This is a genomic window from Agathobaculum hominis (assembly GCF_014288055.1).
Classification (GTDB): Bacteria; Bacillota; Clostridia; order Oscillospirales; family Butyricicoccaceae; genus Agathobaculum; species Agathobaculum hominis.
Genome location: NZ_JACOPK010000011.1, coordinates 1 through 56,561, shown reverse-complemented (window position 1 = coordinate 56,561; position 56,561 = coordinate 1). Strand labels below are relative to the sequence as shown.

The following is a 56,561-nucleotide window of genomic DNA, read 5'->3' as shown; positions in this document are numbered from 1 at the left end:
CAGCCAAGCAGGCCGAGCAGGTTTTCCGCAAGCGAACCGTCGCGGTGCACTGCGCTGAACACCATCGTCAGAACCACACCGAGCAGCAGCAGCGCGGCGTTAAGCGCAAGGCTGACCGTGAACTTGCTGCTCACGATATCGCGCCGCGAGACCGGCAGCGTCAGGCTGAGCCTGTCCCAGCCGTAGGCGTGATCCGTGCTCATCAGTGTCGCCGGACCCATGACCGACAGCATCGTGACCAGGAACGGTATGAATGCGCTGCCTCCATAGGCAAACGCCGAGACTGCCATGACGGCGAATACCCACAGAAGCGCCTTCATCGAGCGGCGGATATTCATCCAGTCCGCAAAAAGCATCGCTTTCATCGTACTTCCTCCCCTTTTGTCAGAAACATCATGATCTGTTCCACGCTGACCGGCTCGACCGGCCAGTTTTCCGGGATGCCGTCCCGTTTGACCAGTGCCTCGCAGCCAAATGCGCCCTTTCGCACCGCTCGGACTGCGTCCGGGTCGAGCGCGTCCAGCTGCTCCTCCGTGCAGCGCAGCACGCCGTGACGGTCGATCAGCTCGTCCCGTCCCTCACTCAGCAGTATGCGGCCGTGATGGATAAACGTGATATTGTCCGCGATCTTGTCGAGGTCGCTCGTGATGTGGCTGGACAGCAGCACGGCGTGCGTTTCGTCCTGCATGAAATCGTACAGCAGGTCGAGCACCTCGTCCCTCACGACCGGGTCAAGCCCGCTCGTCGCCTCGTCCAGAATCAGCAGCTCCGCGCCGTGCGAGAGCGCCGCTGCGATGGACAGCTTCATTTTCATGCCGCGCGAATAATCCTTGATGGCCTTGCGGCGCTCGATGCCGAAGCGGTCGAGATAGGACGCGAACTGCGCCCCATCCCATGCGCGGTAGGCTCTGCCGAGCAGCGTGTCCACCTGCGCGGCGTTCATCGTGCTCAGAAAGCCGCCGTCCTCCAGCACCGCGCCGATGCGCTCACGCACCGCCGCATCATCTGCGCGTCCGCCGAGCACCTCAATTTCGCCGCTGTCCTGCCGCACAAGGTCGAGAACAGTCTTGATGAGCGTCGTCTTTCCGGCGCCGTTTTCGCCGACCAGACCCATCACGCAGCCGCGCGGCAGAGTCAGATTGACGCTGTCCAGCGCAAATCCTTCGTATTTTCTGGTCAGTCCTCTGATTTCGAGTGCGTTCTTCATTGATTTCCCCCCTCAAAAGCCGTCTGTGCGATCTCCATGAACTCCTCCGCGGTCACTCCGCCCTGCTTCGCCGCGCGCACCGCCTGTGCCAGATGCGCCTCTACGGCGCGGAGCTGTTCCTCGCGCAGCCGCGCGCCGCTCACCTGCGCGACAAAGCTGCCGCGTCCGGTCTGCGTGACGATCAGCCCCTCGCGTTCGAGTTCTTCATACGCGCGCTTTGTCGTGATGACGCTGATGCGCAGCTCCCTTGCGAGCAGCCGCATGGACGGCAGCGCCTGCCCTGCCGCAAGCTCGCCCGAGACGATCTTCGCCCGGAGCTGCCGCGTGATCTGCTCGTAGATCGGAGCGCTGTCCGTGTTGGAAAGAATGATGTTCACGCTCTCCCTCCTCCGTTTATTGTATATACTCATTATATACAATATCCACGCTTTGTCAAGTCCCCTGCCGTCGATTATTCAACTTTCACAAACAGCGTTTTGTACGAACCTTTCTCTTTATTTTTGTTGCATATGCTCATTTTCAGCCGTCAAATAAGCACCCGCTAACTCAACGAATATTTAGTCGAAATGACGAAATATTTAGCTTGCATTTGTGCAACTTTCGCGCTATACTGAACTTGTCAAAAGGAAGAGCAAGTAAACGCTCCCCCATAAAATACATCCTTGCAGCTGCGGCCAGCGCAGCATATCCTAACTTAGATCACCTCTCTTTTTCCTTTCTTTTTACTCTTTTTTCTTTGTGAAATCGAAACTCCCTTTTCGATTTCGCGCAGGAAAGCGAACCGCTCCCGGTTCGCTTTTTTGTTTTAAGGCGGTCGAAAAACTGCGTTTTTCCGACAAATGAAAAGGACGCTTTCCGTTTTCAGAAAGCGTCCTTTTCGTTTAACCTTGTTTACTTCTTGATGATCAGCGCCATGAACACGAGGTCGGTGTCTCCGGTGTTGTCGAGCGCGTGGCCGCTGTTGTCCGGGCAGAACGTCACATCGCCGGTCTTGACCGGGAAGGACTTCTCGCCGTCGTTATACGAGCCTTCGCCGCTCAGGATGTAATAGGTCTCGGTCTCGCCGTGGTGCTCGTGGAAGCCCAGCGTGCAGCCCGGCTCGATCGTTACCTTCGCGTACAGGCCGCACTTGCCGTCGAGCTCCGCTTCGCCGAGCAGGTGCTCGATGATCACATGACCCTTGCCGCCGGCCATCTTCTCTACCTTGTCGATTTTATGCTCGCTTGCAGTCGTCATCATAATAAATTTCCGCCTTTCCTGTCGCCGCTGTTTTGCAGCATTCTTATCATTTCCTATTATAGCGGTTGTTTTTCAAATTGCAAGCGCGGCAGAAAAGATTTTACAAACCGTAAACCGGGAAGCTGATGCGCACCTTAAACTGATCGCCGTCCACCTCGACCTCGAACATGCCGCCGCAGGCCTCGGTGTAGCTCTTTGCGATGGCGAGACCCAGACCGCTGCCCTCGGTCGAGCGCGCGGCGTCGCCCCGCACGAAGCGCTCCGTGATTTCGTCGGCGGCGAAGTCCATCTCATAGTTTGCGGTGTTCTTCACCTCAAAGACCGCTTTCCCGTCCCGCGCGTCGAGCGATACGAACACGCGCGTGCCCTTCATGGCATATTTGACGCAGTTTCCGATGAGGTTTTCCAGCACGCGGCTCATCTTGCGGCCGTCCGCCCAGATGGGCAGCTCCCTTTCGGGCAGCGTCACCTTGAGCACCAGACCGCTGTTCTGCGCCTCCTGCTCCGCGAGCGCCTGCCGCACGAGCGTCACCGCATCCAGACGTTCGCAGACCATCTGCTCCACGCCGGACTGCACCTTGGAAATATCGAACAGGTCGCTCGTGAGGTTTTTCAGCCGCAGGCTCTTCTGATGGATGATCTTCGCGTAGTCGTTCGCCTCCTCCGGCGTCAGCTCCAGCTGGCTAAGCAGATCGGAATAGCTGAGGATGCTCGTGAGCGGCGTTTTCAGGTCGTGACTGACGTTGGTGATCAGCTCACTCTTCATGCGCTCCGCGCGCACCTCATTCTGAAGCGCCGCCTGCATGCCGTCCCCGAGCGAACCCAGATCCTCTGCCATCTCGGCGAACACGCCCTCCGGCATGTCGGTCAGCTTGAAGCCGAGGTCGCCGCCGCGCATTCTTTGCAGCGCCGCAACGATACGGTCAAAGCCGTCGATGCGTCTGATAAGGAAATAGCCTGCCGCGAGGAACCATCCGACGCCGAGCACGAACGCAAAAAACGAGCCGCCCACTCCTGCGAACGCAGCCGCGAGGAAGGCAAGAACGACCGAATAAGCCGTAAAGAGCAGCACGACGTTCCGCGTCTTGTAATTGCCGAGAAGGGCCTTCGTGAAGGCGAGGCGCAGCCTGCCGAGGCCGTGCCACGTGCCCTTGCACAGCACGCCGATCTTGTTGAAGCACCAGCGAAAGGCGCGGATGCACCAGCTCCTGCGGGCAAGGCTGCCGGCCTTGAGCAGGCGCACGAGCGACAGCGTTAGCTCGAGCGCAAACGCGAACGCCGCGACAAAAAACAGGATAGACGGCAGCAGCAGGAACGAAAGGTCGCCCGAACCGCTCAGCAGCTCGCTCATCAGCGCGATATTCAGGCCTGCCGCAGTGCCCAAAACGCTCCAGAACAGCACAACATTCACCTCGACCGGCAGCCGGTCGATGGTAGCGAAGTGAATCTCCTCGTCCTCCGGGCGGCGTCCCGTGGCGAACAGCAGATACACGAACAGCGCCAGCGCGACAACGATCAGCACGATAACCCGATTGATTACGCCGGTAATCTGCGTTTTCTGCGTCTCCCATTCGGCCTTGATGGGCGCCGCCTGTGCATCCGTAAAGCGCACTAGCAGCAGGGTGTTAGACGGGTACGGATGGAACTTATTGAACTTCCAGCCTTCCTCTGCCGCATCCTCCTCGGTGTAATAGCCGAAACTGTCCGTCTCCTCATCGTAAACCTCAAGCGGATAGCCGTAGGAAATTTCCGCGTTGGATTCCACATCGCCACCCGGCCGTGCGATCATGTAAAACGCGGAATTTTTGGCCTCAGTTTCGGTCAGCGCATCATTGCCAATCGTCTTATCGCCCATACGGCCGAAATAGTTTCCTGCAAAATCCGTATGCTGCCTGCTGAACTCCGCAGCATCCATGCCATCCTCAAACGCATTCGTCATTTGAGCACACATTATGCTGAGCTGCTGACGCATGTAGTACGAGTCGGCAAAATCGCTCTCAAAGCGATAGACCATGTTGCTTCCGTTATCGGTCGCAAAATCCGTTATCGTGTTCTCCGTAAGAAACAGTGCGCCCGCGAAGCACCCCACAATGCCCGCAAACGCGATGAATTTTGCTGCCGTACTGCGTAAGATCCCCTTGATGTTCATTTTCACTCGCTCCTCTCTATCTTGTATCCAACGCCCCACACTACCTTCAAATACCGCGGCTCCTTCGGGTTGATCTCGATCTTTTCGCGGATGTGCCGCACATGTACCGCAATGGCATTATCGCTCACAATGTCGTCATTCCACACCTGTCGGTAGATCTCCTCGGTCGAAAAGACCCTGCCCGGATGGCGGCACAGCAGCTCCAGTATTTTGTACTCGAGCGGCGTGAGCCGCACCGCCTCGCCATCCACCATTACGCTTTTGCTCTCGGTATCGAGCACCAGACCGCGTATCACGATCTGCGCGGCGGTTTTCTGCATCGCGCCGAGCTGCGTATAGCGGCGCAGCTGACTTTTTACGCGCGCGACCAGCTCGGAAGGATTGAACGGCTTGGTCACATAATCGTCCGCGCCTGCTGTCAGACCGAGGATCTTGTCCGCGTCCTCGGATTTTGCCGAGAGCAGGATGACCGGGATGTTGCGGCTCTCGCGCAGCTTGAGCAGCGTCTTGATGCCGTCCAGCTCGGGCATCATGATGTCGAGTATGATCAGATGGATCGTGTGTGTCATCACGATGTCGAGCGCTTCCAGACCGTTGTACGCCTTCTCGATCTCATAGCCGTCCGCGCGAAGGAAGATCGCGATGCTGTCCACGATCTCGCGGTCGTCGTCCACCACCAGTACCTTCAGCTTTTCCATTTCTCTCTCCCCCTTTCCATGCTTCTATCTTACCACAGGTTTCTGTTGTTTTCCGCAGGGAATTTCTTTCGATTTTATTAAGATTGAAAAAATCCCCTTAAAAGAGGGGATTTTTCAGGCTGTATTTTCTTATAATCAGAGTGCTGTATTTTCTTATAAGCTGTACGCCAGTTCGTTGTAAATCATCTGCGCAGCATACTGACGCGGCAGCGGAGCATCAATATCTGCCTCTACGCCCTTCAGCAGACCATCCTGATCTGCAAGTTTCATCGTATTGGCCTTCCACTGTGCACCGGTCAGACCGCCCTGCGCTGCATCAACGCCCGAGTATACCAGCAGCATTTTCGCCGCTTCAACCGTAGTTACGGGGGCATTCGGCGCGAAAACCGTACTCGATTCGCCGGCGACGATGCCATAGGCGTAACAGTATTTAATGTAGCCGCTTGCCCAGTGGTTATTTACGTCGTTAAAATTTGTAGACATTTTTTCTGCATATGTCGCAGCGTCTGTGCCGCCATTCGTGCGCAGAACGTAGATCATCTTCGCCATCTCCGCGCGCGAGACCGTCTCATTCGGCTTAAACGAGCCGTTCTCATAGCCCTTGATGACGTTTTTCTCGACCAGCGTGTCGATCACCCTGCTGTCGACCTTGATGTCGCTCTGATCGGTGAACGTCGCACCGGCGCACACAGTCGCGGCGCACGCCGCTGCAAGGGTCAGCGCTGCAATCCTCTTTAATTTTTTCATTGGGGTATCCTCCTTTTATTACGGATACGTTTGCGTATCCTGTATATAACATAGTATATTACTTTCCCGATTTTTGTCAACATTTTCCTTGCATTTTCTCTGGAGAACGACAAAAAAGACTGACACCGAAGTATCAGTCTTTTATGGAGGTACCACCCAGAATCGAACTGGGGATCAGGGAGTTGCAGTCCCACGCCTTACCGCTTGGCTATGGTACCATATGGAGCGGCTGACGAGGCTCGAACTCGCTACCTCCACCTTGGCAAGGTGGCGCTCTACCAGATGAGCTACAGCCGCATTTTTTAGCAGGTTGCGTTCCTGCTTTATATCTTTCAGTGTTAACCGAAAGGTATAATTTTTTCAAAACAGTGTCTACGACACCGTTTTGAAAAAATGGTGCCTCCGGGCGGAATCGAACCACCGACACGGGGATTTTCAGTCCCCTGCTCTACCGACTGAGCTACAGAGGCATACTGGCGACCCGGATGGGACTTGAACCCACGGCCTCTAGCGTGACAGGCTAGCGCTCTAACCAACTGAGCTACCGGGCCAGGCCTCGTCGCTGTTTTGTTTGTGTCTCTCAGCGACGATGTTTATTATATCGGAACAGGCGCCAAATGTCAACACCTTTTTCGATATTTTTTTATTTTTATTTTTTCTCGGCCGCGTGCGTCAGCAGCTCCTGCAGCTGATCGCGCGAAAAACGATAGATTTTGTCGCAGAACTGGCAGGTTACTTCACTTTTCTCCTGTTCTGCGATCATCTTGGAAAGCTCGGTCTTTCCGAGGCTGATCAGCGCGCGCTCGACCTTTTCCCTGCTGCATGCGCATCGGTAGCCGATCTCCTCGGTCTGGAGGAAGTCCACTTCGAAGCCGTCGAGCACGGCGGAGATGATCTCCTCGAGGCTCATGCCCTTGTCGAGCATGGCCGTCATCGGCTCGAGTTTTGCGAGATTGGCTTCGAGGCGGTCGATGTCTGCGTCCTTGACGCCCGGCATCAGCTGCACGAGCCAGCCGCCGGCACACTTGACCGTGCAGTCGGTGTCGACGAGCACGCCGAGCGCACAGGCAGACGGGATCTGCTCGCTCTCCGCAAAGTAGCGCGTGAGGTCCTCTGCGATCTCGCCGTCCACGAGCGCGACCGTGCCGGTCACGGGGTCCTTGAGGCCGATGTCCTTGATGACCATCAGATAGCCGCGGCCTACGCCGCCGCCCACGTTGAGCTTGCCGTCCGGGCGGAGCGGCAGGTCAGCGGCCGGGTCCTGAAGATAACCGCGCACGCAGCCGTCCGACTCGCCCACGCACACGATGGTGCCGAGCGGGCCGTTGCCCTTGATCTGAACGGTGACAGAGCCGTCCTCGACCTTGAGCTGACTGCCCATGATGGAGGTGATGGTCAGCGTGCGGCCGAGCGCTGCGGTCGCAAGCGGCGTGGTGTTATGAATTTCGCGTGCGCGCTCGACAATTCCGGTCGTCGATGCGGCACTGATCTGGATGCCCGCGTTGCGGGCGATCGCGCGAAGAATTTTATCGCTCATATAATGTTAGTCTCTCTTTCGTGCGGTGAAATAGATGCGATCCTCTCCGCCCTTTACGGGCGCGAAGCTCTGATCGCCATAGGTTTTGATTTCGGTAAAGCCTGCCTCTTCCAGCATGCGGACAAGCTGCTGCGGCTCGTAGACGCGCTCCTCGTGCGTTTCCTGCGCGCGCGACCAGCTGTCCCCATCCTGTTCAAAAATATCGAACTGATAAGCGCACAGGCCGTCCTCGACTGCCGCCTGCCAGACGCAGAACACGCCGTCGTCCTCGCGGACATAGCTTTCCCCGTCGATACGGGAGAATTTCGCGGGCGTATTGATGTCAAAGACGAACAGGCCGTCCGGGTTGAGGAACAGGTGCACGCGGCGAAACGCCTCGGCGAGGTCGTCCGGGTCGGTGACATAGTTCACGCTGTCCAGACAGCACAGGCAGGCGTCCACGTTGCCGTAAAGGTCAAGCTCCTCCATGCGCTGATTGATGAGCAGCGGTCTCGGAGAGCAGTCCATCGTATTCTGCATGGCCTGCATGAGCATTTCGGGCGACGCGTCCGCGCCGATCATGTCGTAGCCGCGTTTCGCGAGCAGGCGCGTCAGGCTGCCCGTGCCGCAGGCCAGATCGAGCACCAGCTGAGGCCGGATGTCCTCCCGTGCAAAAAGCTGCTCGAAAAAATCCGCCCACTGCCCGTAGCCGACGTCGTCGGTAAAACGATCATAGTAGGCCGAAAGTGTCTGATAACTATTCATTGTCCTCCTTCAGCCGGTCGAGCATTCTGCGGTAGCCGTCCGAGCCGTAAACAAGGCATTTGTTGACGCGGCTGATCGTCGCAGTGGATGCACCGGTCTCCTGTACGATGTCGCTGTAAATGCGGCCCTCGTCGAGCATGCGGGCTACCTGAAAACGCTGCACCATGGCGCGAAGCTCGGAAATCGTGCAGAGATCCTCGAAAAAGTCGTAGCATTCCTCCACGGTCGAAAGCTTGAGAATGCCGCGAAACAGGATATCCATATCTTCATCCTTTAACTTCCGGTTCAAGTTTTTCCCTCCTTTTACGATTTATTTACGAAAAACGGGGTTGTTCCCCGTGGTGGTTTTCCTCCGCATATGCGTTCAAACCTCTTGTGTTGTTTTCATTATAGCACGATGCTTTCATATTGTAAAGCGTGAAAAGCACACTTTCCTGACATCTGTCCCTCTCTCGGCGCGGTGACTCTCCGCAGCGCAGGTTGCTCTTTTCGCGTGTTCCTGTTATGCTGTGATCAGAGAAAAAATCAACACGAAAAGGAGCATGAATATGGACAATTATGTTACCGGCGCGGCGATCCGCACGCTGCGCGAAAAGCAGCATCTGACGCAGCTTCAGCTCGCCGAGCAGATCAGCGTCAGCGACAAAACAGTTTCCAAATGGGAGACCGGAGTTTCCCATAGTTAAAGATACCACACCCAATATCACAAACTCACGCTTAAACAATATTCCTTAGTCAACCACATACAATAACAAATACAAAAAAGCTGGAAGCAGACTTAATTTTGCTCCCGGCTTTTCTTTATTGTTTTGATGAAGTCGTTCAATGATACTTGTTTTTGCTATCTGCTTACATAATGTGCATACTTGTCACTTGTGTTCTGATATATCTGTCCCTCTTATTGCCTAAACTCATATTAAGGGTGTGATATATCCAAGTGCAATAGCCTTGTTATAGGCTTCGATAGCATTTTTAGCCCCCAGCTTATCATAGATGCTTTGGATATGGTTGTAAAGTGTCCGTTCACTGATATACAGTTCTTGCGCTATTTCATGCTTTGTTTTCCCTGTTCCAATCGCCTTAATAATTTCCGCTTCACGATCTGTCAGGGGATCTAATAAAGGGGGCGTAGTGGACTTGTGACCTTTACTAATAGCTGTGAGTTTTTTTACCAACTCGTCAGCAGAAGCAGACTTATCAATATAACTTACGGCGCCTTTTTTAAGTGCCTCCTGTCTATAAACTGGCATATCATAAGAGGATAGCATAACCACCTTTATTTTTGGCTTTTTACTATATATCGTTTCTATCAGATCAATGCCAGAACTTTTTGACTGCTCTCTTAGGTTGACATCAAGTAATACAATGTCCCATTCGTCTACGGAAAGAATATTCCAAAACTCTGTTTCATTACTTACATAGCGACAGATAGAGATTTCATCCCAATCTTCCAGAAGTTTGCTTAAACTCTCTCCAAATATCCTGTGATCATCAAATAGTAATATCTTCATTTTTTCTCCCCAAAACTGCCGTTGCAGTTAAAATACCATCTTTCTCTAAATACTGAATGTTACCACCATTCCCATTTATCAACACCGTCAAGAACAGCATACCACCTTTGGAAGAAAGAATATTTTCAATGTCATTTGGTTTCGCTCCATCATTTTGACAGGTAATTACGAGTCTACTTTCTTCATTTAGCGCGATTTCCAAATGAATAAAAGTAGCGGCAGCGTGTTTATAAACATTGTTGACAAGTTCTTTGATTATCTGCATAGTCTGTTCCAAACTGTTATCTTTTTTCAAAGCAATCCTTGCTTCGCTGTCAATCGTGAAATCTACAAGTATATTCTTCTTTGGGTACAGCTTCTTAATCGCGTCAAGCATATATCCGATATGTTCCCATGAAGCATACCCCGAAAAGATATTAGAGGAATAGAAATTCATCATATTTCTTACCCGCAATTCCAAATCAGACAATATCCTTTTTGTTTCATCAACATCTGGTGAGCGAAGCGACAGGAGATTTTTGGCACCTCCAATGTCTTGAAGCACATCGTTATGAAGCAGTCTTGAGAAATCTTCCCTCTCATTTGCAATATAGTTCGTTAATTCATAATACTTTGTCAACTCCTTGTAACGGGCCTCCATGTCGCCAAGATGAATGACAGCAAAAGCCTCAAATAAAAGCATTATAAGCTGAAAAAATACATTGACTTGTAGGGTGGACAAATCAAAGCAATAAAGTACGACTGTAAACAAGGGAATCATAAGAGCGAGGACATATCTTGCTTTCCTCTGGGCAATCGGAAGAATATTAACCTGTTTCAAATTTATATATCTATAATCAAGGAAAATTCCCATGAACATTCCAACTAACATGGTTATAGCAGGGAGAATTTGGAAACCAAAAAACGACAGTATGATAGCTGCAATTCCAAACAGCAAGCGAACCATTTTACCCCGGCTTGCGTCAGTTCTTACCAGCATTATTCCGATAATCAATGCAAAAAACAGAAATGCACCCATGTATAAGGTGGAAAATCCATCATACATCAGCGCCGCAATAAAGGAAACAGAAAGCAGGTTCCAGCCACATTCAGATATTGTTGCCTTTCGCCGTGATGTCATTACATGAAGATAGAGCAGATTGAAATAACAAAGCAAGACGGCAATCGACAATAAGTTGATGGCTCCGTCATTCGCAATTCCTTTATGTGTTCTATCCAATATAACCCATAAAGTCACAATACCCGCATGAAGAAACAGATACGGATAGAAGCGTTTATCCTGCATAGCCCCCCTCCTTTCAGCTAAAATTCATTATGTTAGTAATATGATGATACGATCCGTTCTTTAGTCATCAGACATAAACCACACGCAGTCAAAACTATTATACTCACTGGAGAAAATAGTAGCAACACCCACACATTATTCGTTTTCATAAATATCCCACATTTTAAGACAACCAGCAAAATATGAAGCAGTGTTGCAAAGATAGGAATACTCTTAAACCAGTTCATATTTCTAATCCAGAGAATCAAAACATTTATAAATGCCGAATACAATATGCTAAGGATCAGAAAATAGGTGCTTAATAACAAGATAAGGTTTGGCAGGCGAATGGAAATCATCAAAAGTAGAGGAAACAAAAGGATCAGCGTTCCAATCCATAGTGATAGCAGATTCTCCTTAACAATACTTGAGATTTTAATACCATTAGCAAGTTTCCATTCTATTCTCTTTGTGATTTTTTCTTGCTGCAACATATCCTTGCTTATTTCTCCGGCAAAAAAGATAAATAAGCACAGGTATCCATCAAGCATAAAATACTTTATATCAACACCAAATACAATGTTCTCTGAAATATCCCCAAAGTTCATCAGAAAGATCATGCCGAAGATAGCTGCTACCGCACTCATAAATATATAATTCCAGTTCAATACCCTTTTAAGGTTTAAGGTTATCAAACCCATTCGCCATCCCTCCTGATAACTGTTTCGTTGCTCATGTGCCGAGCCTTAAAGAAACTTAATAGTGCAAACATCATGCAAAGTGCAACATCAACCACAATAATCAAATAGTCAATTCCTATATGATGTTGATTCACAAACTCTGTAATTCGTTCTGCCGACATCGCAATCAAATAAACCAGTGCAAAATTACCAAAGAACAGAACATTTTTGAACAGTTTTACTCGTTTTACATCCAGTACAATGATATTCAAAGCGACAATCTCACAAAAACTAAGTACAAGAATACTAAGATAAACGCATACGATCCGCCCAAAGCTCATTGTCCAGTCGGTAAAGTAATAGCAACTCATAAAAACAAAGAACGGGATAATACCAGAAAATCGGAAAATCTGTATCGAATACTGTTTTATAATCTCTTTTACCGCAATTCCAGAAGCTGCAAAAAATTCAACTCTCCGGCTTAACTTATCCTTTGCTGTCAAATCTACAATCATAGCACCGGATTGCAGGGAGGTAAGACCAAAAATAACCGCATAGAGCATTAGGACTAAATAATCTTCTCCCTTAGACTGCAAGGCGTCCATCTGCATTGCAAAGCTCATAAAAATCGCCAGAATGGCAACAATCGCAGTATCAATTAGGAGGCTTTTACTTCTGGTAAGATAGTAGCCTGCGCCTTTTCCCATGTTACTCATGCCGATTGCCCTCCTTAATAAAGATTTCTTCCAATGATTGTCCTTGCATTTCTTGAATACCCTTATCAAACAGCAATCTGCCATTTTTAATCATAGATACATCATCAGCGCACTTTTCAATCTCGCTAAGGTCATGTGAAGTGATAATAACCGTTTTTCCGTCAGCTTTTAGAGCCTCTATCAAACTACGGATTTCTACTCTGGATATGGGGTCTACACCCGATGTTGGTTCATCCATGAGCAGAATATCCCGTCCCATCATAATCACAATCAAAAGGGACAGTTTTCTTTTCATTCCTTTAGAATAAGTGCTAACACGCTTTCCTAAATGCTCGGTCAATCCTAATTGCGTACAATAACTGTCTGAACGATCATTTATTTCAAATCCAAAGTATTTCCCAAAAATTCTCAAATTTTCAAGACCAGTCTGTTCTTCATACAGATAGTCATTTTCAAGCTCCATTGCATATTTCCCTGCAATGTTGATTGTCCCTGCATTTGGCTGGTATACCCCTGTAATCAAGCGTAGCAGTGTTGTCTTTCCAGAACCGTTCGGGCCAATAATCGCATGGATTGTATTTGCTTTTACATTCAGGCTAAAATTCTCAAACAAAACTCTGCCACCAAAACCTTTTTTTAAGTTCTTTACTTCAATCGCATTTTGAATCTCAGACATATTTTTTGCTCCTTTCATTTGGTGCTCCACCATATAGGTATAGTGTATAAAACGAAGAAGCATTTTGCATGAGTAATTACTGCAATTTCGATACTGCCATCAGGCAAATGTCACAGAAACCTCACAACGAGAAAAAAATTTAGTATTCTGTCAGTTCCACAATTACATTACTTTGCAGATACAGCCAGTCCGTAAATTCTTTCGGGCTGGCTGTTCCTGTTTTTACAGCCTTTTTTCTCTGCAAGGCTTCTTTCTTAAAGTCGGAAAAGGCAACCTGTATTTTTTCCAGACGGTCAGCCGGAAAGCCTGCGGTATTCTTTACTCGGTTTATTTTGTTGCGCCAGTTCTGGCATTCATTTTTATAAAGCAGGTCATAGTTGTTTTCTCTTGCCCTCTCGTCAAATTCCCGTTTGTTCTGAAGCGCCTGTGCTTTTCGGCACTTATCGCTGCACAGCTCATACCGCTGGCTCTTTGCCAGAAAATATTTTCCACAAACCTTGCACCGCCGGAAGCAAAGCCCCCAGTCATTTAGCCTGTTCAGATAATAGGTAATCAACGGGTAGAGGGAGGCATAGGCAGACACACATTCTTCTGTGCGACGGTTGTCCGGGAACCAGAGGTCAAGCCGGGTATCTTCTGATGGTGCGCCTTTGAAATAAAGGCTGCCAGCTTGAAAATGTTTCGGTTTTCCTGTCTCCCTGTCAAAGGTCATGGCTTCGTTATGGAATACCCCGGTCAGGCTGCTCATTTTATCCATGAAGCGGTCACAGGCAGCGTTACGGTCACGGGGTTCTCTGGCAAGCAGATAGCTGTTCCAGATACGGAACGCCACATACATTTTCAGAGGGTCGTTGCTAAGATATTTTCCCCAGAGAAATTCGCTTGCCGCCTGCTCCAGCTCCGGCTGTTTCCATCGGTTGGAGTGGAGGGCTTGCCGCAGTGGAGAAAGCCCGTATAAGTTCCAATCTCTGTCCGTGTCACGCTCAAAGTTTATCAAAAAATTTCCCAGCGGGCGTGTCATATCACAAAGCACCTCTGCGTTTTGGCTCCCGTTCAGCCGGAAGCGGATCTGCTGTTCTTCCCCAATCAAAATCCGCTCTTTCATTTTCTTCCTGTCCAGCGTCAGGACAAATAAAATCCTCTCAAAACATGGCTCATGCCGTATAAACTGATTCTCCATCCCTATCTCCTGCCTTTTCTTATGGTAATTATATAATTTAGCTATATTCATTACACTCATGGTATCGCAGAAACATTGTTTTGTCAAGGATAGTCCGCTATGATGATTGCAGTTGGTAATTTCGTGCAACACAGTACCTTGACAAGTGAATGACCGTCCAAAAGGGATATGACCGGCAGGAGAAGTGACGCATCCGGCGCACCAATGCAGGGAAACACCGCAGGAATGGGGCAGGAAAACGGCTTTTGGGGAGAACGGCAGCAGGAAGCATTTTAACCTATTTGATTTATGGGAGGAACAGAATGAACGATAAAAAGAGATTGAACAGCTACGAGGATTTACCGCTGGTTCTGGATGTGGCGGACATTCAGCGGATTATGGGAATTTCAAGAGCGAGCGCCTATGAGCTGGTACACACACCCGGCTTTCCGGCGTTCCGCAGGGGCAGGCTTATCAAGGTCAGCAAGATTGCTTTCTTTGAATGGATGGCAAAAGGCTCCGAAACCGTACCGAGAAGTGACAAAAAAGCGTGAGGTATTATCCCCTGACTGCAATACTGCCGCACTTTCCAAAGGGGCATACAGAAGGAAAAACCTTAAAAATGATACCGAAACGCTACACCAAAACAGCCTATCTGCGTACATCAGATAGAAACGGAGAAAGGAGCCGGTTATGGCAAGAATGAGCAACAAGCGGCGGCTGGAATGGTCTTTCTTCTTAAATGACCGCAGCCGTATCACTTACAACGAACTGTGCCGGAAATGCCAGCACGAATGTAAACAGAGCTTCCGGGCGGTTGTGGTTGACTGCCCGAAGTATCTTTCCAAGCGTTCCAAGAAAAAGGACAAGACTGCCGGAAACGGCAAAATCCATTAGGAACTAAGGGCGCACTTCTATACATAGTCTAAAGACCATGTATCGTGCGTCCTGCGGAGCTTACCTCTGTCGCTGATAAAATCAGCAATCCGAGGGCTGCGTTCGCTTCGCTCCGACAAGGTGGCTACACCCCCTTGCGCCGCTAAAGCGGCTATCCCCTGTGTACCCGCCGAAAAGAGAAATCCGCTCTGCGGTTTTCCCTTTTCATCGGGTTTTATAGAAGCACTGACACACAGACTGTCTGCGGATGGTCTTTCTTTATCTTATAAGCAAAGGATGTGAGAACATGGAAAAATCTTTGGAACAGTTGAAGCAGGAATATGAAAAAACAACTGTCCTGCTGGAACGGGAAAAACGGAAAATGCAGCGTTTGAAAAACCGGCAGGCGTATCTGGAAAGCGGTTCCCGGAAACAGAGGACGCACCGGCTGATTACCCGTGGGGCAGCTATTGAGAGCATTGCACCACAGACAAAGGAGCTATCCGAAGCGGAATTTTATTCCCTCATGGAAAACATTTTGAATCTGCCGCAGGCGGAGCATTTCATCCGGTCTGCCACAGAGAACCACGCCCGTATTTCCGGGCAGGAGAAAGGCGGTGACTAAGGATAGCACTTTATCATTTTTCAATCGCACAGATAAAGCGCAGCGCCGGTCAGAGCGCCATTGCCAGCGCAGCCTACCGAGCCGGGGAGCGTCTTTACAGCAGCTACTATGGAGAAGTCAGCGATTACACCAAAAAGGGCGGCGTGATTGCTTCGGAAATCATGCTGCCGCCCCATGCGCCGGAAATATATCTTGACCGGGCGACCCTCTGGAATGCTGTGGAGAGCTGCGAGAAACATCCAAAAGCACAGCTTGCCTATTCCTTTGATATTGCCATGCAGAATGAATTGACACTGGAAGAAAACATGGAACTGGCGAGGAAGTTCGTGCAGGAGCAGTTTGTGGCAAAAGGCATGATTGCCGACCTTGCTTTTCACAGCCCGGAGAAAGAGGACGGCGGCATCCCTAACCCGCATTTCCATGTGATGACAACCATGCGCCCTTTGAACCCGGATGGCACATGGGGGCAAAAACAGCGGCGGGAATATCTTCTTGATGAAGATGGAAACCGAATCCGGGATAAAAATGGCGATTATATGTTTAATGCTGTCCACACAACAGACTGGCACGAGCCGGAAACGCTGGAACACTGGCGGGAGCAGTGGGCGGCTGCCGTTAATACAAAATTTGAGGAAAAAGGGCTGGATGTGCGTATCGACCACCGTTCCTATGTGCGGCAGGGGCTTGACCTGATACCTACTGTCCACGAGGGAGCTAATGTCCGGCAGATGGAAGCAAAGGGCATCCGCACCGAGAAAGGGGAACTGAACCGCTGGATTAAAGCCACCAACCGGCTCATGCAGGATGTGAGGAAGAAGATCAAAGCCCTGTTTGTCTGGATGGCAGAGGTAAAAGAAGAACTTTCCAAACCCCAGACACCGAGCCTTGCCGACCTGCTGATTGCTTATTACAACCAGCGCAACGCAGGGGCATGGAGCAATAAAGCCAGAACCGGAAACTTAAAGCAGTTTGCCGAAGCCGTCAATTATCTGACGGAAAACAAGCTGCTCACATTAGAGGATTTGCAGGAGCGTCTTTCCTCTGTCAGTGAAGAATTTGAAGCATTAAGCGGCTCCATGAAAAAGAAATCTGCCCGGATAAAGGAATTGCAGGAATTGATACGGGAGGGCGAGAATTACCAGCGGCTAAAACCTGTCCATACGGAATTGAACAATATCAAGTTTAAGAAACAGAGGGAGAAATTTGAAACATCACACGATGCGGAGTTACGGCTGTTTTATGCCGCCCGCCGTATTCTGAAAGAAAAACTGGACGGAAAACCCATTGCCCTGAAAGCATGGAAACAGGAATACGCACAGTTAAAAACAGAGTATGCCGAACTGTCTCCGCAGCACAAGCCACTCCGGGAGGAAGTGATACGGCTGCGGCAGGTGCAGAACGCCGTAGATACCGCACTGCGCCGGAGAGAGCAGCCACAGGAAGTACAGAGAAAGAAACACGAGATGGAGCTATGACATAACCGGCAGCTTTACCGTTACCGGCATTTTTATGGAGGGAGCATTTGAATGTATTTGAAGCGGTGAAACAGTCTGTTACCACCCGGCAGGCTGCTTCATTCTATGGAATCCGGGTGGGAAGAAACGGCATGGTCTGCTGTCCATTCCACAATGACCGCACGCCCAGCATGAAAGTGGACAGCCGCTTTTACTGCTTCGGCTGCGGGGCTTCCGGGGATGTGATCGACTTTGCCGCTTTGCTGCATGGATTGGGGAAACGGGAAGCTGCGGTCAGGCTTGCGGAGGACTTCGGCGTTTCCTATGAGAAATCCGGCAATGCGCCGCCAGATAGGAAGCGTCACAACAGGTCACAGCCCCGACAAAAATCAGCGGAGCAGAGATTTCGGGAAACGGAACGGTATTGTTTCCGGGTGCTGTGCGATTATCTGCGCCTGCTGGAGCATTGGAAAACAGCATACGCCCCACAGCCGCAGGATGCCATCTGGCATCCTCTTTTTGTGGAAGCGTTGCAGAGGATAAGCTACACAGAATACCTTTTGGATATTTTGTTATACGGAGAAATAGAAGAAAAAGCGGCATTGATCGCCGCACAGGGAAAGGAGGTGCTGCGGCTTGAACAGCGAATTTCAGAGCTTGCCGCCGGAAACGCAGGAAGCGGTCAAAAGGACGATGGACACAATGGAACCGGCGCAAACACCGGCAGAAATCCGGGAAACATTAGAGGGGACGCAGAAAGGCGGTGTGAAGAACAGCATCCGAAACTGCCTGACGGTGTTCCAGCGTGACCCTCTGTTTCGTGGGGCGCTGCGCCTGAACCTTTTGACGGAGCAGATTGACATTGTGAAGCCGCTGGGCTGGGAGCGCACCAGTACCACGCTGACCGACATGGACATGAACTACCTGCTTTTGTATCTGGAAGAAAACTACGGGCTTACCAGCGAGAAAAAGGTGCAGAGCGCCATCAAGATTGTTGCCAATGAAAACCGCTACCATCCGGTCAGGGATTACCTGAACAGCCTGCAATGGGATGGCACAGAGCGCATCCGTTACGCCCTGCATCACTTTCTGGGAGCCGATACGGACGAATACACTTATGAAGCCTTGAAACTGTTCCTGATGGGAGCCATCCGGCGGGTATTCAGACCGGGGAGCAAGTTTGAGGTCATGCTCTGTCTGGTTGGTGGTCAGGGAGCCGGGAAATCCACCTTTTTCCGGCTGCTGGCAGGCAGGGACGAATGGTTTTCAGACGATTTGAAAAAGCTGGACGATGAAAATGTGTACCGCAAGCTGCAAGGGCATTGGATTATCGAGATGTCGGAGATGATTGCCACAGCCAACGCCAAGAGTATTGAGGAAATCAAGTCATTCTTAAGCCGCCAGAAAGAAACCTACAAAGTGCCGTATGAGACACATCCGGCAGACCGGCTGCGGCAATGTGTATTTGGAGGGACGACCAACCGGCAGGACTTTTTGCCCCGTGACCGCACCGGCAACCGGCGCTTTCTCCCCGTGACGGTGTACCCGGAACGGGCGGAGGTTCACATACTGGACGATGAAGCGGCGGCGAGGGCGTATATCGAACAGATGTGGGCGGAAGCCATGACGGTTTATCGCAGTGGGAAGTATAAGCTGTCATTCAGCATGGAAATGAACCGATACCTGAACGCCCACCAGCAGGACTTTATGCAGGAAGACACACAGGCCGGCATGATCTACGCCTATTTGGAGGACTACACCGGCGACAGGGTATGTTCCAAGCAGCTTTATGAGGAAGCGCTGGGGAACTTAAATTCCCCGGCAGACTGGGAGACACGGGCAATCTGCGAGATTATGAATACCGGCATTGCGGGCGGCATCATACAGGGCTGGGTAGCCTACAAAAGCCCGAAGCGGTATAAGAAATACGGTTCTCAAAAAGGCTGGGAGCGTGTCAACCAAGCTCCGCCGGAGGGGGACGGTTTTCGAGAAATCACGGAAGAAGAAGCCCGGCAAATGGAACTGCCATTCTGAAAAGCCACCGGTTGACAGTTTGGTTGACGCTTCGGTTGACAGCCGGTTGACGGGGAAAAGCCTGATATTTGGGGCATTTCTCCCCTTTGTCAACCATGTCAACCAAGAAATTAAAGAAAAAGTAAAAAGTAATCATAGAGTGCCTATGGATTGTTTTCAAAGTCTTTTCTGCCGGTTGACACGGTTCGGTTGACATGGAGACAGTCTGCGGCTGTACACCTGCCTGACATTCCCTTGTCGGGCATATTTCATTTATGGAGGTAACTGCCTATGGCAAAAAACAAAAACGAGAGCAATAACAAAAACAGCGGCACCCTGCTTACCGAAAAAGACGGCACCCAGTATTTTGTCATGGGGAAAGTCCGTATCAAGGTATCGGAGCATTTCGCACAGGATGGGAAGCCGCTTGACAGCCTACTGGAAGATGTGATCCAGCACGCTGCCGCCGCTTCCTGAAAAAATACGGAATAACGACTGTCAATCAGCCCACGCTTATGATATACTTGTATCAGCGAGTATTGTATAAGCGTGGGTTGTTTCTTTTAGAAGGAGGATTTTTAACCGTGAAACAACCATACAATACAACGATTTATAACACTGCACTATATTTGAGATTGAGCCGTGACGATGAATTACAGGGGGAAAGCGGCAGTATCCAGACCCAGCGCATGATGCTTAGACAGTATGCCGCAGAGCATGGGCTGACCGTTGTAGACGAGTACATTGACGACGGATGGAGTGGGACAAATTTCGAGCGTCCAAGTTTCCAAAGGATGATTGATGACATCGAAGACGGGAAAATCAACTGCGTTGTCACAAAGGACTTATCCCGTCTGGGAAGAAACTATATCCTGACCGGTCAGTACACGGAAATCTATTTCCCCAGCAAGGGAGTACGCTACATTGCCATCAATGACAATGTGGACACCATCAACGGAGAAAGCGAGCTTGCACCGTTCTTAAACATCCTGAATGAAATGCACGCCCGACAGACCAGCAAAAAGGTCAAGGCTGCCATGCACACAAGATTTGCCAATGGCGCACACTATGGAGCCTATGCACCGCTGGGCTATGTAAAAGACCCGGACAAAAAAGGTCATCTTCTGATCGACCCGGAAACACGCTGGATTGTAGAGAAGATTTTTGACCTTGCTGTACACGGGCGTGGAGCCGCCAGCATTACACGGATTCTGGTGGAGGAAAAAGTACCTACCCCCGGCTGGCTGAACTATGAAAGATACGGGACTTTCGCCAATATCTACGCCGGTGCGCCCGCAGAAAAAGCCTATGCGTGGACGATTGCACAGGTCAAGAGCATTTTGAAAGAGGAAACCTACATCGGTCACAGCGTTCACAACAAGCAGAGCAACATTTCATTCAAGAACAAGAAAAAGGTGCGGAAGCCGCAGGAAGAATGGTATCGTGTGGAAAATACCCACGAAGCCATCATTTCCGAAGAAGTGTTCCAAAAAGTTCAAGAGCTGATTGCAAGCAGACGCAGGAAACGCAGAAACGGTACGACACAGATTTTCGCAGGATTGATAAAATGTGCAGACTGCGGATGGTCTTTAGCCTATGGGGAAAACAAGCAGAACAAAAACCCATACGGGTACTACCATTGCAGCAAGAACGGACAGGGATTACGCCAGTGTTCCATGCACTATATCCGCTATGATGTACTGTATGCCTATGTGCTTGTAAGACTGCAATACTGGTCTATGCTGGCACAGAAAGATGAGGACAAGCTGCTGAAACGGCTGCTCAATGTCAGCGACAGGGAAAGGAACTCTGCGAAGAAAAAGCAGGCTGCGGAGCTGAAAAAGGCAGAGAAGCGTAAAGCCGAGGTTGACGGGCTGTTTGCTAAAATGTATGAGGACTGGTCTGCCGGACGCATAACCGAGTATAACTTCAATATGCTGTCCGAGAAGTACCAGAACGAGCAAAAGGAACTTGAAACAAAAATAAGACAGCTTCACGAAACGATGGAAGCCGCCGTACAGACCGCAGCGGATGCTGAAAAGTGGATTGCCCTAATGAAACAGTATGTCAACCCTGTGGAGCTGACCGCCGAACTTCTGAACACTCTAATTGAAAAAATAACCGTCCACGAAGCTGTCAAGGGCGAGGACGGAAGTCGTGAGCAGGAAGTAGAAATCTACTACCGCTTCATCGGCAAAATCGACTGACCTTTCTTTTTTACCCAACAATATCTTTAATTAAGGGAAACGGGGCGCGGCTTTCCGGACATTTCGCTTCTCGAGCCGCTTGCAGCCGCGCTGCGCGTTTCCGTGCCCGAGCTGCTTTCCGGTGAGCAGGTCATCAACGTCAACCGCGCGGCCAATATGCGCCGCTCCAGGCTGTATGTGTGTCCGGTGTGCGGCAATGTGCTGCACGCGGCCGGCAGCGCGATGATCTCGTGCTGCGGTGTCACCCTGCCCCCGCTCGAAGCCGAGCAGCCCGACGAGGCGCACGACGTCCGCATTGAGGATATCGAGCACGAGCTTTATATCTCCTCCGCGCATCCGATGAACAAATCGCACTATCTTTCGTTCGTCGCCTGCTGTACGGACGACCGCTTCGAGCTTGTGCGCTTCTATCCCGAAGGAAACGCAGAGGCGCGCTTTTTCCGAGGCGGCCACGGTATTCTTTACTGGTACTGCAACCGCCACGGACTGTTTTTTAAGCGATTTTAACTTTTTCTGGCGAAACCGCTCTGTTTTTTTCGAAACCGGAACGGTTTTTGTATTATTCTTCAGCATTTTAAAATTTCTTTGATTTTTTCCAAAAAAACTTTCAAAAAACCGTTGACAAAACCGGCTTCCGTATGTATAATAATTCTTGTCGCTGACAGTGAGGCGACTCGACAAGAGGAAAATGCGAGTGTGCTGGAACTGGTAGACAGGCACGTTTGAGGGGCGTGTGTCGAACGACGTACGGGTTCAAGTCCCGTCACTCGCACCATTTCTTCAAGTGCGAAACAATTAAATACCACATGCGGATGTGGCGGAATGGCAGACGCGCTAGCTTCAGGTGCTAGTGTTCGCAAGGACGTGGGGGTTCAAGTCCCCCCATCCGCACCAGGTTAAAGAGCTTCAAACTTATGTTTGAAGCTCTTTTTCTGTACTTTTTACGGTGCTTAGTTTTGTGATGTAATTTGTGAAAAACCGGTGTCCGCCTGAACCGCAGGGCTCCAGACACAAAAGCGACAGGCGCAAACCTGTCGCTTCAGTCTGTCGATAAAGTCTATTTCTCACGAAAAAACAGCAGCAGCCCCAAAAGCGCGCTCTGTTTTCTTACGGCTTTACCGCGTCAGAGACTGCCTTTCCTGCATTTTTTGCTGCGTCTCCGACATCATCCATCGCGCCGCCGACGGCATTTCCTGCATCGTCCACGGCATTTTCAATATCGCCTCTGACCGTACCGCCGTCACCTGCCGTGCCGTCCGGGCCCTGCGAGTTCACGTTTCCCTCAGGCGGAACGTTCGTTTCCGTGTCGGCAGAGTTGGTGCCGGCATTGTTGTCGGTCTGATTCTGCTGCGTGTCCTTGTTCGGCGTGTCCGCTGTGTTGCTGCCGCAGGCGGAAAGGCCGAAGGCGCACAGCAGCGCGATGAGCAGTGTCAATAGCATTTTCATATCGTTTTCCTCCTCGGTTTTTATGATAGTGTGGGAGGAAAAACGAAATTTTATGCGTGAAGATCAATTTTTTTCATGTGCGTCAGCACGACCGCGCACACGAGTCCGGTCACAAGGCCAAGCGGAACGCTCATGAGCAGCAGATAGGGCAGATAAGCAAGTACGGCAGTCGTTTTCATCCACAGCACCGCAGCGGCGATCTGACCGATATTGTGCGCGGCGGCGCCCGCGACGCTCACGCCGAGCAGCGAACAGAACTTTCCTTCCGCGTGCAGCAGCGCCCACATGACAAACAGCGCGAGCAGACCGCCGAACAGCGAAAACAGGAACGCCGTCACACTGCCCATGAGCAGAGACGCGAGCGTCACGCGAACGACGACGACCGCGAGCGAATCGCGCAGACCGAGCCGCGTCAGCGCGAACAGCGTTACAACATTCGCGAGGCCGAGCTTGACGCCCGGGATGGGGATGATCGCGTCGAGCGGAAACATACGCTCAACGATGGAAAGAATAATGGCGAGAGCGGTCAGCATGCCGCAGACCGCAAGCTCCTTCGAACGTTTCATACAGCTCCCCCCTCTCAGGATACAATGGCGTCGATGCCGTCGGTCGAGGTGCCCGTCAGCTTGAGAATAACGCGGTGCGGCAGGCAGACCGCGACCTGTCCGGCACGGGTAAGCCGTCCGGTTCGCACGCAGACCTGATCCGGACAGTCCGCCGACTGCATCACGGCCGTTTTGCCCGAGAGCACGATCACGTTATGTCCGTCGAGGTCGATGGTACGGTCGGTCGTGTCGGTCAGCTCGACCCGCTCGACGAGTTTATCATCCTGCCAGACCTCGGCGTACAGCGTATCGCCCGAAGCCTTCGCCGCGAAAAATGCGAGCATTGCCCCGGCGAGCAGCAGCACCGCACCGATAATGACAAAATCGCCCCATTTCATTTTACTGCGCATAGGTATACCCCTTGTCCTCGCCGGTAAAGCTGAAGCTGCAAAGCTCCGAGACCTTTTCGGTCGTGAAAACCTGCCGGTCCGAGGTGATGAATACGGCGGCGATGCCGTTCTTTTCGCAGTACGCGCGGCCTTTGTCCGCGCCCATGACAAAGAGTGCAGTGGTCAGCGCGTCCGCACGGGTGGAATTCTCGTCGATGACCGTGACGCTGCGCAGGCCGGACGCGGCCGGATAACCGGTTTCCGGGTCGAAGATATGATGATAGCGCACGCCGTCCTGCTCAAAATAACGCTCGTAGTCGCCCGAGGTGACGACAGACAGATCGTGCACCGCGACCGCCGCGACCGTGTCGGTCGGCTCATCCGGGTCCGCGATGCCGATGTTCCAGTCCTTCCCCTCGTTCGTGCCGACGGCGTAAATATTGCCGCCCAGCACGAGCAGTCCGTCCGCATCCGCGTCCTTCAGAATGTCCGCGCACAGGTCGGCCGCATAGCCCTTCGCGATGCCGCCGAGGTCGATCCTCGAGCCGCCGTCCAGCTGCACGCTGTCGCCGCTGACATGAACGTGCTGCGTGCCGACGGTCTGAAGCGCAGCCTCAATGTCGCTCTGCGCCGGTACCTGCTGATGCTCAGTGCCGATGCCCCAGAGGTCGGTCAGCGGCGCGACCGTCGGGTCGTATGCGCCGTTTGTCACGGCGCTGAGGTCGAGTGCCGTGCTCAGCAGCTTCGCGCCCTCGTCCGACAACGTGACCGGCGCGCCGTCCGCCGCGTTCAGCTTCGCGATGTCGGTATCCCCGCGCGTGCGCGACAGCACGCCTTCGAGCGCGTTGATCTCGTTCTCACACTGCTGTGCGAGGCTTTCGCCGTCAGAGCCGAGCACCTTGACCGACATGAAGGTATCCATGGCAAAAAAATCGGTGGAATACGGCTCACTTTTGCCGCCGCAGCCGGAAAGCGTGAGCAGCAGAAGGGACGCCGCAAGAATTCGTTTCATAGCAATCTCCTGAAAAAATTTTATTTCAGTATACATTATAATACATACCGCGCGATCAGGCAAGATATTGTGCGTCTTTCGCGCGGAAAACCGTGAAATGCCTTGCGTCTGATGGCGTGCTGTGTTAAAATATTCATATCGCGGGCGCATATCCGAGCCGCAGGGCCGGAACAGTGCCCGAACTGTGTAATATCGCAACTTGGAGTGAAGTAAATGGATCACAAGCTTTTGGCGGACAGACTGTTTCCGCATATCAATACCACGCCCGAGGACATCGAGGCGCGCTACCCGAAGCGCGACCTGCCCGAAGGCGCGAAGGTCACCCGTATGGGCCCGAGCCCCACGGGCTTCATGCACCTCGGCAATCTGTACGGCGCGCTCGTAGACGAGCGTCTGGCGCATCAGTCGAAGGGCGTTTTCTATCTGCGCATCGAGGACACCGACCGCAAGCGTGAGGTCGAGGGCGGCGTGCAGATGATCATCGACGCCTTCCAGTCGTTCGGCCTGCCGTTCGACGAGGGCGCGACCACCGACGGCGAGACCGGCATCTATGGTCCCTACCGCCAGAGCCAGCGCGCTGAGATCTACCAGACCTTCGTCAAGTCGCTCGTCGAGCGCGGCATGGCGTATCCCTGCTTCTGCACCGAGGAGGAGCTTGCCGAGGCGCACAGACAGCAGGAGGAGAACAAGGAAAACTTCGGCTACTACGGTAAATACGCCGTATGGCGCGACCGTCCGATGGAGGACATCGAGGCAGAGCTCGCCAAGGGCACGCCGTATGTCGTCCGCTTCCGTTCCGAGGGCAGCATCGAGCACAAGATCCGTCACGAGGACCTCGTAAAGGGCAAGATGGAGGTCACTGAGAACGATCAGGACGTCGTTATCCTCAAGTCGGACGGCATCCCGACCTATCACTTTGCACACGTTGTGGACGATCATCTGATGGGCACGACCATCGTTGTGCGCGGCGAGGAATGGCTCGCGACTTTGCCGGTACACCTCCAGCTGTTCCGCGCGATGGGCTGGAAGGCGCCGAAGTACGCGCACACCGCACAGCTGATGAAGATCGACCCCGAGACCGGCGGCAAGCGCAAGCTGTCCAAGCGCAAGGACCCGGAGCTCGCTCTGACGTTCTACGCGCAGGAGGGCTACCCGGTCCCGGCCGTGCTCGAGTATCTGATGACGCTCTTGAACTCCAACTTCGAGGAGTGGCGCCGCGCAAATCCGGATCTGCCGATGAACGATTTCCCGTTCACCACCAAGAAGATGAGCGGCTCGGGCGCGCTGTTCGACATCGAAAAGCTGCGCGACGTTTCCAAGAACGTCATCTCGCGCATGACCGCCGAGCAGGTTTACGATTACGTTGCCGAGTGGTCTGCTGTCAACGACAAGGAGTTTAACGCACTGCTGACCCGCGACCCGGCCTTCTCCAAGGCATACCTCGCCATCGGCCGCGGCGGCAAAAAGCCGCGCAAGGACCTCGCTCTCTGGTCGGATGCCAAGGGCTACATGGACTTCATGTTCGACGAGCTGTTCCGGCCGGATTACACCATGCCGGAGCGCGTTTCCGCCGAGGACGCAAAGGCGATCCTCGCCGACTTCGCCGGCATGTTCGACGAGAACGATACGCCGGACGGCTTCTTCGACAAGATGAAGCAGATCGCATCTGCGCACGGCTACGCTGCCGACACCAAGGCCTACAAGGCTGACCCGTCCGCCTTCAAGGGCGCGGTAGGCGACGTTTCCATGGTCGTCCGCGTCGCGGTCGCAGGCCGCCAGAACGCGCCCGATCTCCAGACCGTAATGGGTATTCTGGGCAGAGAAAAGGTGCTCGACCGACTCGAAAAGTGCTCTGCGGCGCTTTAATGCAGGGGGATATATAAGCTATGATGGAAAATGTAAATAACTTTCTGACGGAAATCATTGACGAGGACATCGCAAACGGCCTGTCCGAGCGCATTCATACCCGTTTTCCGCCCGAGCCGAACGGCTATCTGCACATCGGCTCGGCAAAGGCGATCTTCATCAACTGGTCGATCGCGAAGAAATACAACGGCCTGTTCAACCTGCGCTACGACGACACCAACCCGGTCAAGGAAGATACCGAGTATGTAGACTCCATCTGGGAGGACATCAAGTGGCTGACCGGCGAGGAGCCGAGCGGCGGTGTCTACTACGGCTCGGATTACTTCGAGACCTGCTTCGAGTGCGCCGTGCAGCTCATCAAGGACGGCAAGGCGTATGTAGACGATCTGACGCAGGAGGAAATGCGCGCGTACCGCGGCTCTCTGACCGAGCCGGGCAAGCTGAGCCCGTACCGCGACCGCTCGGTCGAGGAAAACCTCCAGCTGTTTCAGGATATGCGCGACGGCAAGTTCGCCGACGGCTCCAAGACGCTCCGCGCCAAGATCGACATGGCAAGCCCGAACATGAACCTGCGCGACCCGGCCATCTACCGCATCGTCCGCGCACATCATCACCGTCAGGGCGACAAGTGGTGCATCTATCCGCTGTACGACTTCGCACACCCGATTCAGGACGCACTTGAGGGCATCACGCACTCCATGTGCTCGATCGAGTTCGAGAACCACCGTCCGCTGTACGAGTGGGTCGTTGACAACTGCCCGCTGCCGCATCATCCGAAGCAGCGCGAGTTCGCCCGTCTGAACGTAACGCACACCGTTATGTCCAAGCGTTACCTGCGCCAGCTGGTATTTGAAAAGCACGTCGAGGGCTGGGACGATCCGCGCATGCCTACCCTGTGTGCACTGCGCCGCCGCGGCTATACGCCGAGCGCTATCCTTGACTTTGTACAGCGCGCCGGCATCGCGAAGGCAAATTCGCTCGTCGACATCAAGCTGCTCGAGCACTGCATCCGCGAAGAGCTGAACGACACCGCGCTGCGCCGCATGGCTGTCACCGAGCCGGTCAAGCTGGTTATCACCAACTATCCGGAGGGACAGTGCGAGGAGTTCGAGGTTCCGAACAATCCGCGCAATGAGGAAGCCGGCACCCGCAAGGTACCGTTCACCCGCGAGCTGTATATCGAAAAGAGCGACTTCGCCGAGGTTCCGCCCCCGAAGTTCCAGCGTCTCAAGCCGGACGGCGAGGTCCGTCTGATGGGCGCGTATATCGTCAAGTGCAACGAGATCGTCAAGGATGACAACGGCGAGATCGTCGAGATCCGCTGCACCGCAGACCTCGAGACCCGCAACGGCATGCCGGTCGACGGCCGCAAGGTCAAGGGCACCATCCACTGGGTATCCGCCGAGCACGCCATCGACGCAGACCTGTATCTGTACGACAACCTGTTCACCCTCGAGAACGTAAACGACGTACCGGAGGGCACGGATTATCTGGATTACCTCAACCCGGATTCGCTCAAGAAGCTGACCGGCTGCAAGCTCGAGCCGTCGCTCGCTGACGCGAAGGAAGGCGACCGCTTCCAGTTCGTCCGCATGGGCTACTACTGCAAGGACCGCGAGACCGGCCGCTTCAACCGTATCGTAACCCTCAAGGACAGCTTTGCAAAGACATTAAAATAAGCAAATAAAGCACAGCCGCCGCTCTATGCCGAAAGGCACGGAGCGGTGGTTTTATGCTGTATGCAAAAGAACCCCGAGGCCGCAACCTCGGGGTTCTTATTGTCTGTGTCTTATTCGTCGTCCTGCAGGGCGTCAAAGCCTTCTGCGCCGGTACGAACCTTAATGACGTTCTCTACGTCGTAGACGAAGATCTTGCCGTCGCCGATGTGGCCGGTATACAGAACCTTCTTGACGACCTCAACGACCGTCTCGACCGGAACCTTGGAGACAACGACCTCCATCTTGAGCTTCGGGAGCAGGGTTACATCGACCTCAGCGCCGCGGTAATACTCGGCAGCGCCCTTCTGTACGCCGCAGCCGATAACGTTCGTTACCGTCATGCCGGATACGCCGATGCCTGCCAGCGCTTCCTTGAGTACCTCAAACTTGGACTGCTTGGTGATGATGACGACCTTGCTCAGCTTGTGACCATCGGCCGCTGCCGCACCTTCGGTGGTGACCTTGGTGACCGGAACAGCCTTCTCGACCGCTACCGGAGCGGTATCCTTGATCCTTGCCGCGGTCTCGCCTGCCTTGGTGCCAAGGACAGTCGGAACGACCGGCATAAAGTCAGCATATGCGGAGGACAGGCCGTGCTCCGGCTTGTCGAGGCCCATGATCTCCTCAGCCTCGGAAACACGAAGGCCGATGGTGTGCTTGATGATGTTGAATACGATGGTCATGGTGATCGCAACCCATGCAATGACTGCGACAACGCCGAGAATCTGGATGCCGAGGAAGTGGAAGCCGCCGCCGTAGAACAGGCCGAGAGGTCGGGCCTCGGTGCCGTTGTAGTAAGCGAAGAAGCCGGTAAGGATGGTGCCGAGTGCGCCGTTGATGCAGTGTACGCCGACAGCGCCGACCGGGTCATCGACCTTGAGCTTCTGGTCTACGAACTCGATGCCGAATACAACTGCGAAGCCTGCGCAGATGCCGATGATCGCGGAACCCATCGGGGTTACCATATCGCAGCCTGCGGTGATGGCGACCAGACCGGCGAGCGAGCCGTTCAGCGTCATGGAAACATCAGGCTTCTTGTAGCGAATCCAGGTGATGCACATAACGGTTACGGTAGCGACAGCCGCCGCCATGTTGGTGGTAACGAATACGCGGGATGCGACCTCAGCGCCGCCGCCGGACAGTGCAACGGTAGAGCCGCCGTTGAAGCCGAACCAGCAGAACCACAGGATAAAGCAGCCGAGAGCGCCGAGGGTCAGGGAGTGACCCGGGATCGCGCGAGCCTTGCCGTCCTTGGTGTACTTGCCGATACGGGGACCGAGGATAGCCGCGCCGACCAGAGCGGCAACGCCGCCGACCATATGTACCGCCGTGGAGCCTGCGAAATCATGGAAGCCAAGCTCTGCGAGCCAGCCGCCGCCCCAGATCCAGTGACCGGAAACCGGGTAGATGACCGCGGAAATAACCATCGAATAAATGCAGTATGCAGAGAACTTGGTGCGCTCTGCCATGGAGCCGGAAACGATGGTGGCGGCCGTCGCGCAGAACACGGTCTGGAAGATCAGCGTCGTCCAGTTGTAGCCCTCGCCGACTACGCCGTCAGCGAAGAAATCAAAGCCGCCGAAGAACGGGCTTGCCGCACCGAACATGATGCCGAAGCCGAGGACCCAGAAGATCGGCGTGCCGAGCGAGAAATCCATCAGGTTCTTCATGATGATGTTGCCGGCGTTCTTCGCACGGGTGAAGCCTGTTTCCACCATCGCGAAGCCGGCCTGCATGAAGAATACCAGCGCCGCTGCGACGAGCGTCCAGCCTACGTCTACCGATGTCGCAAGATCGAGAATGTCCATTGAGTAAAACCCCCTAAAAAATTATGGCGTGTATCTCCCCCGCTCCCGAAGGAACAAGGGGAAATACACGCCATTGTGTATAGAAAAATATTTTCTAACGAATGTAACTGCTGCTCTTATACGTAGAACAGGATGTCAGAGTAGGTCGGGAACGGCCAGAACTTCTTGCCGACGAGACCCTCGAGCTTATCAGCCGGTGCACGGACCGCGTCCATCGCAGCGATGACAGTATTGTGGTAATAGTGCGCGGTTTCGATGTTGTCGCCGGACGGCGCCGCAGCAATCGCCTCGTCAAGCGCCGTATTCTTTGCGTACAGCTCCTCGGTCAGCTCGGAAATCTTGCCCAGCAGGCCGGCTTCCATGCCGCCGGATACGCCGGCAGCCTTCTTGCCGTTGACGGTGGCTGCAAGCTCACCCTCGAACGCGATGCACGCCGGAGTGATCTCCTCGCGTACCATGTCGCTCATGGTCATCGCCTCGATGTGCAGGATCTTGTTGTACTCCTCGAGCTGGGTCTCCATACGGGAATGAATTTCCTCGGCGGTGTAAACGTTGTGCTTTGCGAACAGGTCGAGGTTCTTCTGGTCAACGTAGTGCGGGAAGGCATCGGCTGCGCTCTTGAAGTTGAGCAGGCCGCGCTTCTCTGCCTCGACGACCCAGGACTCGTCATAGCCGTTGCCGTTGAAGATGATGCGCTTGTGCGCCTTGATCTCGCGCTTGATGAGCGCCATGAGAGCCGCGGTGAAGTCCTCTGCGCCCTCGAGCTCATCTGCGAACTGACGCAGCTCATCTGCGACTGCGGTGTTCAGCATGATGTTCGCGCAGGCAATGTTGACCGAGGAGCCGAGCGAACGGAACTCGAACTTGTTGCCGGTGAAGGCGAACGGAGAGGTACGGTTGCGGTCGGTGGTGTCCTTCGGGATCGCCGGCAGAACAGCCGCGCCGAGGTTCATCTTGGTCTTGTCTACGTCGGTATAATCCGCGTCGGACTCGATAGCGTCCAGAATGCCCTGAAGCTCGTCGCCGATGAACATGGAGATGATCGCCGGAGGAGCCTCGTTCGCGCCCAGACGGTGATCGTTGCCTGCGGAGGCGACCGAGATGCGGAGCAGATCCTGATACTCGTCGACAGCCTTGACGACTGCGGTCAGGAACAGCAGGAACTGTGCGTTCTTGCCCGGGTTCTTGCCCGGCTCGAGCAGGTTCTCGCCTGCATCGGTGGAAATAGACCAGTTATTGTGCTTGCCGGAGCCATTGACGCCCTCGAACGGCTTCTCGTGCAGCAGGCAGGTAAAGCCGTGCTTCTGAGCGACCGTGCGCATGACCTCCATGGTCAGCTGGTTGTGGTCGGTAGCGATATTGGTGGTGGAGAAGATCGGAGCCATCTCGTGCTGGCACGGTGCAACCTCGTTGTGCTTGGTCTTGGAGAGGATGCCGAGCTTCCACAGCTCCTCGTCGAGATCCTGCATGAACGCTGCAACGCGCGGACGGAGTGCGCCGAAGTAGTGATCATCCATCTCCTGGCCCTTCGGCGGCATCGCGCCGAACAGGGTGCGGCCGGTGAAGATGAGGTCCTTGCGCTTTGCGAAGTCCTCGCGGTCGATCAGGAAGTACTCCTGCTCGGGGCCTACGGTGGTGGTAACGCGCTTTACATCCTTGCCGAACAGCTTGAGTATGCGGCAGGCCTGCGTGCTGATCGCGTCCATCGAACGCAGCAGCGGGGTCTTCTTATCGAGGATCTGACCGGTGTAGGAGCAGAACGCGGTCGGAATGTAAAGGGAACCATCCTTTACGAAAGCGTAGCTGGTCGGGTCCCATGCGGTGTAGCCGCGCGCCTCGAACGTAGCGCGCAGGCCGCCGGACGGGAAGGAAGATGCATCCGGCTCGCCCTTGATCAGCTCCTTGCCGGAGAACTCCATCATCACGTGACCGTCGTCGGTCGGAGAGATGAAGGAGTCATGCTTCTCGGCGGTGATGCCGGTCATCGGCTGGAACCAGTGCGTATAGTGGGTCGCGCCCTTGCTGATCGCCCAGTCCTTCATTGCCGTTGCAACAACAGCAGCAACATCGGCGTCGATCGCAGTGCCCTCGCGCATGGTCTTTTTCAGCTTCTTGTAGACGTCCTTGGGAAGACGCTCTTTCATCACGGCGTCGTTAAACACCATGCTGCCGAACAGCTCGGGAACATTCGTTATGCTCATGAATGGTTCGCTCCTTACATATGTTAATTTTAATAGCAAACAAACTGAATAAAACAAAACAGGCGCTGCGGACTTCGTGCCCACAGCGCCTTTGCTGTTTACACTTTGCATTATAGCCGTCCCGCCTTGCTTTGTCAAGAGAAATGGGGATGCTTTTTTCTTTTTTTGAAGATTTAGTGCGACATACTTAAATTATCCTATGACACCGCCGTGTTTTTATGCAAGTTGTGAAAAATGTGTTTTTTATACGCTTTCCGCTTGACGAAGCCGGGCACGCTGCTATAAAATATAAAGCGAACAAAGGTGTTCGCCATAGCTGAGGATTTCGGTATCCGGATCCTCAGCTATGGCGAGCACCTTTTTATTTTGTTAAGTTTTCGCCGGCAAATACAAGCATAAATAAACTTGACTGACGGCAGTCCCCTTTCCGAAACGATCCCCACCGGGCGAAACGCGCCCGATCGTTCCCGGAAAAGGGCAGACATACGCATAAACAAGGAGGAAGCACCATGTTACAAAAAGAAGGGCAAGTCCGCATCCCCGCCGGCTGCGCGATCTCCGGCATCTTCCATAAGGACGGCGCACGCGAGAACGGCACCCGAATCATCGACTCCATCCGCACCATGCACGATCGTTCCAACGGCCTGGGCGGCGGCTTCGCAGGCTACGGTATCTATCCGGAATACGCCGACTACTATGCGTTTCATGTATTTTTCGACACGCAGGCGGCAAAGGACGAGTGCGAGCGCGAGATCGAGAAGCATTTCGACATCGTAAACCTGTCCAAGATCCCGACCCGTCAGCATCCGCGCATCACGGACGAGCCGATGATCTGGCGCTATTTCGTCGCTCCCCTGCCGACCAAGCTCGCCGCGAGCCAGCTCGACGAGCGCGAGTTCGTCGCACGCTTCGTCATCCGCATCAACCACACGCTCGACGGCGCGTACATCTTCTCCTCCGGCAAGAACATGGGCGTATTCAAGGCCAACGGCTTCCCCGAGGACGTCGGCGAATACTATATGCTCGAAAACTATGAGGCGTACTCGTGGACCTGCCACGGCCGCTACCCGACCAACACCCCGGGCTGGTGGGGCGGCGCGCATCCGTTCGCGCTGCTCGATACCACGGTCGTCCACAACGGCGAGATCTCGTCCTACGACGCAAACCGCCGCTTCATCGAGATGTTCGGCTATTCCTGCGACCTTCTGACCGACACCGAGGTCATCACCTATATCATCGATTATCTCGGCCGCAAGCTCGGTCTTACCTATCCCGAGATCTCCAACGTCATCGCAGCTCCCTTCTGGTCCACCATCGAAAAGCAGGAGCCGCGTGAGCGCGAGCGTCTGACCTATCTGCGCAACGCCTTCGCGTCTCTCATGGTCACCGGCCCGTTCTCCATCCTCGTCGGCTACACCGGCGGCCTGATGGCGCTGAACGACCGGCTCAAGCTCCGCAGCATGGTCGTCGGCGAGAAGGACGAGACCGTATACATCGCTTCCGAGGAATGCGCGATCCGCGTCATTGCCCCCGAGCTGGATAAGATCTGGGCGCCCCGCGGCGGCGAGGCTGTCATTGTCAACCTGAACGACGGAGGGAACAAGTAATGGCTATTGATTTCTTATATCCGCAGTATGAGGTCGTCCGCAATTACGACCGCTGTATCTGCTGCCGCGCCTGCGAGCGTCAATGCGCGAACGAAGTACATTTTTACGACCCGGAATTTCAGAAGATGCAGGTCGATGAGTCCAAGTGCGTCGCCTGCCACCGCTGCGTATCGCTCTGCCCGACCCGCGCGCTCAAGATCGTAAAGACCGACCATACCTTTAAGGAGAACGCAAACTGGACCGGCAAGGCCATCTCCGAGGTCTACCGTCAGGCAGGCTCGGGCGGCGTGCTGCTCTCCTCGATGGGCAACCCGAAGCCGTACCCGATCTACTGGGACAAGATCCTCATCAACGCTTCGCAGGTCACCAACCCGTCCATCGATCCGCTGCGCGAGCCGATGGAGACCAAGACCTTCCTCGGCAAGAAGCCGGGCAAGATCGAGCGCGACAAGGACGGCAGGCTCGTCCCGAACATGACGCCGCAGCTCGAGCTGAACGTGCCGATCATGTTCTCCGCGATGAGCTACGGTTCGATCTCCTACAACGCCCACGCTTCCCTCGCCCGTGCAGCCTGCGCGCTCGGTACCTATTATAATACCGGCGAGGGCGGCCTGCACAAGGACTTCTATCAGTACGGCCCCCACACCATCGTTCAGGTCGCATCCGGCCGCTTCGGCGTGCACAAGGATTATCTCGAAGCCGGCGCCGCCATCGAGATCAAGATGGGCCAGGGCGCAAAGCCCGGCATCGGCGGCCATCTGCCCGGCCTCAAGGTCGGCCCGGACATCTCCAAGACCCGTATGATCCCGGAGGGCACGGACGCCATCTCCCCGGCTCCCCACCACGATATCTACTCCATCGAGGACCTGCGCCAGCTCGTATTCTCGCTCAAGGAAGCGACCGAATACAAAAAGCCGGTCATGGTCAAGATCGCAGCCGTACATAATGTAGCGGCGATCGCTTCGGGTGTTGCCCGCTCGGGCGCGGACGTCATCTGCATCGACGGCTACCGCGGCGGTACCGGCGCGGCTCCGACCCGTATCCGCGACAACGTCGGCATCCCGATCGAGCTTGCGCTCGCCGCTGTCGACCAGCGTCTGCGCGACGAGGGCATCCGCGATCAGGTCTCGGTCGTTGTCGGCGGTTCCATCCGCAACTCCGCAGATCTGCTGAAGGCCATCGCGCTCGGCGCAGACGCCTGCTACATCGCAACCAGCGCCCTGCTCGCCATGGGCTGCCACCTGTGCCGCACCTGCCAGACCGGCAAGTGCAACTGGGGCATCGCGACCCAGCGTCCCGATCTGGTCAAGCGCCTCAACCCGGATATCGGCTCTCAGCGCCTGATCAACCTCGTCACCGCGTGGGATCACGAGCTGAAGGAAATGATGGGCGGCATGGGCATCAACTCCATCGAGGCCCTGCGCGGCAACCGTCTGATGCTTCGCGGCATCGGTCTGAACGACCGCGAGCTGAACATTCTCGGCATCAAGCACGCCGGTGAATGACTTTGAATGAATACGCGCTTTGCGCGTGCCAGAATTCCTAACTTCTAACTCCTGACCGGGACAAGAAAGGGTCTTACATAGATGAAACGAGTATATGTCAACGAAAAATGGTGTCTTGGCTGCCATCTCTGCGAATACTACTGTGCGTTCGCAAACTCGGGCAAGTCCTCCATGGTCAAGGCGCTCAAGGATCACAAGATCGCGCCCCGCATCCGCATCGAGGAGCGCAACAACATCTCCTTCGCGGTATCCTGCCGCCACTGCACCGATCCGCTGTGCGTCAAGGGCTGTATCTCCGGCGCGCTGACCATCGTGGACGGCGCGGTGCAGATCGACTCCGGCAAGTGCGTCGGCTGCTACACCTGCATTCTGTCCTGCCCCTACGGCGCGCTTTCCACGTCCAGCGAGGGCGCGATCCAGAAATGCGAGCTGTGCGCGAAGAATGCGTTCGGCCAGCCGATGTGCGTACAGGGCTGTCCGAACAAGGCGATCGTTTACGAGGAGAGGTGAGCAGAATGAAATACGTAATCATCGGCAACGGCACCGCAGCGGTCGGCGCCATCGAGGGCATCCGCTCCGCGGACAAGGTCGGCCCCATCACGATCATCTCCACCGAACCGTATCACGTTTACGGTCGTCCGCTCATTTCCTATATGCTGCTCGGCAAGACGACCGAGGAAAAGATGCTCCAGTACCGCCCGGACGACTTCTACGAAAAGAACAACGTCACCACCATGCTCGGCAGGACGGTGCAGCACATTGACCCGAAAAAGCAGACCGTCTCGCTCGCGAGCGGCGAGTCCGTCCCCTATGACAGACTGTGCATCTGCACCGGCTCGCGCCCGTTCGTTCCCCCGATGGAGGGTCTGGACACGGTCGAGAACAAAACGAGCTTCATGACGCTCGACGACGCGAAGCATCTGAACGAAATGCTCGGCGAGACGAACGACAAGCGCGTGCTCATCGTCGGCGCGGGCCTCATCGGCCTGAAGTGCGCCGAGGGCATCTACCAGCGTGTTTCCGAGCTGACCGTCATCGACCTCGCGCCGCGCATCCTGCCGAACGTTCTGACCGAGGTCCCGGCGGCCATCATCCAGAAGCACATCGAGAGCAAGGGCGTAAAATTCCTGCTCGGCGACTCGGTGGCGCAGTTCGAGCCGAACAAGGCGCACCTCAAGAGCGGCGGCACGATCGATTTCGATATTCTCGTCGTAGCGGTCGGCGTCCGTCCGAACACTGAGCTTGCCGCCGAGGCAGGCTGCGAGGTCAACCGCGGCATCCTCATCGACGAGCACTCGGCCACCTGCGTGCCGAACATCTATGCCGCAGGCGACTGCACGGTCTCCCACGACATCGCGGCCGGCGTGGACCGCATCCTCGCCATCCTGCCGAACGCCTATATGCAGGGCGAGACCGCAGGCAAGAACATGGCAGACCATATCTGCTCGTTCACCAAGGCCATCCCGATGAACGCTTCGGGCTTCATGGGCCTGCATATGATCACCGCCGGCTCCTATGACGGCGAGGCCTATCTCGAGCAGGACGACGAGCACTACAAGCTGCTCGTGACGCGCGACAACCGGCTCGTCGGCTTCATTCTGATCGGCGACGTCGACCGCGCAGGCATTTACACCTCGCTCATCCGCGAGCAGACCCCGCTCGACACCATCGACTTTGAGCTCATCCGCGACAAGCCGCAGCTCATGGCATTTTCGCACGCAGAACGCGCAAAGAAGTTAGGAGGCGCACACTGATGACGACAATTCAGGCAGGTCTTACCTATTACAAGCAGGTAAACGAAAAGGTCCGCGAGGCAGCTGAAAAGGACGACAGCATCACGATCGAGAACGTGATCGGCCAGCGCTACATCGGCTGCGGCTCCTCGGGCAAAAATATCACGGTACACGGCACCCCGGGCAACGGCCTCGGCCAGTACCTCAACGGCTCGACGCTCGAGGTGTTCGGCAACGCGCAGGAGGCGGTCGGCGACACGATGAACGAGGGCGACATCATCATCCACGGCAACGTCGGCGACGCCTGCGGCTACGGCATGCGCGGCGGCCGCATCTTCATCGAGGGCGACTGCGGCTACCGCGGCGGCATCCACATGAAGGCCTATCAGGAGCACTTCCCCGTCGTCGTCATCGGCGGCAAGGCAGGCTCGTTCCTCGGCGAGTACCAGGCCGGCGGCCTCATCCTCGTTCTCGGCATCGGCCAGAACGGCGCATATCCGGTCAACAATTTTTGCGGAACGGGTATGCACGGCGGCAGAATTGTGCTAAGATGTGATAAAGCCCCGACCGGCCTTCCCCCTCAGGTTCTCGTAAACGAGGCGACCGAGGCAGACATGACGCACATCGCGCCTTATATCAAGGAATACGCCCGTCATTTCGGTGCAAACGCTGCCGACCTGCTGGAGCAGAAGTATTTCGTCCTGACACCGAACCCGGCGGCAGGCTACAAGCAGCTTTACACCTTCGAGGCGTAAGACAATACTCAGACCGGTACGGAAAAGCTCCCCTTTGCAGTCGGAGCTTTTTCGCCTGTCCGGATAAAAGAAAAGGAGGCTCTCCGTATGGATACCACCATGAGCGAAGTCGTACAGTTTATTCAGGAAAACGACGTAAAATTCATCCGTCTGGCGTTCTGCGACATTTTCGGAAACCAGAAGAACATTGCCATTCAGCCGACCGAGCTGACGCGCGCCTTTGAATACGGCATTCATTTCAACGCGTCCGCTCTGCGCGGCTTTCTCAACGTTGACGCATCCGACCTGCTGCTGTTCCCCGACCCGGCCACGCTTTCCGTGCTGCCGTGGCGCCCGGCACAGGGCCGCGTCGTTCGCTTTTACTGCGACATCCGCTACCCGGACGGCACGCCGTTCGAGGGCGACGGCCGCTATCTGCTGCGGCAGGCGAGCCGCCGCGCGCGCAAGGCCGGCTACTCGCTGACTATGTGCACCGCGAGCGAGTTCTATCTGTTCGAGCTCGACGAGAACGGCCACCCGACCACCATCCCCCACGACCACGGCGAATATTTCGACGTCGCGCCGCTCGACAAGGCGGAAAACGTGCGCCGTCAGATCTGCCTGACACTCGAGGAGATGAACATTCAGCCGGAGTCCTCGCATCATGAGCAGGGTCCCGGCCAGAACGAGGTCGATTTCCGCGCCGCGGAGGCGCTCGAGGCAGCGGATAATTTCGTGACCTTCAAGTGGGTCGTCAAGTCCATGGCCTCCTCGAGCGGCCTGTATGCGTCCTTCCTGCCCAAGCCGCTCCAGAACACCCCGGGCAGCGGCCTGCATCTCGCGGTCTCGATCACCAAGGACGGTCAGAACCTGTTCCATCCGTCCATCGAGGAGTCCGAGGAGGGCCGTCAGTTCGTTGCAGGCGTGCTGCGCCGCGCCGCCGAAATGACCATCTTCGGCAACCCGCTCACCAATTCCTTCCAGCGTCTCGGCGAGTTCGAAGCGCCCAAGTATATCACCTGGTCGCACCAGAACCGCGCGCCGCTCATCACCGTCCCGCTCGCGACCGGCGGCAAGCCCAACCGCTTCAAGCTGCGCTCGTTCGACGGCTGCATCAATCCGTACATCGTATTCGCCCTGCTCATCCACGCAGGTCTGGACGGCATCGAGAACAAGCTCGAGCTTGCGCCTGCGTGCGAGGAAAACCTGTTCACCTCGAGCGAGGCGGTCCGCGCCAGGTATGATGCGCTGCCCGAGTCGCTGTGCGAGGCCATCCGCACCGCGCAGAGCAGCGACTTTATCGCAAAATACCTGCCCGAAAAGATGCGCACAGCCTTTTTCGCCGCCAAGCAGGCCGAGCATGATCGCATCGCGCTGGCCGACGACCGCACCGCTGCCGAGCGTCAGCTTTACTTCGAACGCTACTGAGACAACCGAAAGGAGGGGAACGCGCTCTATGGAACGTATTCTCGTCGTTTCTTCGACCGATAAATCACATACAATGCTCGCGCAGTTTCTGGTCTCCTGCGGCGTGCAGTCTCAGCTGTACCGCGCGAAGGCCGGCAGCGAAGCGCGCCGCGCACTCGTGGACGGCGAATTTGACCTTGTACTGGTCAACACGCCGCTGCCCGACGAATTCGGCCATGAACTGGCGCAGCTCGCCGCGGGCGAGACCACCGCAGGAGTTATCCTGCTCGCAAAGGCGGAGATCGCGGACAGCGTCGCAGAAAAGGTGGAGGACGACGGCGTATTCGTCGTGCCCAAGCCGCTCTCGCGCGTGTTGTTCATGCAGGCGCTGCGCATGACGCGCGCCGCACGCAGCCGTCTGAACGGACTGCAAAACGAAAACCGCCGCCTCCAGAAGCGCATCGAGGACATCCGCCTCGTCGACCGAGCGAAATGCCTGCTCATCGAGTGCTGCGGAATGTCCGAGCCGGAGGCGCACAGCTACATAGAACAGCAGGCCATGAACCGCCGCTGCCCCAAGCGCGACATCGCGCAGGGCATCATCGACGGAGACACACCTTAAGCTGTCGAAAAACGCACTTTATCGACCGACTGAGAGCCGCATCAAGCGGCTCTTTTTCATGCAGAAAACAAGGGTACACCGTTCTCAGGTGTACCCTTGCTGTTTTTCTGTTTACTTGAGGTCGTCGAACAGGCCGGTGAAGTCGAAGGTTGCGAAGTAGTCCTTCGGGGTCTCCGCACGGCGGATCATCTCGACCGAGCCGTCCTCGCGGAGCAGCAGCTCTGCGGAGCGCAGCTTGCCGTTGTAGTTATAGCCCATCGAGAAGCCATGCGCGCCGGTGTCATGGATATAGATATAATCACCGATATCGATGCGCGGCAGGTTGCGGTCAACTGCAAACTTGTCGTTGTTCTCGCACAGACCGCCGGTTACATCGTAGGTGCGGTCATGCAGCGCATTCTCCTTGCCGAGGACCGTGATGTGGTGGTATGCGCCATACATCGCCGGACGCATGAGGTTTGCCGCGCAGGCATCCAGACCGGCATACTCCTTGTAGGTGTGCTTGTGGTGGATGCACTTTGCAACAAGCGCGCCATAGGGGCCAAGGATAAAGCGGCCCATCTCGGTGTAGATGGAAACGTCGTCCATGCCTGCCGGGACAAGCACCTCGTCAAAGGCGCGGTGTACGCCCTCGCCGATCGCCATGATGTCGTTCGGCTCCTGCCACGGCTTGTAGGGGATGCCTACGCCGCCCGACAGATTGATGAACGCGATATGCACGCCGGTCTCCTTCTGAACATCGACGGCCAGCTTGAACAGGATGCGGGCGAGTGCCGGATAATATTCGTTTGCAACCGTGTTGGAGGCCAGGAACGCATGGATGCCGAAGTGCTTGACGCCCTTCTGCTTCATGTACTTGAACGCCTCGATCAGCTGCTCGCGGGTCATGCCGTACTTGGCTTCCTGCGGCGTGTCCATGATCTCGTTTTCGAGAACGAAGTCGCCACCCGGATTGAAGCGGCAGGACATGGTCTCCTTCCACTCGCCTACCTTGTCGTAGTAGTCGAGGTGGGTGATGTCGTCGAAATTCACGATCGCATCGAGGTCGCTTGCGAGCTTGAAGTCCTCGTTCGGCGTGACATTCGAGGAGAACATGATGTCGTGGCCGGTAATGCCGCAGGCGCGGCTGAGCTGAAGCTCGGTATAGCTCGAGCAGTCGCAGCCGAAGCCCTCCTCGTGCAGGATCTGAACGAGACGCGGATTGGGGGTCGCCTTGACCGCGAAATATTCCTTATAGCCCGGGTTCCATGCAAACGCGGCCTTTACCTTGCGCGCGTTCTCACGGATCGCCTTTTCATCATAGATATGAAACGGAGTCGGATAGGTCTTGCTGATCTCCTGCGCCTGCTGGAGTGTCAAAAAAGGTTTCTTTTCCATGTGTTTCGCCTTGCCTTCTTGGGAAATTTAGTGGTGCAGATTAAGCAATACCGCATAATGGAACATGCTCTGATTGTGCGGTGCTGCCTAAGGTTTATACGTCGGATTTTGCGCCGAGGATGCGCTCGAAGCGGCGGCGCATATCGTTTTCCATGCGCTGCGTCTCGATCTCATCCACGTCGACGATGCGGCCGTCCTCCACGATAACGACAGTGCCCTCTGCTAACATTGCAGGAGCGCCTTCACGCGGAATCTTTACCGTATCTTCACCGATTTCTACATAAATATAGTCACCCTCAAAGTGATCGATGATGCCGGTCTTTTTCATACAGCATTCTCCTTGTAAGCGATGAGCGGGAGCGCGACCGTGCCGCTTTCCGCGGTCATGCGGATATCGCGTACACCCGCAAGTGTCAGATTGGTTAGCGTTTGTTCGGCCGGATGACCGTAGTCGTTGTCCGTGCCGCAGGATATGATGGCGGTCTGCGCTCCGAGCGCAGAGAGAAATGCAGGAGAGGACGAGGTATCCGAGCCATGATGGCCGACCTTCAGAATATCGCACCGAAGCCCGGGATGGTGCCGCAGGAGCGACTGCTCGGCCGGCTCCTCCGCATCTCCCATCAGCAGGACGGAAGCGCTGCCGGTTTGAAACAGAGTGATCAGAGAGCGGTCATTTATCTGGTCAGCCGGGATATCCTCCGCCGGACCGAGGAACGTGAGCGAAGCGCCGCCCTTCAGCGTGAGCGTCTCGCCGTCATACGGGACGAGGGGCGTGAGTCTGCGCCGGCGGAGCGCCGCATCCAGCCCGTCGCTCTGCGTTTCCGCACTCATGTAAAAGCTGCGCACGGGAAACGCGCGGAGCACCGCCTCCATGCCGCCGATATGGTCGGCGTGGGGATGCGTCGCGATGACGGCGTCGAGCCGGCGCACGCCGAGACTTTTCAGCTCGCGCACGAGCGCCGGTGCGCCCTCCGGTGTACCGGCATCCACGAGGACCGTGCTGCCGCCCGAAACGAGCAGCGTGCAGTCACCCTCGCCTACATCAAGAAAATACGCGGTGTCCTCCTCGGGGAGGGACGCGGCGCCGAGCCGTCCGGCAAGCAGCAGTCCCCCGTCGAGCAGGAGCGCCGCCGCTGCGAGCACCAGCAGGAGCCGCCGCACACGCGCTTTCATTTTTATTCCTCGCAGGAACGGTACGAGTCAAACTCGTCGGTAATCTCCTTCGAAGGAGCCGCAGTCAGCAGGCTGACAACGAAAATCGCGATCAGACCGCAGACAAAGCCCGGGACGATCTCATACAGGTCGAAGATGCCGCCGGAAAGCTGCGCCCAGACCAGATCGACGATGCCGCCGACCAGGATGCCCGCATAAGCGCCCTGCTTGTTGGTGCGCTTCCAGAACAGCGAGCACAGAACGAGCGGACCGAAGGCCGAGCCGAAGCCGCCCCATGCGTAGGAGACCAGACCGAGAACCGTGCTGTTCTGGTTGGTCGCGATGAGAACGGCGATGACCGCAACGCCCATAACGCAGCCGCGGGAAACCCACATCAGCTCCTTCTCGGTCGCCTGCGGACGGATCTTGTTGTGATAAAAGTCCTTGGTCAGTGCAGACGCGGTAACGAGCAGCTGGGAGTCCGCAGTGGACATGATGGCTGCGAGGATAGCAGACAGGAAGATGCCTGCGATAAAGAGCGGGAAGAACTTGGAGACCATGGTGATGTAGATGATCTCCTGCTGGCCGTTGCCGTCGAGCAGACCGTCGCCGAGAACCATGCGGCCGGAAACGCCGATCAGGACTGCTGCGGTCAGCGAGATAACGACCCATACCGTCGCGATGCGGCGGGATTTTTTGATCGCCGCCGGAGAGGAAATGCCCATAAAGCGCACGAGGATGTGCGGCTGACCGAAGTAGCCGAGACCCCATGCAACGAGCGAGACGATACCCATCGCGGTGTACGGCGTATTAGTCGCGCCGTCAACAAACATGCTCAGGAAGTTCGGGTTGAACGCCTCGACGCTCGAAATGAACTCCGCCGGGCCGCCCATACGGAAAACCGCGATCAGCGGAACCGCAACCACGCAGAAGAACATCATGAGACCCTGGAAGAAGTCGGTCCAGCACACGGCGAAGAAGCCGCCTGCGAACGTATACGAGATAACGACGACTGCGCCGACCGCGAGCGATACCAGATACGGGATGCCGAAAACGGACGAGAACAGCTTTGCGCAGGAAACGAAGCCGGACGCGGTATAGAACAGGAAGAATACCAGAATGAATACCGCCGAAATGACCGAGAGCCAGCCGGATTCGTCATGGAAGCGGTTCTTGAAATACTCCGGCAGCGTGATCGCGTCGCCTGCCACCTTGGTGTACTGGCGCAGCGGCTTGGCTACGAGCAGCCAGTTGAGATAGGTGCCGATCGCAAGGCCGATGCCGATCCAGCCGGCGGAAATACCGGACAGATATGCCGCGCCCGGCAGACCCATCAGCAGCCAGCCGGACATATCGGACGCCTGCGCACTCATCGAAGTGACCCAGGAGCCGAGCTTTCGTCCGCCAAGGAAGTATTCGGTCGTGGTCTTATTCTTGCCGACAAAATACATGCCGATACAGAGCATAAAAATCAAATAGACGCAGAATGCGGCTATGGTTACTATGCGGTTTGTCATCATTGTTTTACCCTCCATTTTATACTGTTAATTATACAGGAAATCCGATAATTTTGCAAGATGCCGCCGCAAAAATTGCAAAATCTCGCAAAAATGAACATATTACACAATTCCGGTATGTTTTCACCGCTTTACTTTGGTAAAAGCGCTCAGTGCTGAAGCCAGCTCGGCTTTTCCCTCATGCGCACGCCTGCGGCGATGCCGAGCGCGGCATACATCGTGAGCACCGAGGTGCCGCCGTATGAGAAAAACGGCAGCGTCAGACCCATGACCGGCAGCAGACCGACATTCATGAAGATGTTCATGAACGTCTGGAACAGGAACATGCCGGCAACGCCGACCGCGAGAAGCGAGGAGAACGGCGTGGACGCGCGGTAGGACACATAAAACAGGCGCGCGATGAGCAGGCTCAGCAGCAGGATGATCGCCATGCAGCCGAGAAAGCCGAGCTCCTCACCGGCGACCGAAAAGATATAGTCGGTCTGGTTCTCCGGGACGTACTGGAGCTGCGTCATGGTGCCGTGCGTCAGTCCCTGTCCGGTGAGCTGTCCCGAGCCGATGGCGATCTTGCCGTAGGTTGTCTGAAGCGCGGCCTGCGGGTCGATCGACGGGTCGAACAGCACGAGTATTCGCGTGATCTGATATTTCTTCAGCACAAAATTCCACAGCACCGGCACGCTCGCCACCGCGACGCCCGCGCCGAGCGCGATCCATTTGAGCGACAGACCGGCCGCGAACAGCATAATGACCGCGATCATGAAATACTGGATCGCCATGCCCGAGTCGCCCGAGGAGACGACGACCACCGCCATCATGATAAGCGTATGCAGCGCGATGACCGCAAGACCGCGCAGCTCGCTGATATACTCTCCGACCTCGGAGATATGCGCCGCCATCGTGAAGATGAAGATCAGCTTGCCGAGCTCGCCCGGCTGAAGGCTGGTCACGCCCAGATTGAGCCACGCGCGCTGGCCATTGACCTCCATGCCGAGAGGCGTGAACAGCAGCAGCTGAAGGCAGATGTTCACGATGACGAAGTTTTTCCACCTGTTCCGCAGCCCCTCCAGATCGATAAGGCTCATCAGCACGAAGGCGCCGAAGCCGATCAGGATGGCCGCGCCCTGCACATACAGATTTTTCGTCGAGCCGTCGTCCTTGATCGAGACAGGATTGAGCGTGGCGGAGTAGATGAGCGCCATGCCGTAGCCGGAGCAGATAAAGGCGATGACCGCCAGATACAGATCGGTGTTTTTCAGATAATGCGCCACCGATTTGAAAAGGTCCATGCAGACCCTCCTTTTCCGTGTTCTTGTCATTCCATGCGGAAATATAATATCAGATTATATCATACCACAATGACGCACATTTTTCGAGATTGAATTTCGTCAAATTTTTCGCGCACCTCACTGGAAAACTGTGCAGAACATTGTTATAATGGTTTTAACATTTAAGTGTGTGCGGCCGGGCGACAATCCGTTCGCCGCGCCCCAGTTATCAGGAGGAATGTTATGTTATCCGACATCGAAATCGCACAGGGCTGCCAGATGCGCCCGATCACCGAGGTAGCAGCGGCAGCCGGTCTGGACGCCGAGGATCTTGAGCTGTACGGCAAGTACAAGGCCAAGCTGTCCGCAGACGTATGGAAAAAGACCGCAGACAAGCCGGACGGCAAGCTCGTTCTCGTCACCGCCATTAACCCGACTCCTGCCGGCGAGGGCAAGACCACCACGACCGTCGGTCTGGGCGAGGCGCTCGCAAAAATGGGCAAAAAGGCCATGATCGCGCTGCGCGAGCCGTCTCTCGGCCCGGTATTCGGCATCAAGGGCGGCGCGGCAGGCGGCGGCTACGCGCAGGTCGTTCCGATGGAGGACATCAATCTGCACTTCACCGGCGACATGCACGCGATCACCGCGGCGAACAATCTGCTCTGCGCCATGCTCGACAACCACATGCAGCAGGGCAATGTGCTCGGCATCGATCCGCGCCGCATTGTTTTCACCCGTGTCATGGATATGAACGACCGCGCGCTGCGCAACATCACGATCGGTCTGGGCGGCAAGGTAAACGGTGTGCCGCGCGAGGATCACTTCATGATCACGGTTGCGTCCGAGGTCATGGCCATCCTGTGTCTGGCGAAGGATCTCGACGACCTCAAGAAGCGCTTCGGCGACATTCTCGTCGCATACACCTTTGCCGGCAAGCCGGTCTATGCGCGCGACCTGCACGCTGAGGGCGCGATGACCGCGCTGATGCGCGACGCCATCAAGCCGAACCTCGTTCAGACGCTCGAGGGCACCCCGGCGCTCATGCACGGCGGCCCGTTCGCGAACATCGCGCACGGCTGCAACAGCGTTCAGGCGACCCGTCTCGCCATGAAGCTCGCTGACATCGCCATCACCGAGGCCGGCTTCGGCGCAGACCTCGGCGCAGAGAAGTTCATGGACATCAAGTGCCGCAAGGCCGGCATCTCTCCGGACTGCATCGTGCTCGTCGCGACCGTCCGCGCGCTCAAGTACAACGGCGGCGTACCCAAGACCGAGCTGAACACCCCCGACATGAGCGCGCTCGAGCGCGGCATCTGCAACCTCGACGCCCATCTGGACAACATGAAGAAGTTCGGCGTGCCGGTCGTTGTCGCCATCAACGCCTTCCCGACCGATACCGCCGAGGAGATGGAGTTCATCCGAAAGCACTGCGCAGAGCGCGGCGTCCGCGTTGCCCTGTCCGAGGTATTCGCCAAGGGCGGCGAAGGCGGCGAGGAGCTTGCGCGTGAGGTGCTGACCGTGCTCGACGAGGGCAAGGCAGACTTCCACATGCTGTATGAGGACGAGCTTCCGCTCGAGGAGAAGATCCGCAGAATTGCCAAGGAAATCTACGGTGCGGACGGCGTGACCTTTGCTCCCGCGGCGCACAAGGAGCTTGCGAACATCACCGACATGGGCTATGGCAGTCTGCCGGTCTGCATCGCCAAGACGCAGTATTCGCTGTCCGACGACGCTTCGCTGCTCGGCCGTCCGAGCCAGTTCGTTGTAAGCGTCCGCTCGGCGCGTCTGGCCGCCGGCGCAGGCTTTGTTGTCGTGGAGACCGGCGCAGTCATGACCATGCCGGGTCTGCCGAAGGTTCCGGCGGCAGAAAAGATCGACGTGGACAATGCCGGTGTCATCACCGGGCTCTTCTAAGAGGGTCTAAGGGGGACACTGTCCCCCTTAGATACGCTCCCGGTTCCGGAGAAACCGGGAGCGATAACCCCCTCTCGTCCGCACGGCGGACGAGGCCGTGCCGCCGCGGCACGGGCAGAGGTGTAAAAGTCCGGCAAAGCTGGACTTTTACAGAGAATTTTATGCGGCGCACTGCGGTGCGCCTGTCCTGCCTGTTTTGCCGAAGGCAAAATGCGGCAGGAGACTGCGCCCTTCGGGCGCGAAAGGCACGCTTGGCGTGCCTTTCCTTTTCTCCCGTAGGGAGTCGGAAACTTTCGGACGACTCGTGTTCTGCGAAGTCAAAACACAGGTTGTCGGAAAAACGAAGTTTGTCGACAGGCTTGACAGGCTTCTTGCTATTTTCATGTCCGCATGATATGATAGTATTGAAATGATACAAAGAAAAGGTGTTTCCATGGAATATATCACCCATTCGCCCGAGGAGACAGAGGCGCTCGGCGCGAAGTTCGCTCTCAGCCTGCATCCCGGCGATGTCGTGGCGTTCTCCGGCGACCTCGGCGCAGGAAAAACCGCCTTCACGCGCGGCGTGCTGCGCGGTCTCGGCTATACCGGCCGCGTCACCAGTCCGACGTTCGCCATCGCGAACGAATACCACACAGACCGTGCAGATGTGGCGCATTTCGATCTCTACCGCATCCTCGACAGCGAGGCACTGTTCGAGATCGGCTTCGATGAATACCTTGACGGCTCGAAGATCGTGCTGATCGAATGGAGCGAAAATGCTGCCGATATCCTGCCGGACAGCTATAAAACCGTGCATATTCAGTACGGAACTTTCGAAAATGACCGAGTGGTCACGATTGATGAGGTGAAGAAGCAATGAAAATTCTCGCTCTGGAGTCCTCTGCGGTGAGCGCTTCGGTCGCTCTGACCGAGGACGACAAGCTCATCGCACAGTCCTTTCAGAACTGCGGTCTGACGCACTCGCGCACCCTGCTGCCGATGGCGGAGGCGCTGCTCGCAAACTGCGGCGTTTCGCTCTCCGAGGTCGATGCTTTCGCGGTCGCACACGGCCCGGGCTCGTTTACCGGCGTGCGCATCGGCGTTGCGACAGTCAAGGGGCTCGCGCTCGGCACGGACAGGCCGTGCGTCGGCGTATCGACGCTCGAGGCCATGGCCTGGGGCGCGCGCTCTCTCGGCGGCAGTCTCTGCTGCGTCATGGACGCCCGCGCCGGTCAGGTATACAATGCGCTCTTCGAGGTCGACGGCCTCACACCAAGGCGTCTGTGCGATGACCGCGCGCTCAAAATGACCGAGCTTTCCGAAGAAATCGGCGAAGCTCCGTATTTTCTGGTTGGAGACGGCGCGAACTTGTGTTATAATACCATTAAAGACAGCTGTACCGGTCTGCGTCTTGCGCCGCCCGAGCTGCGCTACGCCACCGGCTTCGGTGTCGCGGCCGCCGCGCTGCCGCTCATTCGTGAGGGCAGAACCTGCACCCCGCAGGAGCTCGACGCCTTCTATCTGCGCCGTCCGCAGGCCGAACGCGAACGCATGAAGCGTCTCGCGGAGAACAAATAACAAATTCAGACTTCAATAAAAGGAGACTACGATTATGGCAACCGTACATGAAATGGACCACCCGCTGATCAAGCACAAGCTGAGCCTGATGCGTGACAAGACCACCGGCGTCAAGGAATTCCGCGAGGCCGCTTCCGAGATCGCTATGCTGATGTGCTACGAGGCGACCCGTGATCTGCCGCTCAAGGAGATCACCATCGAGACCCCGGTTTCCGAGGCTCGCGTACAGGTCATTTCCGGCAAGAAGATCGCTCTCGTTCCGATCCTGCGCGCAGGTCTCGGCATGGTAGAGGGCATTCTGGAGATGATCCCGGCGGCCAAGGTCGGCCACATCGGTCTGTACCGCAACCCGGAGACCCTCCAGCCGATCGAGTATTACTGCAAGCTGCCGAGCGACATCAACGAGCGCGACGTTCTGCTGCTCGATCCGATGCTTGCAACCGGCGGTTCCGCGATCGCTGCGATCGACGGCCTCAAGCGCCGCGGCGTCAAGCACATCAAGCTGATGAACCTCATCGGTGCGCCGGAAGGTGTTGCTGCGGTTCAGAAGGCTCATCCGGACGTTGAGATCTTCGTCGGCGCGATCGACGAAAAGCTGAACGATCACGGCTACATCGTTCCGGGTCTGGGCGATGCCGGCGACCGTATCTTCGGCACCAAGTAAGCAAAAAGTTCACATCACCGATACCCCCGCAAAGGAGGCTGGCGTATGACAAAGAAACGCTTACTTCGTTTTTCCCCGTACCTGACTTTTCTGTTCTGCTACGGCCTTGTCACGATAGTCGGTCTGATACCCGGGTTGCTGTACGGCAACGAAATGGGCTACTGGCTGCTCGGCTTCTGGTTTATCCTGCCGTGGTCTGCCCTGCTGTGTACGTTTTTCGCAGCGTTTCTCAGACTGCCGCTTTACCCGCTCCTGCCGGTCATAGCCGGTTCGTGGGCGCTCTGGATACCGTGGGTCACGTTCGGCCCGCAGGTCTTTCCGCAGAGCCTTGGTTACGGGCTTATCCCCGCAATCATCGGACTTATCGCGGGCATAGCAGCGCCCCAAGCTGTCAGATGGTATCGGCAGAAACACAACTGATCTATGGCATTCGGTGCGGCTTCGGCCGCACCGTTTTGTCTCTGCATACGGAGTAGATATGGAGAAGATTGAATTACTCGAGGTGCAGTCGCAGCGTCTGTACTTCCGCCGCCTGCGCGCGACCGATCTCGAGCTTGCCTCCTGCGTTCTTCAGAACGCGGAGACCATGGCGGCATGGGACCGGCCGTATGACCGCAGTGATACGCTGGATTTTATCGCGGATATGCTGCGCCGCTACCGCACGGACGGCATCGGCTATGTCGCAGCCTTCGAAAAGCAGACGGACGAGCTGGTGACGCTCTGCGGCCTGCTCGCGGAGCAGCTTGACGGCCGTCCGGCCGTCAGTCTCGGCTGCATCGTGCGCAGCGAAAAGCGCTTTCACGGTTTCGGCAGAGAATGCCTGTCCGCCATGCTCAGCTGCGCGTTCGCGCGGCTCGAGCTCGACCGCGTTGTTTCCTTCATCCGGCTCGACAATGTCGGTGCGCTCCAGACCGCTGCCGCGTTCGGCATGAAGCCGGTCGGCCGCTGCGAGCGCGTCCATGCCGGTCAAGCCGTCCCTCACGCCGTTCTCGAGATGCGCAATCCGCTCGCTGCACCGGACGGCATAAACTGAATACTGCACAAAAAAGCTGTCCTTCCGGAGATGTTATCTCGGAAAGACAGCTTTTTTCGTCAATTCAGTGCTTATGTGAAACGTCAGCTTCGCAGCAGCTTATCTGTACTGCTCCGCCCAAACCGGCGCGCCCGCCTCGAGCGACTTCGGCACATCCAGCACGCGCTGGTTTGCGCTGCCGCGGAAGCGAAGGTCGATGTTCTTCTCCTCCATGAGGAAGCGGCCGTCCACGAGCAGATCAAGCTCGCCGAGCAGCTTTTTGACATAGGGGTCGGAAAGCTGCATCAGCTCCTCAAAGGTGTAACCCGAGTAGGCCATGAGGTGCTTTCCCCTGCTCTTCAGTTCGACCGCCAGACGGTACAGCGGCTCCGCCTTGCAGAACGGCTCGCCGCCCGAAAAGGTCACGCCCTTTACGAACGGGTTTTTGCACATATCCTTCAGCAGCGTATCGAGCGCGATGTCCTGTCCGCCGTCAAAGTCGTGCGTCTGCGGATTGTGGCAGCCGGGACAGCCGTGCGGACAGCCCTGCACGAACAGCGTATAGCGGAAGCCGGGGCCGTCTACAATAGACTCTCCGACCGTTCCCGCGATGCGAATGGTGCCTTCCATTTACGCAGTATGCTCCTTCTCCATCGGGCAGCAGGTGGTGACCGAGTGCTTGACACGGTCGTGCTCCTCCGCGCGCTTGCCATTGTTGAAGCGGTCGAGCGTGCCGACGAGATAGCCCGTGATGCGGCGGATGCGCTCGAAGCCGACACCCTCACCGATAAGCTGCTCCTGCATAACCTGATTGTTCTCCATGACAGACATCCTTTCTATTCCGGGGACAGCGGACTTGCACCTCCGCTGCCGATCATTTTCTCACGATTTTCAGAGTATTTGGCTGACGGTCAGCTTCCTCGTTCGGGTCGCCATGGTAGCCGATCGTCGTGCTGTTGTAATTCTTGTAAAGGCCGAGCTTCTGCAGCCTGGACAGCGGCACGCCCTCGCCCTCACGGCGTCCGCAGCGCGGACATACCTCGCCGATGATGCCGGTATAGCCGCAGACCGGGTCGCGGTCGATCGGATGGTTGATCGCGCCGTAGCCGATGCCGGCTTCCTTCATCGCGCGGACGACCGCCTCGAACGCCTCCAGATTCTGCGTCGGGTCGCCGTCCAGCTCGATGTAGCTGATGTGGCCGCCGTTGGTCAGTTCATGATAAGGCGCCTCGCGCGCGATCTTCTCGAATGCGGAGATCGGATAGTAAACCGGCACATGGAACGAGTTGGTGTAGTAATCGCGGTCGGTAACGCCCGGGATGACACCGTATTTCTCGCGGTCGATCCGGACGAAGCGGCCGGACAGGCCCTCTGCCGGAGTCGCGATCAGCGAGAAATTCAGATGGTACTTCTCACTCGCCTCATCCATGCGCTTGCGCATATGGCCGACGATCTCAAGGCCGAGGTTCTGCGCCTCCTCGCTCTCGCCGTGATGACTGCCGATGAGCGCCTTGAGGCATTCCGCAAGGCCGATGAAGCCGAGCGTCAGCGTGCCGTGTTTCAGCACCTCGCCTACCTCATCGTCCGGGCCGAGCTTCTCGGAGTCGATCCACACGCCCTCGCCCATGAGGAACGGGTAGTTGCGCACGCGCTTAGCGCACTGAATGCGGAAGCGGTCGAGCAGCTGGTCGATGACAAGGTCGATCTTGCGGTCAAGATCCTCGAAGAACCAGTCCAGATCGCCGTGGCTGCGGATCGCGATGCGCGGCAGGTTGACCGACGTGAACGACAGGTTGCCGCGGCCGTAGGTGATCTCGCGGGACGGGTCAACGATGTTGGACATGACGCGCGTGCGGCAGCCCATGTAGCCGACCTCGGTCTCCGGATGACCGGGCTTGTAATATTTCAGATTGAACGGCGCGTCGAGGAACGAGAAGTTCGGGAACATGCGCTTGGCGGAAACGCGGCAGGCGAGCTTGAACAGATCGTAGTTCGGGTCGCCGTCGTTGTAGTTGACGCCTTCCTTGACCTTGAAGATGTGGATCGGGAAGATCGGCGTCTCTCCGTTGCCGAGGCCGGCCTCGGTCGCGAGCAGCAGCTGCTCCATGACCAGACGGCCCTCAGGCGAGGTATCCGTACCGTAGTTGAGCGAGGAGAACGGGATCTGCGCGCCCGCACGGGAGTGCATGGTATTGAGGTTGTGCACCAGAGCCTCCATCGCCTGATAGGTGCCCTTGCGCGTCTCCTTGTCGGCGTACTTGCGCGCGAATTTCATGCACTTCGCGACCGTCTTTTCGTCCATTCTCTCGGAAAGCGCCTTTGCCATCGCCTCGTCATAGCCGTTGTCGCCGGCGAGGCAGGCCCATTTGCCGGTCTCCTGCTCAACGCGCTCGGTCAGTTCTCTTGCATCCACTTCATTGTTGTCGTCCTCGCCGAACACCTCGAGCGCCTTGGCGAGGTTGCTGCGGAACAGCTTGCGGAAGGTCTTGCGCACACCCGGCGCCATGGAGTAATCGAAGTTCGGAACCGACTGGCCGCCGTGCTGATCGTTCTGGTTGGACTGGATCGCGATGCACGCCAGAGCCGCATAGGAGCGGATGTCGTTCGGCTCACGCAGGAAGCCGTGACCGGTCGAAAAGCCGTCGCGGAACAGCTTCAGCAGATCGATCTGGCAGCAGGTGGTGGTCAGCGTGAGAAAATCCAGATCGTGAATGTGGATGTCGCCGTCGCGGTGCGCCGCTGCATGCGCCGAGTCAAGGATGAACATCTCGTAGAACTGCTTTGCGCCCTCCGAGCCGTACTTGAGCATGGTGCCCATCGCGGTATCGCCGTCGATGTTGGCGTTCTCGCGCTTGATGTCGTTCTCGATAGAGGGCTTGAAGGTCAGATCCTCGTAGACCTTCATCAGGCGGGTATTCATCTCACGCACGCGCGTACGCTCGTTGCGGTACAGGATGTATTTCTTCGCGGTGCGGGCGTGGCCGCTCTCGATGAGCACGGTCTCGACCGTGTCCTGAATCTGTTCTACCGTCGGGATTTTCTCGCTGACAGTCTTTTCAAGCTCCTTTTCGACCTGCTCCGCCAGCTCGTGCGCCATCTCGTAATCCTGGCCGCCGACCGACTGCGCCGCGCCGAAGATCGCGTTCGCGATTTTATCCAGGTCAAACGGAGCTGTTCGGCCGTCTCGCTTGATAATCTGCTCTATCATAACCAAAAATCCCTCTCTCATACAAAAACCGCCTTGCGGCGATTACTAAATTTCGTGGTGTTGCCCCGTTTTGTACACCATATATTGTGCTCATTCGGTGCTTGCAAATACTATTGTAAACCGTGAGTCCGCGTCTGTCAAGGGGCGAAAAAATCTTTGGTACTTTTGTAAGAAAAGGATTTTTTTTATTGTACTATCTTCTGAACTTTTATTTTTTTCTTCGGCGCAGGCTGGGGATAACCTGTGATTATAAAACCGCATCATGTGGACAAAGCTGTGGACGGAAAAGGGGAAGGGCATTCTCCGGATGTCCTCCCCCCTTCTGTGTTTGCCTGTGACTGTCAGTCCGCCAGACCGATCGCGTCGGAGACCGGCATGGACAGTATCAGTCCGTGACTGCGCGTCCGGGTTCCCACCGCGCGCATCAGCTCGGTCATGACCTGCTGCTTTTCCGCACTTTTGACAACAAGGAAAACAATTTCCTTTTCCGCCTGTATCTCGATGCCGAAAAAGCGCTTGACTTCGTTTTCCGCGATGCCGCGCGCCGAGATCACCGTACCGCCGCGTGCGCCGGCCTTGCGCGCCGCATCCATCGCGACGTTCGTGTAGCCTCGCTCCATCACGACGGCGACCACATCGAAGCCTGTCTGTTCGCTTTTGTTCATCCGGATCTCCTCCTGTTCGTCCGCCTGCGTCAGCAGGCTGTGCCAGCGGCGTCCAATGCCGCTGACCGGAATGGTGAACGCGATACCGCGTCCCGGGTAGCGCATCTGAAGCTCTTTTCCGAGCCGGTTCAGGATACGCTGCGCCTGTCCGCTCGCCGCGAGACAGAACACGACTGCCTTGGCCGTCTCGCCGATGCCGAGCAGGTCGAGCATTTCCGTGCGCGCCGTACCGTGCGCCATGCACACATAGTCGAGCAGCGTGTGCTCCTCGCGGAACAGGCTGAGTATCTTTTCGCCCTTGCCGACGTCAACGACCGCTACGGCGAACGCAAGGCCGCTCTGCGCGGTCATCTGCGGTGTATGCTCCATCATATCAAGTATCCCCCTCCAGCACGATAATGCTGTCCTCATCGTCCGCAGCGAGCGTTTCCTGCGGCATATCTTTCTGTTTGAAGCGGTAGAGCAGACCGAGCGTCTGTATCGTCAGCAGCGGCGTCATGGCGACCATCGCCACGATGCCGAAGGCATCGGTCAGCACGTTCCCTCCGAGCGCTTCGCAGGCGCCCATCGAGAAGGGCAGCAGGAAGGTCGTTGTCATCGGGCCGGACGCGACGCCGCCCGAGTCGAACGCAATGCCGGTGAATATCTTCGGCACAAAAAACGTCAGCGTGAGCGCGATCAGGTAGCCCGGAATCAGGATATAGTAAATAGAGATGCCCGTGAGCACGCGCATCATCGCCAGTCCCACCGAGCACGCCACACCGATCGACAGGCTGAGCATCATCGCGCGCTGCGAGATACCGCCGTTTGTGATCGTTTCGACCTGTCGGTTGAGCACATGCACTGCCGGCTCGGCAGTGACGAGGAAGTAGCCGATGAGCATGCCGAGCGGAATTAAAATCCAGCTTTTTCCGCTCAATGCAAGCTGCTGTCCGAGATAATGACCGGCCGGCATGAATCCGACATTGACGCCGGTCAGAAACAGCGCCAGACCAACAAAGGTATAGAGAAAACCGATGCCGATTTTCTGGAGCTGAATCTTGTGAAAGCGCTTAAAGATCAGCTGAAATATCGCACAGAATGCAATGACCGGCAGCAGGGCGGAAACGACCTCACGTATGTAGTCCGGCAGCGCATGGACAAATTCCGCTGCGACCTGGCGGGTGTCCTCGAGCTCCGGAACTGCGATCTGCGTATAACCAGCGTCGCCGCCCGAATAAAAAATGCCGAGCAGCAGGACCGCAAGCACGGGGCCGATGCTGCACAGTGCGACTAGGCCGAAGCTGTCATCCTGAGCGTCGCTGTCGCCTCGTATCGAAGCGAGACCAACGCCGAGCGCCATGATGAACGGAACCGTGATCGGGCCGGTCGTAACACCGCCCGAATCGAATGCAACCGATACAAATTCGTTCGGCACAAAGGCGGAAAAGATGAAAACTGCAATATAGAATAGAATGAGCAGAAGAGAAAGCCGTATTTTGAAGATTGTGCGCAGCAGTGCGAGCACGAAGAACAGACCGACGCCGACTGCGACCGTCCAGATCAGCATGCTGTTCGAGATGGACGGAACCTGTCCGGCGAGCACCTGAAGATCCGGTTCGGCGATCGTGATCAGAATGCCGATCAGCAGTGTAATCGCGATGACCACAGCAAGATTTTTTGTCTTCGGCAGCTGTGCGCCGATACCCTCGCCCATCGGTGTCATGGATACATCCGTGCCAAGCGAAAAGAACGCCATGCCGACAATCAGCAGCACGGCGCCTGCAAGGAACAGGACAAGCGTGCCGACCGGCATCGGCGTGATCGTCATGCTGAGTACAAGGACGATCAGCGTGATCGGAAGCACGGAAGATAGAGCTTCCTGAATTTTTTCTCGCAGAATTTTGTTCATTCTCAACCTCCACATTTCAGAGATATACCATTATATCTATTATATACGGAGATCAATACAACGTAAATCGTTAGGGCGTTTTCTTAACAAAAACAAAACACCGATTCGTTTGAATCGGTGTTTTGTGTGCGCGTTGAGTTATCTTCCCGGGCCGTCGCCAGCCAAGTATTGTCACCGTAAATGAGCTTAACTACTGTGTTCGGAATGGGAACAGGTGTACCCTCATCACCATTAACACGCA

At 55.7% G+C, this 56,561-nt stretch carries 56 protein-coding genes, 6 tRNA genes, 1 rRNA gene and 1 pseudogene (1 of these 64 running past the window's edge); 27 read left to right on the top strand and 37 right to left on the bottom strand.

The window, feature by feature from the left end; all coding sequences use genetic code 11:
* The 14 genes from H8S02_RS11315 to H8S02_RS11250 form a co-directional block, all read right to left on the bottom strand.
* Window positions 1–365 carry the 5' portion of an ABC-2 transporter permease gene (locus H8S02_RS11315; RefSeq protein WP_186970599.1) on the bottom strand. 292 nt of this gene lie to the left of the window's left edge, so 365 of the gene's 657 nt are visible here — the first part of the coding sequence; the start codon lies at window positions 363–365; its stop codon lies beyond the left edge, outside the window.
* Entirely contained in the window at window positions 362–1,207 is an 846-nt protein-coding gene (locus tag H8S02_RS11310) for an ABC transporter ATP-binding protein (protein WP_186970598.1), read from the bottom strand. Before H8S02_RS11310 ends, H8S02_RS11315 begins: the two co-directional genes overlap by 4 nt.
* A complete protein-coding gene (locus H8S02_RS11305) occupies window positions 1,204–1,584 on the bottom strand; it encodes a GntR family transcriptional regulator (protein WP_186970597.1) in 381 nt (126 codons plus the stop codon). The genes H8S02_RS11310 and H8S02_RS11305 overlap by 4 nt, the downstream gene beginning before the upstream one ends.
* A 514-nt stretch (window positions 1,585–2,098) precedes the next feature.
* On the bottom strand, window positions 2,099–2,446 hold the full coding sequence (locus H8S02_RS11300) for a cupin domain-containing protein (RefSeq protein ID WP_243166511.1): 348 nt from the start codon (window positions 2,444–2,446) through the stop codon (window positions 2,099–2,101).
* A gap of 100 nt (window positions 2,447–2,546) precedes the next feature.
* Complete coding sequence (locus H8S02_RS11295) at window positions 2,547–4,595, bottom strand: sensor histidine kinase (protein ID WP_186970596.1); 2,049 nt, start codon at window positions 4,593–4,595, stop codon at window positions 2,547–2,549.
* A 2-nt stretch (window positions 4,596–4,597) separates the two neighbouring features.
* The gene (locus H8S02_RS11290; protein ID WP_407926409.1) at window positions 4,598–5,284 is read right to left on the bottom strand and encodes a response regulator transcription factor; all 687 of its coding nucleotides are present in this window, start codon (window positions 5,282–5,284) and stop codon (window positions 4,598–4,600) included.
* 162 nt (window positions 5,285–5,446) lie between these two features.
* Entirely contained in the window at window positions 5,447–6,040 is a 594-nt protein-coding gene (locus H8S02_RS11285; protein WP_186970594.1) for an S-layer homology domain-containing protein, read from the bottom strand.
* Between the two features lie 144 nt (window positions 6,041–6,184).
* A tRNA-Cys gene (locus H8S02_RS11280) sits at window positions 6,185–6,258 on the bottom strand.
* Window positions 6,259–6,261: 3 nt separating this feature from the next.
* A tRNA-Gly gene (locus H8S02_RS11275) sits at window positions 6,262–6,337 on the bottom strand.
* Window positions 6,338–6,434: 97 nt separating this feature from the next.
* A tRNA-Phe gene (locus H8S02_RS11270) sits at window positions 6,435–6,510 on the bottom strand.
* 4 nt (window positions 6,511–6,514) lie between these two features.
* Window positions 6,515–6,591 (bottom strand) — tRNA-Asp (locus tag H8S02_RS11265).
* A gap of 98 nt (window positions 6,592–6,689) precedes the next feature.
* Window positions 6,690–7,577, bottom strand: a complete 888-nt coding sequence (hslO, locus tag H8S02_RS11260; protein ID WP_186970593.1) for an Hsp33 family molecular chaperone HslO — start codon at window positions 7,575–7,577, stop codon at window positions 6,690–6,692.
* Window positions 7,578–7,583: 6 nt separating this feature from the next.
* A complete protein-coding gene (locus H8S02_RS11255) occupies window positions 7,584–8,321 on the bottom strand; it encodes a class I SAM-dependent DNA methyltransferase (protein ID WP_186970592.1) in 738 nt (245 codons plus the stop codon).
* Window positions 8,314–8,610: a YerC/YecD family TrpR-related protein gene (locus H8S02_RS11250; RefSeq protein WP_118686551.1), complete on the bottom strand. Its 297-nt coding sequence runs from the start codon at window positions 8,608–8,610 to the stop codon at window positions 8,314–8,316. The genes H8S02_RS11255 and H8S02_RS11250 overlap by 8 nt, the downstream gene beginning before the upstream one ends.
* Window positions 8,611–8,869: 259 nt before the next feature.
* On the opposite strand from H8S02_RS11250, the gene H8S02_RS11245 reads away from it, so the two are divergent.
* Window positions 8,870–9,007, top strand: a complete 138-nt coding sequence (locus H8S02_RS11245; RefSeq protein WP_186970591.1) for a helix-turn-helix transcriptional regulator — start codon at window positions 8,870–8,872, stop codon at window positions 9,005–9,007.
* Window positions 9,008–9,232: 225 nt separating this feature from the next.
* Here the strand turns inward: H8S02_RS11245 and H8S02_RS12720 are convergent, their stop codons facing one another.
* The 6 genes from H8S02_RS12720 to H8S02_RS11215 all read right to left on the bottom strand — a co-directional run bounded on the left by H8S02_RS12720 (window position 9,233) and on the right by H8S02_RS11215 (window position 14,273).
* Window positions 9,233–9,832, bottom strand: a complete 600-nt coding sequence (locus H8S02_RS12720; RefSeq protein ID WP_009243057.1) for a response regulator transcription factor — start codon at window positions 9,830–9,832, stop codon at window positions 9,233–9,235.
* Window positions 9,813–11,117, bottom strand: a complete 1,305-nt coding sequence (locus tag H8S02_RS11235) for a sensor histidine kinase (protein ID WP_186970590.1) — start codon at window positions 11,115–11,117, stop codon at window positions 9,813–9,815. The genes H8S02_RS12720 and H8S02_RS11235 overlap by 20 nt, the downstream gene beginning before the upstream one ends.
* A gap of 32 nt (window positions 11,118–11,149) precedes the next feature.
* Entirely contained in the window at window positions 11,150–11,797 is a 648-nt protein-coding gene (locus H8S02_RS11230; protein ID WP_118306842.1) for a hypothetical protein, read from the bottom strand.
* Window positions 11,788–12,492: a hypothetical protein gene (locus tag H8S02_RS11225; protein ID WP_024726894.1), complete on the bottom strand. Its 705-nt coding sequence runs from the start codon at window positions 12,490–12,492 to the stop codon at window positions 11,788–11,790. The genes H8S02_RS11230 and H8S02_RS11225 overlap by 10 nt, the downstream gene beginning before the upstream one ends.
* Window positions 12,485–13,186 carry an ABC transporter ATP-binding protein gene (locus H8S02_RS11220; protein ID WP_009321444.1) on the bottom strand — a complete coding sequence of 234 codons (702 nt, stop codon included), beginning with the start codon at window positions 13,184–13,186 and terminating at the stop codon, window positions 12,485–12,487. Before H8S02_RS11220 ends, H8S02_RS11225 begins: the two co-directional genes overlap by 8 nt.
* Before the next feature lie 121 nt (window positions 13,187–13,307).
* Entirely contained in the window at window positions 13,308–14,273 is a 966-nt protein-coding gene (locus H8S02_RS11215; RefSeq protein WP_456236878.1) for a DUF6076 domain-containing protein, read from the bottom strand.
* 377 nt (window positions 14,274–14,650) lie between these two features.
* Between H8S02_RS11215 and H8S02_RS11210 the strand changes: the two genes are divergently transcribed.
* The 11 genes from H8S02_RS11210 (at window position 14,651) to H8S02_RS11160 (ending at window position 22,396) form a co-directional block, all read left to right on the top strand.
* Window positions 14,651–14,881, top strand: a complete 231-nt coding sequence (locus H8S02_RS11210) for a helix-turn-helix domain-containing protein (protein ID WP_004614947.1) — start codon at window positions 14,651–14,653, stop codon at window positions 14,879–14,881.
* Between the two features lie 139 nt (window positions 14,882–15,020).
* Window positions 15,021–15,224: a hypothetical protein gene (locus H8S02_RS11205; protein WP_118141915.1), complete on the top strand. Its 204-nt coding sequence runs from the start codon at window positions 15,021–15,023 to the stop codon at window positions 15,222–15,224.
* Window positions 15,225–15,510: 286 nt separating this feature from the next.
* On the top strand, window positions 15,511–15,828 hold the full coding sequence (locus H8S02_RS11200; RefSeq protein WP_173729253.1) for a DUF3847 domain-containing protein: 318 nt from the start codon (window positions 15,511–15,513) through the stop codon (window positions 15,826–15,828).
* Between the two features lie 2 nt (window positions 15,829–15,830).
* Window positions 15,831–17,303 (top strand): MobQ family relaxase, encoded by a 1,473-nt coding sequence (gene mobQ / locus H8S02_RS11195; RefSeq protein ID WP_079746603.1) that lies wholly within the window; start codon window positions 15,831–15,833, stop codon window positions 17,301–17,303.
* 47 nt (window positions 17,304–17,350) lie between these two features.
* Window positions 17,351–18,091, top strand: a complete 741-nt coding sequence (locus H8S02_RS11190) for a CHC2 zinc finger domain-containing protein (protein ID WP_025491719.1) — start codon at window positions 17,351–17,353, stop codon at window positions 18,089–18,091.
* Window positions 17,976–19,316: a virulence-associated E family protein gene (locus H8S02_RS11185; protein WP_118306844.1), complete on the top strand. Its 1,341-nt coding sequence runs from the start codon at window positions 17,976–17,978 to the stop codon at window positions 19,314–19,316. Before H8S02_RS11190 ends, H8S02_RS11185 begins: the two co-directional genes overlap by 116 nt.
* A 270-nt stretch (window positions 19,317–19,586) precedes the next feature.
* Complete coding sequence (locus tag H8S02_RS11180; protein ID WP_004614956.1) at window positions 19,587–19,772, top strand: hypothetical protein; 186 nt, start codon at window positions 19,587–19,589, stop codon at window positions 19,770–19,772.
* 38 nt (window positions 19,773–19,810) lie between these two features.
* Complete coding sequence (locus H8S02_RS11175; RefSeq protein WP_243166510.1) at window positions 19,811–21,502, top strand: recombinase family protein; 1,692 nt, start codon at window positions 19,811–19,813, stop codon at window positions 21,500–21,502.
* Between the two features lie 102 nt (window positions 21,503–21,604).
* Complete coding sequence (locus tag H8S02_RS11170; RefSeq protein ID WP_186970588.1) at window positions 21,605–22,009, top strand: hypothetical protein; 405 nt, start codon at window positions 21,605–21,607, stop codon at window positions 22,007–22,009.
* Window positions 22,010–22,192: 183 nt separating this feature from the next.
* Window positions 22,193–22,277 (top strand) — tRNA-Leu (locus H8S02_RS11165).
* A 33-nt stretch (window positions 22,278–22,310) separates the two neighbouring features.
* Window positions 22,311–22,396, top strand: a tRNA-Leu gene (locus H8S02_RS11160).
* 213 nt (window positions 22,397–22,609) lie between these two features.
* On the opposite strand, the gene H8S02_RS11155 is transcribed toward H8S02_RS11160, so the two are convergent.
* Genes H8S02_RS11155 through H8S02_RS11140 form a run of 4 tightly spaced genes read right to left on the bottom strand, consistent with a single transcriptional unit; the run spans window position 22,610 to window position 24,894 of the window.
* Window positions 22,610–22,948, bottom strand: coding sequence for a hypothetical protein (locus H8S02_RS11155; protein WP_186970587.1), 339 nt, complete (start codon window positions 22,946–22,948; stop codon window positions 22,610–22,612).
* Window positions 22,949–22,998: 50 nt separating this feature from the next.
* On the bottom strand, window positions 22,999–23,514 hold the full coding sequence (locus H8S02_RS11150) for a Gx transporter family protein (protein ID WP_186970586.1): 516 nt from the start codon (window positions 23,512–23,514) through the stop codon (window positions 22,999–23,001).
* A gap of 14 nt (window positions 23,515–23,528) precedes the next feature.
* Window positions 23,529–23,903, bottom strand: a complete 375-nt coding sequence (locus H8S02_RS11145; protein WP_186970585.1) for a NusG domain II-containing protein — start codon at window positions 23,901–23,903, stop codon at window positions 23,529–23,531.
* Complete coding sequence (locus H8S02_RS11140; protein WP_186970584.1) at window positions 23,893–24,894, bottom strand: FAD:protein FMN transferase; 1,002 nt, start codon at window positions 24,892–24,894, stop codon at window positions 23,893–23,895. Before H8S02_RS11140 ends, H8S02_RS11145 begins: the two co-directional genes overlap by 11 nt.
* 213 nt (window positions 24,895–25,107) lie before the next feature.
* Between H8S02_RS11140 and gltX the strand changes: the two genes are divergently transcribed.
* Both gltX and H8S02_RS11130 read left to right on the top strand, forming a co-directional pair.
* Complete coding sequence (gltX, locus tag H8S02_RS11135) at window positions 25,108–26,760, top strand: glutamate--tRNA ligase (protein WP_186970583.1); 1,653 nt, start codon at window positions 25,108–25,110, stop codon at window positions 26,758–26,760.
* A gap of 23 nt (window positions 26,761–26,783) precedes the next feature.
* Window positions 26,784–28,439, top strand: a complete 1,656-nt coding sequence (locus H8S02_RS11130) for a glutamine--tRNA ligase/YqeY domain fusion protein (protein WP_207722123.1) — start codon at window positions 26,784–26,786, stop codon at window positions 28,437–28,439.
* Window positions 28,440–28,549: 110 nt separating this feature from the next.
* Here the strand turns inward: H8S02_RS11130 and H8S02_RS11125 are convergent, their stop codons facing one another.
* Entirely contained in the window at window positions 28,550–30,286 is a 1,737-nt protein-coding gene (locus H8S02_RS11125) for an ammonium transporter (protein WP_186970581.1), read from the bottom strand.
* 116 nt (window positions 30,287–30,402) lie between these two features.
* Window positions 30,403–32,481, bottom strand: coding sequence for a glutamine synthetase III family protein (locus tag H8S02_RS11120; RefSeq protein ID WP_186970623.1), 2,079 nt, complete (start codon window positions 32,479–32,481; stop codon window positions 30,403–30,405).
* Between the two features lie 515 nt (window positions 32,482–32,996).
* On the opposite strand from H8S02_RS11120, the gene H8S02_RS11115 reads away from it, so the two are divergent.
* The 7 genes from H8S02_RS11115 (at window position 32,997) to H8S02_RS11085 (ending at window position 40,095) form a co-directional block, all read left to right on the top strand.
* On the top strand, window positions 32,997–34,094 hold the full coding sequence (locus H8S02_RS11115; RefSeq protein WP_118722747.1) for a class II glutamine amidotransferase: 1,098 nt from the start codon (window positions 32,997–32,999) through the stop codon (window positions 34,092–34,094).
* Complete coding sequence (locus H8S02_RS11110) at window positions 34,094–35,599, top strand: glutamate synthase-related protein (protein ID WP_186970580.1); 1,506 nt, start codon at window positions 34,094–34,096, stop codon at window positions 35,597–35,599. Before H8S02_RS11115 ends, H8S02_RS11110 begins: the two co-directional genes overlap by 1 nt.
* 81 nt (window positions 35,600–35,680) lie before the next feature.
* A complete protein-coding gene (locus tag H8S02_RS11105; RefSeq protein WP_118686539.1) occupies window positions 35,681–36,109 on the top strand; it encodes a 4Fe-4S dicluster domain-containing protein in 429 nt (142 codons plus the stop codon).
* A 5-nt stretch (window positions 36,110–36,114) separates the two neighbouring features.
* Window positions 36,115–37,353 (top strand): NAD(P)/FAD-dependent oxidoreductase, encoded by a 1,239-nt coding sequence (locus H8S02_RS11100; RefSeq protein WP_186970579.1) that lies wholly within the window; start codon window positions 36,115–36,117, stop codon window positions 37,351–37,353.
* Window positions 37,353–38,087: a GltB/FmdC/FwdC-like GXGXG domain-containing protein gene (locus H8S02_RS11095; protein ID WP_186970578.1), complete on the top strand. Its 735-nt coding sequence runs from the start codon at window positions 37,353–37,355 to the stop codon at window positions 38,085–38,087. Before H8S02_RS11100 ends, H8S02_RS11095 begins: the two co-directional genes overlap by 1 nt.
* Before the next feature lie 87 nt (window positions 38,088–38,174).
* Entirely contained in the window at window positions 38,175–39,494 is a 1,320-nt protein-coding gene (locus H8S02_RS11090; protein WP_186970577.1) for a glutamine synthetase family protein, read from the top strand.
* A gap of 28 nt (window positions 39,495–39,522) precedes the next feature.
* On the top strand, window positions 39,523–40,095 hold the full coding sequence (locus H8S02_RS11085; protein ID WP_186970576.1) for an ANTAR domain-containing response regulator: 573 nt from the start codon (window positions 39,523–39,525) through the stop codon (window positions 40,093–40,095).
* 111 nt (window positions 40,096–40,206) lie between these two features.
* Here H8S02_RS11085 and H8S02_RS11080 read toward each other — a convergent pair whose 3' ends face one another.
* The 5 genes from H8S02_RS11080 to H8S02_RS11060 all read right to left on the bottom strand — a co-directional run bounded on the left by H8S02_RS11080 (window position 40,207) and on the right by H8S02_RS11060 (window position 45,427).
* A complete protein-coding gene (locus tag H8S02_RS11080) occupies window positions 40,207–41,472 on the bottom strand; it encodes a diaminopimelate decarboxylase (RefSeq protein ID WP_186970575.1) in 1,266 nt (421 codons plus the stop codon).
* A 94-nt stretch (window positions 41,473–41,566) separates the two neighbouring features.
* Window positions 41,567–41,800 (bottom strand): DUF3006 domain-containing protein, encoded by a 234-nt coding sequence (locus H8S02_RS11075; RefSeq protein WP_118686534.1) that lies wholly within the window; start codon window positions 41,798–41,800, stop codon window positions 41,567–41,569.
* Entirely contained in the window at window positions 41,797–42,645 is an 849-nt protein-coding gene (locus tag H8S02_RS11070; RefSeq protein ID WP_186970574.1) for a ComEC/Rec2 family competence protein, read from the bottom strand. The genes H8S02_RS11075 and H8S02_RS11070 overlap by 4 nt, the downstream gene beginning before the upstream one ends.
* Before the next feature lie 2 nt (window positions 42,646–42,647).
* Window positions 42,648–44,144 (bottom strand): sodium/proline symporter PutP, encoded by a 1,497-nt coding sequence (putP, locus tag H8S02_RS11065; RefSeq protein ID WP_186970573.1) that lies wholly within the window; start codon window positions 44,142–44,144, stop codon window positions 42,648–42,650.
* Between the two features lie 146 nt (window positions 44,145–44,290).
* The gene (locus H8S02_RS11060) at window positions 44,291–45,427 is read right to left on the bottom strand and encodes an FtsW/RodA/SpoVE family cell cycle protein (RefSeq protein ID WP_186970572.1); all 1,137 of its coding nucleotides are present in this window, start codon (window positions 45,425–45,427) and stop codon (window positions 44,291–44,293) included.
* A gap of 222 nt (window positions 45,428–45,649) precedes the next feature.
* Between H8S02_RS11060 and H8S02_RS11055 the strand changes: the two genes are divergently transcribed.
* The 6 genes from H8S02_RS11055 to H8S02_RS11030 all read left to right on the top strand — a co-directional run bounded on the left by H8S02_RS11055 (window position 45,650) and on the right by H8S02_RS11030 (window position 50,577).
* Complete coding sequence (locus H8S02_RS11055; protein WP_186970571.1) at window positions 45,650–47,320, top strand: formate--tetrahydrofolate ligase; 1,671 nt, start codon at window positions 45,650–45,652, stop codon at window positions 47,318–47,320.
* Window positions 47,321–47,753: 433 nt separating this feature from the next.
* On the top strand, window positions 47,754–48,182 hold the full coding sequence (gene tsaE / locus H8S02_RS11050; RefSeq protein WP_186970570.1) for a tRNA (adenosine(37)-N6)-threonylcarbamoyltransferase complex ATPase subunit type 1 TsaE: 429 nt from the start codon (window positions 47,754–47,756) through the stop codon (window positions 48,180–48,182).
* On the top strand, window positions 48,179–48,880 hold the full coding sequence (tsaB, locus tag H8S02_RS11045) for a tRNA (adenosine(37)-N6)-threonylcarbamoyltransferase complex dimerization subunit type 1 TsaB (protein WP_186970569.1): 702 nt from the start codon (window positions 48,179–48,181) through the stop codon (window positions 48,878–48,880). The genes tsaE and tsaB overlap by 4 nt, the downstream gene beginning before the upstream one ends.
* A gap of 34 nt (window positions 48,881–48,914) precedes the next feature.
* Window positions 48,915–49,544, top strand: a complete 630-nt coding sequence (gene upp / locus H8S02_RS11040) for a uracil phosphoribosyltransferase (protein WP_186970568.1) — start codon at window positions 48,915–48,917, stop codon at window positions 49,542–49,544.
* A 45-nt stretch (window positions 49,545–49,589) separates the two neighbouring features.
* Entirely contained in the window at window positions 49,590–49,964 is a 375-nt protein-coding gene (locus H8S02_RS11035; protein ID WP_186970567.1) for a hypothetical protein, read from the top strand.
* A 58-nt stretch (window positions 49,965–50,022) separates the two neighbouring features.
* On the top strand, window positions 50,023–50,577 hold the full coding sequence (locus H8S02_RS11030; protein ID WP_186970566.1) for a GNAT family N-acetyltransferase: 555 nt from the start codon (window positions 50,023–50,025) through the stop codon (window positions 50,575–50,577).
* 99 nt (window positions 50,578–50,676) lie between these two features.
* Here H8S02_RS11030 and nrdG read toward each other — a convergent pair whose 3' ends face one another.
* From nrdG to rrf, 6 genes and pseudogenes are all read right to left on the bottom strand, one after another.
* The gene (gene nrdG / locus H8S02_RS11025) at window positions 50,677–51,186 is read right to left on the bottom strand and encodes an anaerobic ribonucleoside-triphosphate reductase activating protein (RefSeq protein WP_118722740.1); all 510 of its coding nucleotides are present in this window, start codon (window positions 51,184–51,186) and stop codon (window positions 50,677–50,679) included.
* Window positions 51,187–51,438, bottom strand: a pseudogene (gene nrdD / locus H8S02_RS11020) (anaerobic ribonucleoside-triphosphate reductase); the annotation flags it as partial.
* Complete coding sequence (locus H8S02_RS11015) at window positions 51,431–53,764, bottom strand: anaerobic ribonucleoside triphosphate reductase (protein WP_186970565.1); 2,334 nt, start codon at window positions 53,762–53,764, stop codon at window positions 51,431–51,433. The pseudogene nrdD and the gene H8S02_RS11015, both read right to left, overlap by 8 nt.
* A 341-nt stretch (window positions 53,765–54,105) precedes the next feature.
* Window positions 54,106–54,801, bottom strand: coding sequence for a P-II family nitrogen regulator (locus H8S02_RS11010; protein ID WP_186970564.1), 696 nt, complete (start codon window positions 54,799–54,801; stop codon window positions 54,106–54,108).
* A 1-nt stretch (window position 54,802) separates the two neighbouring features.
* Window positions 54,803–56,320 (bottom strand): DUF1538 domain-containing protein, encoded by a 1,518-nt coding sequence (locus H8S02_RS11005; RefSeq protein WP_186970563.1) that lies wholly within the window; start codon window positions 56,318–56,320, stop codon window positions 54,803–54,805.
* Between the two features lie 125 nt (window positions 56,321–56,445).
* Window positions 56,446–56,561: ribosomal RNA gene (gene rrf / locus H8S02_RS11000) — 5S ribosomal RNA — on the bottom strand.

Coding starts and splice junctions, on each gene's coding strand:
- H8S02_RS11310 (WP_186970598.1), bottom strand. CDS start 1,207: ATGAAGAACGCACTCGAAATCAGAGGACTGACCAGAAAATACGAAGGA.
- H8S02_RS11300 (WP_243166511.1), bottom strand. CDS start 2,446: ATGATGACGACTGCAAGCGAGCATAAAATCGACAAGGTAGAGAAGATG.
- H8S02_RS11295 (WP_186970596.1), bottom strand. CDS start 4,595: ATGAACATCAAGGGGATCTTACGCAGTACGGCAGCAAAATTCATCGCG.
- H8S02_RS11285 (WP_186970594.1), bottom strand. CDS start 6,040: ATGAAAAAATTAAAGAGGATTGCAGCGCTGACCCTTGCAGCGGCGTGC.
- hslO (WP_186970593.1), bottom strand. CDS start 7,577: ATGAGCGATAAAATTCTTCGCGCGATCGCCCGCAACGCGGGCATCCAG.
- H8S02_RS11255 (WP_186970592.1), bottom strand. CDS start 8,321: ATGAATAGTTATCAGACACTTTCGGCCTACTATGATCGTTTTACCGAC.
- H8S02_RS11245 (WP_186970591.1), top strand. CDS start 8,870: ATGGACAATTATGTTACCGGCGCGGCGATCCGCACGCTGCGCGAAAAG.
- H8S02_RS12720 (WP_009243057.1), bottom strand. CDS start 9,832: ATGAAGATATTACTATTTGATGATCACAGGATATTTGGAGAGAGTTTA.
- H8S02_RS11235 (WP_186970590.1), bottom strand. CDS start 11,117: ATGCAGGATAAACGCTTCTATCCGTATCTGTTTCTTCATGCGGGTATT.
- H8S02_RS11230 (WP_118306842.1), bottom strand. CDS start 11,797: ATGGGTTTGATAACCTTAAACCTTAAAAGGGTATTGAACTGGAATTAT.
- H8S02_RS11225 (WP_024726894.1), bottom strand. CDS start 12,492: ATGAGTAACATGGGAAAAGGCGCAGGCTACTATCTTACCAGAAGTAAA.
- H8S02_RS11220 (WP_009321444.1), bottom strand. CDS start 13,186: ATGAAAGGAGCAAAAAATATGTCTGAGATTCAAAATGCGATTGAAGTA.
- H8S02_RS11215 (WP_456236878.1), bottom strand. CDS start 14,273: ATGAAAGAGCGGATTTTGATTGGGGAAGAACAGCAGATCCGCTTCCGG.
- H8S02_RS11210 (WP_004614947.1), top strand. CDS start 14,651: ATGAACGATAAAAAGAGATTGAACAGCTACGAGGATTTACCGCTGGTT.
- H8S02_RS11205 (WP_118141915.1), top strand. CDS start 15,021: ATGGCAAGAATGAGCAACAAGCGGCGGCTGGAATGGTCTTTCTTCTTA.
- H8S02_RS11200 (WP_173729253.1), top strand. CDS start 15,511: ATGGAAAAATCTTTGGAACAGTTGAAGCAGGAATATGAAAAAACAACT.
- H8S02_RS11185 (WP_118306844.1), top strand. CDS start 17,976: ATGGACACAATGGAACCGGCGCAAACACCGGCAGAAATCCGGGAAACA.
- H8S02_RS11180 (WP_004614956.1), top strand. CDS start 19,587: ATGGCAAAAAACAAAAACGAGAGCAATAACAAAAACAGCGGCACCCTG.
- H8S02_RS11175 (WP_243166510.1), top strand. CDS start 19,811: ATGATATACTTGTATCAGCGAGTATTGTATAAGCGTGGGTTGTTTCTT.
- H8S02_RS11155 (WP_186970587.1), bottom strand. CDS start 22,948: ATGAAAATGCTATTGACACTGCTCATCGCGCTGCTGTGCGCCTTCGGC.
- H8S02_RS11150 (WP_186970586.1), bottom strand. CDS start 23,514: ATGAAACGTTCGAAGGAGCTTGCGGTCTGCGGCATGCTGACCGCTCTC.
- H8S02_RS11145 (WP_186970585.1), bottom strand. CDS start 23,903: ATGCGCAGTAAAATGAAATGGGGCGATTTTGTCATTATCGGTGCGGTG.
- H8S02_RS11140 (WP_186970584.1), bottom strand. CDS start 24,894: ATGAAACGAATTCTTGCGGCGTCCCTTCTGCTGCTCACGCTTTCCGGC.
- gltX (WP_186970583.1), top strand. CDS start 25,108: ATGGATCACAAGCTTTTGGCGGACAGACTGTTTCCGCATATCAATACC.
- H8S02_RS11130 (WP_207722123.1), top strand. CDS start 26,784: ATGGAAAATGTAAATAACTTTCTGACGGAAATCATTGACGAGGACATC.
- H8S02_RS11125 (WP_186970581.1), bottom strand. CDS start 30,286: ATGGACATTCTCGATCTTGCGACATCGGTAGACGTAGGCTGGACGCTC.
- H8S02_RS11115 (WP_118722747.1), top strand. CDS start 32,997: ATGTTACAAAAAGAAGGGCAAGTCCGCATCCCCGCCGGCTGCGCGATC.
- H8S02_RS11110 (WP_186970580.1), top strand. CDS start 34,094: ATGGCTATTGATTTCTTATATCCGCAGTATGAGGTCGTCCGCAATTAC.
- H8S02_RS11105 (WP_118686539.1), top strand. CDS start 35,681: ATGAAACGAGTATATGTCAACGAAAAATGGTGTCTTGGCTGCCATCTC.
- H8S02_RS11100 (WP_186970579.1), top strand. CDS start 36,115: ATGAAATACGTAATCATCGGCAACGGCACCGCAGCGGTCGGCGCCATC.
- H8S02_RS11095 (WP_186970578.1), top strand. CDS start 37,353: ATGACGACAATTCAGGCAGGTCTTACCTATTACAAGCAGGTAAACGAA.
- H8S02_RS11090 (WP_186970577.1), top strand. CDS start 38,175: ATGGATACCACCATGAGCGAAGTCGTACAGTTTATTCAGGAAAACGAC.
- H8S02_RS11085 (WP_186970576.1), top strand. CDS start 39,523: ATGGAACGTATTCTCGTCGTTTCTTCGACCGATAAATCACATACAATG.
- H8S02_RS11080 (WP_186970575.1), bottom strand. CDS start 41,472: ATGGAAAAGAAACCTTTTTTGACACTCCAGCAGGCGCAGGAGATCAGC.
- H8S02_RS11075 (WP_118686534.1), bottom strand. CDS start 41,800: ATGAAAAAGACCGGCATCATCGATCACTTTGAGGGTGACTATATTTAT.
- H8S02_RS11070 (WP_186970574.1), bottom strand. CDS start 42,645: ATGAAAGCGCGTGTGCGGCGGCTCCTGCTGGTGCTCGCAGCGGCGGCG.
- putP (WP_186970573.1), bottom strand. CDS start 44,144: ATGATGACAAACCGCATAGTAACCATAGCCGCATTCTGCGTCTATTTG.
- H8S02_RS11060 (WP_186970572.1), bottom strand. CDS start 45,427: ATGGACCTTTTCAAATCGGTGGCGCATTATCTGAAAAACACCGATCTG.
- H8S02_RS11055 (WP_186970571.1), top strand. CDS start 45,650: ATGTTATCCGACATCGAAATCGCACAGGGCTGCCAGATGCGCCCGATC.
- tsaE (WP_186970570.1), top strand. CDS start 47,754: ATGGAATATATCACCCATTCGCCCGAGGAGACAGAGGCGCTCGGCGCG.
- tsaB (WP_186970569.1), top strand. CDS start 48,179: ATGAAAATTCTCGCTCTGGAGTCCTCTGCGGTGAGCGCTTCGGTCGCT.
- upp (WP_186970568.1), top strand. CDS start 48,915: ATGGCAACCGTACATGAAATGGACCACCCGCTGATCAAGCACAAGCTG.
- H8S02_RS11035 (WP_186970567.1), top strand. CDS start 49,590: ATGACAAAGAAACGCTTACTTCGTTTTTCCCCGTACCTGACTTTTCTG.
- H8S02_RS11030 (WP_186970566.1), top strand. CDS start 50,023: ATGGAGAAGATTGAATTACTCGAGGTGCAGTCGCAGCGTCTGTACTTC.
- nrdG (WP_118722740.1), bottom strand. CDS start 51,186: ATGGAAGGCACCATTCGCATCGCGGGAACGGTCGGAGAGTCTATTGTA.
- H8S02_RS11015 (WP_186970565.1), bottom strand. CDS start 53,764: ATGATAGAGCAGATTATCAAGCGAGACGGCCGAACAGCTCCGTTTGAC.
- H8S02_RS11010 (WP_186970564.1), bottom strand. CDS start 54,801: ATGATGGAGCATACACCGCAGATGACCGCGCAGAGCGGCCTTGCGTTC.
- H8S02_RS11005 (WP_186970563.1), bottom strand. CDS start 56,320: ATGAACAAAATTCTGCGAGAAAAAATTCAGGAAGCTCTATCTTCCGTG.